General features: G+C 61.9%; 40 protein-coding genes and 1 tRNA gene. 5 read left to right on the plus strand and 36 right to left on the minus strand.

All coding sequences use genetic code 11. From position 1 onward, the window contains the following. Nucleotides 1-85: 85 nt before the first annotated feature. The 10 genes from VNM24_06910 to VNM24_06955 are packed head-to-tail and all read right to left on the minus strand — an operon-like array spanning nucleotide 86 to nucleotide 9,757. The gene (locus tag VNM24_06910) at nucleotides 86-757 is read right to left on the minus strand and encodes an isoprenylcysteine carboxylmethyltransferase family protein (protein ID HWQ38329.1); all 672 of its coding nucleotides are present in this window, start codon (nucleotides 755-757) and stop codon (nucleotides 86-88) included. Then, nucleotides 754-990: a DUF2933 domain-containing protein gene (locus VNM24_06915; protein ID HWQ38330.1), complete on the minus strand. Its 237-nt coding sequence runs from the start codon at nucleotides 988-990 to the stop codon at nucleotides 754-756. Before VNM24_06915 ends, VNM24_06910 begins: the two co-directional genes overlap by 4 nt. Continuing rightward, entirely contained in the window at nucleotides 983-1,726 is a 744-nt protein-coding gene (locus VNM24_06920) for a lycopene cyclase domain-containing protein (protein ID HWQ38331.1), read from the minus strand. Before VNM24_06920 ends, VNM24_06915 begins: the two co-directional genes overlap by 8 nt. Next, nucleotides 1,726-4,122 carry a heavy metal translocating P-type ATPase gene (locus VNM24_06925; GenBank protein HWQ38332.1) on the minus strand — a complete coding sequence of 799 codons (2,397 nt, stop codon included), beginning with the start codon at nucleotides 4,120-4,122 and terminating at the stop codon, nucleotides 1,726-1,728. Before VNM24_06925 ends, VNM24_06920 begins: the two co-directional genes overlap by 1 nt. Before the next feature lie 11 nt (nucleotides 4,123-4,133). Beyond that, a complete protein-coding gene (locus VNM24_06930) occupies nucleotides 4,134-5,804 on the minus strand; it encodes an AarF/UbiB family protein (protein HWQ38333.1) in 1,671 nt (556 codons plus the stop codon). Next, a complete protein-coding gene (locus tag VNM24_06935; protein ID HWQ38334.1) occupies nucleotides 5,801-6,271 on the minus strand; it encodes a hypothetical protein in 471 nt (156 codons plus the stop codon). Before VNM24_06935 ends, VNM24_06930 begins: the two co-directional genes overlap by 4 nt. Nucleotides 6,272-6,327: 56 nt before the next feature. Further along, nucleotides 6,328-6,672 (minus strand): hypothetical protein, encoded by a 345-nt coding sequence (locus tag VNM24_06940; protein HWQ38335.1) that lies wholly within the window; start codon nucleotides 6,670-6,672, stop codon nucleotides 6,328-6,330. A gap of 40 nt (nucleotides 6,673-6,712) precedes the next feature. Next, on the minus strand, nucleotides 6,713-7,144 hold the full coding sequence (locus tag VNM24_06945; protein HWQ38336.1) for a hypothetical protein: 432 nt from the start codon (nucleotides 7,142-7,144) through the stop codon (nucleotides 6,713-6,715). 8 nt (nucleotides 7,145-7,152) lie between these two features. After that, nucleotides 7,153-7,593: a Cu(I)-responsive transcriptional regulator gene (gene cueR / locus VNM24_06950; protein ID HWQ38337.1), complete on the minus strand. Its 441-nt coding sequence runs from the start codon at nucleotides 7,591-7,593 to the stop codon at nucleotides 7,153-7,155. A gap of 1 nt (nucleotide 7,594) precedes the next feature. Further along, complete coding sequence (locus VNM24_06955) at nucleotides 7,595-9,757, minus strand: heavy metal translocating P-type ATPase (protein HWQ38338.1); 2,163 nt, start codon at nucleotides 9,755-9,757, stop codon at nucleotides 7,595-7,597. A 110-nt stretch (nucleotides 9,758-9,867) separates the two neighbouring features. Between VNM24_06955 and VNM24_06960 the strand changes: the two genes are divergently transcribed. Further along, on the plus strand, nucleotides 9,868-10,077 hold the full coding sequence (locus tag VNM24_06960; protein ID HWQ38339.1) for a heavy-metal-associated domain-containing protein: 210 nt from the start codon (nucleotides 9,868-9,870) through the stop codon (nucleotides 10,075-10,077). Between the two features lie 179 nt (nucleotides 10,078-10,256). Here the strand turns inward: VNM24_06960 and VNM24_06965 are convergent, their stop codons facing one another. From VNM24_06965 to VNM24_06980, 4 genes are read right to left on the minus strand one after another with little or no spacing between them, the layout of a single operon-like run. After that, nucleotides 10,257-11,015, minus strand: coding sequence for a hypothetical protein (locus VNM24_06965; GenBank protein ID HWQ38340.1), 759 nt, complete (start codon nucleotides 11,013-11,015; stop codon nucleotides 10,257-10,259). 6 nt (nucleotides 11,016-11,021) lie between these two features. Further along, complete coding sequence (gene dcd / locus VNM24_06970; protein HWQ38341.1) at nucleotides 11,022-11,633, minus strand: dCTP deaminase; 612 nt, start codon at nucleotides 11,631-11,633, stop codon at nucleotides 11,022-11,024. After that, nucleotides 11,630-12,994 (minus strand): hypothetical protein, encoded by a 1,365-nt coding sequence (locus VNM24_06975; GenBank protein HWQ38342.1) that lies wholly within the window; start codon nucleotides 12,992-12,994, stop codon nucleotides 11,630-11,632. Before VNM24_06975 ends, dcd begins: the two co-directional genes overlap by 4 nt. A 28-nt stretch (nucleotides 12,995-13,022) precedes the next feature. Further along, nucleotides 13,023-13,484, minus strand: coding sequence for a hypothetical protein (locus VNM24_06980; protein ID HWQ38343.1), 462 nt, complete (start codon nucleotides 13,482-13,484; stop codon nucleotides 13,023-13,025). Between the two features lie 287 nt (nucleotides 13,485-13,771). Between VNM24_06980 and VNM24_06985 the strand changes: the two genes are divergently transcribed. Then, nucleotides 13,772-14,251, plus strand: a complete 480-nt coding sequence (locus VNM24_06985; GenBank protein ID HWQ38344.1) for a hypothetical protein — start codon at nucleotides 13,772-13,774, stop codon at nucleotides 14,249-14,251. Here VNM24_06985 and VNM24_06990 read toward each other — a convergent pair. Further along, nucleotides 14,248-15,591 (minus strand): hypothetical protein, encoded by a 1,344-nt coding sequence (locus VNM24_06990; GenBank protein ID HWQ38345.1) that lies wholly within the window; start codon nucleotides 15,589-15,591, stop codon nucleotides 14,248-14,250. The two genes, VNM24_06985 and VNM24_06990, sit on opposite strands and share 4 nt — an antisense overlap. Nucleotides 15,592-15,773: 182 nt before the next feature. Here VNM24_06990 and VNM24_06995 point away from each other — a divergent pair, with 182 nt between their 5' ends. Continuing rightward, complete coding sequence (locus VNM24_06995) at nucleotides 15,774-16,088, plus strand: hypothetical protein (GenBank protein ID HWQ38346.1); 315 nt, start codon at nucleotides 15,774-15,776, stop codon at nucleotides 16,086-16,088. A 16-nt stretch (nucleotides 16,089-16,104) separates the two neighbouring features. Here the strand turns inward: VNM24_06995 and VNM24_07000 are convergent, their stop codons facing one another. The 8 genes from VNM24_07000 to VNM24_07035 form a co-directional block, all read right to left on the minus strand. Next, nucleotides 16,105-16,587, minus strand: a complete 483-nt coding sequence (locus tag VNM24_07000; protein HWQ38347.1) for a hypothetical protein — start codon at nucleotides 16,585-16,587, stop codon at nucleotides 16,105-16,107. Nucleotide 16,588: 1 nt separating this feature from the next. Then, nucleotides 16,589-17,134, minus strand: a complete 546-nt coding sequence (locus VNM24_07005) for a hypothetical protein (protein ID HWQ38348.1) — start codon at nucleotides 17,132-17,134, stop codon at nucleotides 16,589-16,591. 29 nt (nucleotides 17,135-17,163) lie between these two features. Beyond that, entirely contained in the window at nucleotides 17,164-17,745 is a 582-nt protein-coding gene (locus tag VNM24_07010) for a hypothetical protein (GenBank protein ID HWQ38349.1), read from the minus strand. Continuing rightward, nucleotides 17,735-18,442, minus strand: a complete 708-nt coding sequence (locus tag VNM24_07015; protein HWQ38350.1) for a hypothetical protein — start codon at nucleotides 18,440-18,442, stop codon at nucleotides 17,735-17,737. Before VNM24_07015 ends, VNM24_07010 begins: the two co-directional genes overlap by 11 nt. Nucleotides 18,443-18,700: 258 nt before the next feature. Continuing rightward, complete coding sequence (locus VNM24_07020) at nucleotides 18,701-19,462, minus strand: YgjP-like metallopeptidase domain-containing protein (protein HWQ38351.1); 762 nt, start codon at nucleotides 19,460-19,462, stop codon at nucleotides 18,701-18,703. Beyond that, nucleotides 19,449-22,598, minus strand: coding sequence for an HsdR family type I site-specific deoxyribonuclease (locus tag VNM24_07025; GenBank protein HWQ38352.1), 3,150 nt, complete (start codon nucleotides 22,596-22,598; stop codon nucleotides 19,449-19,451). The genes VNM24_07020 and VNM24_07025 overlap by 14 nt, the downstream gene beginning before the upstream one ends. Continuing rightward, nucleotides 22,595-23,902, minus strand: a complete 1,308-nt coding sequence (locus tag VNM24_07030) for a restriction endonuclease subunit S (GenBank protein HWQ38353.1) — start codon at nucleotides 23,900-23,902, stop codon at nucleotides 22,595-22,597. The genes VNM24_07025 and VNM24_07030 overlap by 4 nt, the downstream gene beginning before the upstream one ends. A gap of 5 nt (nucleotides 23,903-23,907) precedes the next feature. After that, nucleotides 23,908-25,944, minus strand: a complete 2,037-nt coding sequence (locus tag VNM24_07035) for an N-6 DNA methylase (GenBank protein HWQ38354.1) — start codon at nucleotides 25,942-25,944, stop codon at nucleotides 23,908-23,910. 2,392 nt (nucleotides 25,945-28,336) lie between these two features. On the opposite strand from VNM24_07035, the gene mauJ reads away from it, so the two are divergent. Further along, on the plus strand, nucleotides 28,337-29,656 hold the full coding sequence (gene mauJ / locus VNM24_07040; GenBank protein ID HWQ38355.1) for a methylamine utilization protein MauJ: 1,320 nt from the start codon (nucleotides 28,337-28,339) through the stop codon (nucleotides 29,654-29,656). Nucleotides 29,657-30,901: 1,245 nt separating this feature from the next. Next, nucleotides 30,902-31,156: a helix-turn-helix transcriptional regulator gene (locus VNM24_07045; protein ID HWQ38356.1), complete on the plus strand. Its 255-nt coding sequence runs from the start codon at nucleotides 30,902-30,904 to the stop codon at nucleotides 31,154-31,156. A 79-nt stretch (nucleotides 31,157-31,235) separates the two neighbouring features. Here VNM24_07045 and VNM24_07050 read toward each other — a convergent pair whose 3' ends face one another. The 13 genes from VNM24_07050 to pal form a co-directional block, all read right to left on the minus strand. Next, nucleotides 31,236-31,574, minus strand: a complete 339-nt coding sequence (locus VNM24_07050; GenBank protein ID HWQ38357.1) for a hypothetical protein — start codon at nucleotides 31,572-31,574, stop codon at nucleotides 31,236-31,238. Between the two features lie 43 nt (nucleotides 31,575-31,617). Further along, entirely contained in the window at nucleotides 31,618-32,058 is a 441-nt protein-coding gene (radC, locus tag VNM24_07055; GenBank protein ID HWQ38358.1) for a DNA repair protein RadC, read from the minus strand. 137 nt (nucleotides 32,059-32,195) lie between these two features. Beyond that, the gene (locus tag VNM24_07060) at nucleotides 32,196-32,825 is read right to left on the minus strand and encodes a site-specific integrase (protein HWQ38359.1); all 630 of its coding nucleotides are present in this window, start codon (nucleotides 32,823-32,825) and stop codon (nucleotides 32,196-32,198) included. Between the two features lie 370 nt (nucleotides 32,826-33,195). Beyond that, complete coding sequence (locus tag VNM24_07065) at nucleotides 33,196-34,218, minus strand: SWIM zinc finger family protein (GenBank protein HWQ38360.1); 1,023 nt, start codon at nucleotides 34,216-34,218, stop codon at nucleotides 33,196-33,198. 534 nt (nucleotides 34,219-34,752) lie between these two features. Continuing rightward, the gene (locus tag VNM24_07070; protein HWQ38361.1) at nucleotides 34,753-35,307 is read right to left on the minus strand and encodes a hypothetical protein; all 555 of its coding nucleotides are present in this window, start codon (nucleotides 35,305-35,307) and stop codon (nucleotides 34,753-34,755) included. Nucleotides 35,308-35,339: 32 nt separating this feature from the next. After that, entirely contained in the window at nucleotides 35,340-36,185 is an 846-nt protein-coding gene (locus VNM24_07075; protein HWQ38362.1) for a hypothetical protein, read from the minus strand. An 88-nt stretch (nucleotides 36,186-36,273) separates the two neighbouring features. After that, nucleotides 36,274-36,807 carry a hypothetical protein gene (locus VNM24_07080; protein HWQ38363.1) on the minus strand — a complete coding sequence of 178 codons (534 nt, stop codon included), beginning with the start codon at nucleotides 36,805-36,807 and terminating at the stop codon, nucleotides 36,274-36,276. Nucleotides 36,808-37,290: 483 nt separating this feature from the next. Further along, nucleotides 37,291-37,992 carry a DUF6499 domain-containing protein gene (locus VNM24_07085; protein HWQ38364.1) on the minus strand — a complete coding sequence of 234 codons (702 nt, stop codon included), beginning with the start codon at nucleotides 37,990-37,992 and terminating at the stop codon, nucleotides 37,291-37,293. Between the two features lie 27 nt (nucleotides 37,993-38,019). After that, nucleotides 38,020-39,126: a site-specific integrase gene (locus VNM24_07090; GenBank protein HWQ38365.1), complete on the minus strand. Its 1,107-nt coding sequence runs from the start codon at nucleotides 39,124-39,126 to the stop codon at nucleotides 38,020-38,022. A gap of 342 nt (nucleotides 39,127-39,468) precedes the next feature. Further along, nucleotides 39,469-39,544 (minus strand) — tRNA-Lys (locus VNM24_07095). Nucleotides 39,545-39,591: 47 nt separating this feature from the next. After that, nucleotides 39,592-40,281 carry a 7-cyano-7-deazaguanine synthase QueC gene (gene queC, locus VNM24_07100; GenBank protein ID HWQ38366.1) on the minus strand — a complete coding sequence of 230 codons (690 nt, stop codon included), beginning with the start codon at nucleotides 40,279-40,281 and terminating at the stop codon, nucleotides 39,592-39,594. Beyond that, on the minus strand, nucleotides 40,278-41,060 hold the full coding sequence (ybgF, locus tag VNM24_07105; protein HWQ38367.1) for a tol-pal system protein YbgF: 783 nt from the start codon (nucleotides 41,058-41,060) through the stop codon (nucleotides 40,278-40,280). The genes queC and ybgF overlap by 4 nt, the downstream gene beginning before the upstream one ends. Nucleotides 41,061-41,067: 7 nt before the next feature. Continuing rightward, a complete protein-coding gene (gene pal / locus VNM24_07110; GenBank protein HWQ38368.1) occupies nucleotides 41,068-41,634 on the minus strand; it encodes a peptidoglycan-associated lipoprotein Pal in 567 nt (188 codons plus the stop codon). Nucleotides 41,635-41,764 lie beyond the last annotated feature (130 nt).

Consider the following 41,764-nt stretch of genomic DNA (forward strand, 5'->3'; position numbering starts at 1 on the left):
TCGATCGTGCGGCCCTGCGAGTTCACGCCGGGCAGCTCCTCCACGAAGCCGACATAGCCGTCGTTGACCCTCAGGAACACGGCGGTCAGTGAGATTCGTGGCTGCTCCATTCGCGCCTCCCATTGAGTCGAGGAAAGAATGCCGGCACGCGTTCCCGGTACCGGCGGTAGTCGTCGCCGAACTGCTCCACCATGTCGGCCTCCTCCCGCTTGGCGAGGTGCGCGTACATGAAGACCAGGATCGGGAACATCACGAGCGTGACCAGCGTCGGCCATTGCAGCAGGAAGCCGAACATGATCAGGACGAAGCCGATGTACTGCGGATGGCGCACGCGCGCATAGGCACCCGTGGTCGCCAGCCGCCCGTTGCGCTGCGCCTCGTAGAGCACCTTCCACGCCGAGGCGAGCAGCCAGAAGCCGGCGACGATAAAGACGCTGCTCAGGAGATGGAACGGCCCGAAATGGGGGTTTGCCTTCCAGCCCAGGAGCATCTCGAGGAGGTGGCCCGCATCGTGCGACAGCCAGTCGACGCCGGGGAAGCGGCTCGAGAGCCAGCCGGAGAACAGATAGATGGTCAGGGGAAAGCCGTACATCTCCGTGAACAGCGCAACGAGGAACGCCGAGAAGGCGCCGAACGATCGCCAGTCGCGCCGGCTCCTGGGCTGGTAGAAGCTGAACGCGAAGATGATGAATACCAGCGAGTTGATGATCACCAGCGACCACAGCCCGTAGGCCTGCATCTGGCTGGAGTCGCTCATCGGCCGCCCCCTTCCTTGTCGTCTTTACCGTGGCCCCCGTGCCCGCCGTGTCCGTGGAAGAGATGCAGCAGCGGGCAGGCGAGAAGCAGCGCGAACGGCAGATACTGGATCGTGTGTGCCCAGTGCTCGGTGACGAGGAAGTAGCCCGCGATGAGGAGGAAACCCCCGAAGACCCAGCGGCCATAGCCGCTCCCTCCTCGCGAGGATTGGTTGTGTTGCGAGTGATCAGCCATGTTGGCCTCTTTGGAAAGGATCAAGGGACTCGGAAACGCGGCGCGGCGCCGGTTGCTTCCAGGTGAAGTGCTCATAGATGCCTGCCCAGTACGTGCCGAACGAGAAGCCGAACGCGAGCTCCTCGAGCGGGATGCCGAAAACCAACACCCCGGACAGCGCAGGCAGGTTCCAGACCTGCTGTATGTAGCCGGGCGCGAAGACGACCAGCATCACCATGAAGACCGCATAGAGGCCGAGGAAGAGCAGGCCGCCAACCACCGTCCTGCGTCCGAGGTCCGGACGGCACAGGACGTTGGCGACGGCGCCGAGCGCGAGCGCCGCGATGCCGGCGTAGATCGGATTCCAGGGCAGGACGTAGAGAAGCGGAAAAGCGAGGTAGGGAATCGTCAGCGCCAGAGCATGCAGGCGATGGCGCGCGAGGTCGCGCTCGGCGGGGGCGGGAGTCCGTGCCTCTCGGCGCGAGAAGGCTTCGTAGAGAACCGAGGCGATGCCGCCGATCGCGAAGCAGAAGACGAGGCTTTCGAGGTCGAGGCCGGTGCGCTGCGCCAGGTCAAAGACGGTGGGCGGGTTCCAGTAGCGCGGCACGAAGATCGGCTCGGTGAGCCCGAGGAGGCTGGTCGCGGCGCTCACGCGAAGCATGCGGCGCCTCAGCCCTGGCGACATGGCATAAAGGACCGCCCACGGCACGAGAAAAGCAGCCGCCCAGAAGAGCCAGACGTAGCGGTATTCCGGCATCACAGCCTCACCCGCCGCAAGCGCAGCGCGTTGGTGACCACCGAGACCGAACTCAGCGCCATCGCCGCACCGGCGAAGATCGGCGAGAGCAGCACGCCGAAGAAGGGATAGAGCACGCCCGCGGCGATCGGCACGCCGAGCGCGTTATAGACGAAGGCGAAGAAGAGGTTCTGCTTCACGTTGCGCATGGTGGCGTGCGAGAGGCGGATCGCCTTGGCGATGCCGCGCAGGTCGCCCTTCACCAGCGTGACGCTGCCGCTCTCAATCGCCACGTCGGTGCCCGTGCCCATGGCGATGCCGACGTTCGCCTGCGCGAGGGCCGGCGCGTCGTTGATGCCGTCGCCGGCCATGGCGACCGCGCGACCGGCCGCCTGCAGCGCCTTGATCTTCTCGACCTTCTGCTCGGGAAGCACCTCGCCGATGACCTCATCGATGCCGAGCTGGCGGCCGACCGCCTCGGCAGTCTTGCGCGAGTCGCCGGAGAGCATGACGATGGCGACGCCCTGGTCCTTGAGCATCTTCACCGCCTCTGCGGTGGTGTCCTTGATCGGATCGGCGACGGCGATCACCGCCGCGACGCGCCCGTCGATCGCCGCGAACATCGCGGTCTTGCCCGCTGCGCGCAGGGTTTCCGCCTTCGCGGCGAGCGCCGCCGACACGCCGCCGAAGCTTTCCATGAAGCGGCGGTTGCCGACGGAGACGCGCCGGCCGTCGACGGTTCCTTGCACGCCCTGCCCTGTAACCGAGTCGAAGTTGTCGACCGGCCCGAGCGCGACGCCCCGCGCTTCGGCGCCCTTGACGATCGCCTGCGCGAGCGGGTGCTCGCTCGCCCGCTCCAGGCTGGCGATGGCGCGCAGCGCATCGTTGTCCGCAATTCCTTCCGTCGCGAGATCCGTCAGCTCGGGCCGTCCCAGGGTCAGCGTGCCGGTCTTGTCGACGACCAGCGTATTCACGTCGCGCAGTTTTTCCACCGCCTCGGCGTTGCGGAAGAGGATGCCGTTGAGCGCCCCCTGCCCCATCGCCACGGTGATCGAAATCGGCGTGGCGAGGCCGACCGCGCACGGGCAGGCGATGATCAGCACCGCCACCGCGTTGACTACGGCGTAGACGATCGCCGGCTGCGGGCCGAAGAAGCCCCAGATGATGGCGGTGACGATCGCGATGACGACCACCGTTTGCACGAAGTAGGCGGCGACGAGGTCGGCCAGGCGCTGCACCGGCGCGCGCGTGCGCTGCGCCTGGGCCACCATGTGCACGATCTGCGCGAGCAGCGTCTCGGCGCCGATCTTCTCGGCGCACACGACGAGCGTGCCCTTGCCGTTGATGGTGGCGCCCGTGACGCGGTCTCCGGGCTTCTTGGGCACGGGGACCGGCTCGCCGGTGATCATGGACTCGTCGACGTTCGACGAGCCTTCGAGGCAGACGCCGTCGATGGGCACCTTCTCGCCCGGGCGCACGCGCAGCTTGTCGCCCACCTTTACCTCGGCAAGCGGCACCTCGCGTTCGGTGCCGTCGGGATTTATGCGCAGCGCGGTGTTCGGCGCGAGCGCGAGGAGCTGCTTGATCGCCTGGCTCGTCTGTCCGAGCGCGCGCAGCTGCATCACCTCGCCGAGCAGCACGAGCGTGACGATGACCGCTGCCGCCTCGAAGTACGCGCCGACCAGGCCGCCGTGGCTGCGAAACTCCTGAGGGAAGATCCCGGGCAGGAACACCGCGGCGATGCTGAAGAGGTAGGCGAGCGCGACGCCCAGCCCGATCAGCGTGTACATGTTCGGGCTGCGGTTTTTCAACGAGCGCCAGAACTTCTCGAAAAACGGCCACCCGCTCCACAACACGACCGGCGTGCCGAGGAGGAACTCCAGGTAGGCGCGGGTGTGCGGCGCCAGCCCGAAAGGCTGCTCGACGCCGAAGTAAGGTCCCATGGCGATGAACACGAGCGGCACGCTGAGCACGGCCCCGACCCAGAACCTCCGCGTCATGTCGCGCAGCTCTGCGTTCTCCTCCTCCGCCTGAGCGCCCGCCACCGGCACGAGCGCCATGCCGCACTTGGGGCAGCTGCCCGGTCGGTCGCTGCGAATCTCCGGGTGCATTGGGCAGGTGTACTCGGCCGCCACTGGCGCAGCAGGAACCATCGGCACCAGAGCCATGCCGCACTTCGGGCACGAGCCGGGACCGACCTGCACGACCTCAGGATGCATCGGGCAGGTGTACTTGGCGCTCGTCGGTGCCGCGACCGGCGCTGCGGCGTTGGCCGAGTCGGCGTACTTCGCCGGCTCGGCCTTGAACTTGGCGAGGCAATGCTTCGAGCAGAAGAGGTAGGTCTTTCCCTGGTAGTCGAAGCTGCCGGCCGCCTTTGCCGGATCGACGGTCATGCCGCAGACGGGGTCGGTCGTCATGTCCTGGTTCCTCAGAGTTTTCCTGACTTGAGCGCAATCACGGCCCACGCGACGCCGAGCGCGCCGGCGAAGACGAAACCGATGATGCCGAGCAGCGGCACGCCTTCGAGATGCGGCCCGGCATGCGAGCCGATGACGATCGCCGAGCCCACCACGATCGCGGCGATGATCAGCGCGAAGGCGAGCCGGTTGCTCGCATGCAGGAGATGCCGCTCGAGGCTGCCGCCGCTCTGGTGGCGGATGTCGAAGAGCGGCTCGCCGCGCTCCAGGCGCCCCAGCAGCCGGCGCAGCGCGAGCGGCGTTTCGCGCCCGACATGGCCGACCGCGCTCGCGAGGCGGTAGAGCTCCGCAACGTTGGAGAGGTCGGGCTGGGGGAGCAAGGCGTGCTTGAGGAGCCGCGGGCTGTAGGCGCGGAAGGCTTCCAGGGAGCTGAACGCCGGATCGAGGTCGCGCACCAGCGCCTCCAGCTCGGCGAAGGCGCGCACGAGAAGCGCGGTCTCGCGCAGCAGCCGGATGTGGTGCTCGCGGCCCAGGCGCACGAAGGCGTGCATGATGGCGCTGAAGGACTGCCTCCCCGCTCCTGATTCGCGGTAATACCGATCGAGCGCCGCGCCGAGATCGCGCGTGAACGCCGCGCGATCGAGCTCGCGCGTTGCGCCGCCCATGCCGAGATAGGCGCTCGCCACCCATCCCGCGTCCCGGGCCATCACCGCGAGGAAGAGCTCGCGCAGGCTCTCCTGCACGCGCGGCGGCAGCTCCCCGAGCGCGCCGAAGTCGTGGAAGCACAGTCGGCCGTCGGGCAGCGCGAACACATTGCCGGGGTGCGGATCGGCATGGAAGACCCCGTGCTCGAACACCTGCTTGAGGAAGAGCTGCATCAGCAGGCGCGCCGTTTCCACGTTTCTCTGCCGGTCGGCGGGGCCAGCGTCCAGGCGGTGACCGGGGCTGTGCTCCATGGTCAGCACGCGCTTCCCGGTCGCCTGCCAGAAGACTCTGGGCACGAAGACCGTGGGCTCGCCGCGGTTCAGCTCGGCGAAGCGCTCGGCGTTGCGGCCTTCCCGCTCGAAATCCAGCTCGCCGCGCAAGGTGTCCGCGAGCTCCTCCACCAGGTCTGGCAGATTGAACGCCCGGATCGTAGGAATCATGGTGCCGCCAAGGCGCGCAAGGCGGCGCAGCACCGAGATATCGGCCTCGACGGTGGCCGCTATTCCGGGCCGCTGCACCTTGACGATCACGGAGGTGCCGTCGTGGAGCGTCGCGCAGTGCACCTGCGCCATGGAAGCCGCTGCCATGGGCTCGTCGTCGAAGGTGGCGTAGAGCTGCTCGAGCGGCCTGCCAGAGTCTTCCTCGATGATCCGGCGCGCGGCCTGCGCCGGAAAGGAAGCCGCCTTCTCGTGCAGCTTGCCAAGCTCGGCGACGAGGTCCTCGGGGAAGAGGTCGGTGCGTCCAGCCATCATCTGGCCGAGCTTCACGAAGGTGGGGCCGAGCTCCTCCAGCGCTTCGCGGAAACGCACCGCGTCGCTCCTCGGTGCGCCCGCCTCGCCGGAATCGGCATGCCGCCCGAAGCCGAGACGTTCCGCGTACCGGCCCCAGCCCTTGGCGGCCGCGATCCTGGCGATGGCAGCGAAGCGCGCGAGCTCCGCCGGCGGCACGGGTGCCTCGAGCGGCGGTCGGGCGTTCATCGCCGGCCCTCCGGCGAGACACGGTGCTCGAAGTCCGCCGAAGCGACGTCCTGTACGCCGGGCCTTCGCGCTTCGAATCGCAGCTTGTAGATGCCCGGAGCGCCCAGCGAGAAAAAGCCGCCGAAGCTTGGCTGACCGGCAATCATCATCGGCTCGAGCCGCCTGGTCACCGCCGCGCCGCCGAGCAGCGAGACCGTGGCCGTTACCTCCGCCCGCGCGATGCGCTCGCCTTTCGCGGCATCGAAGAGCGCGACGACCACGTGACTCGCTCCTCTTGGGGCGGCGCCGCCGTGCATCTGGCGCTCGGGGTGCTTGTCCGGATGGGCAAGGACGACCTGCGCCGGCACCACTCCGTAGTGGAAGACGACCTCGCGCCCCGCCTCGCGAAGGGCATGAACAGGCTCGGCGACGACCCGGTTGGCCGCGAAGATCAGTAGAACCAGCAAGAACCAGAACCCAGACTTCATTGCGAATCCCTAAAGAAGGTGACCTGCAAACCGGCAAAGCGCGGCTGCAGGGACTTCTAGATCAGGATTCGCGCCGAGCGGGCGTGGTATGGCCGCGTGAGCGGAGGACGATCAGGCGGGATCGCGCGAGCCGGCCAGGCTATTCCGCGCCATTCCGGTGACCAGGCAATCGGCACAGGGCCGAGGACGGGCGGCTCGAAGCCGGACGGCAATGCGGCTGGCGAGACGGGATTCCCATCATTGAGCGTCGCGCAGCATCCCTGCTCATGAATGTCGCCCGGCAGCTCGTACGCATCGCAGATCGGGCTTGCCAGCGCCACCGTCACGGCAAGAAGCGCCAGCACGGCGAAGAAGCCCTTGGCAAGCCGCTGCAGCGTCAGGAACCCGGTTACTGTGCCCATCGCGACGTAGCTTCCGCTATTCTGGCATATGGGATTTGACTTAGATCAACCGACCGAGCTTGGTGCGGCGCACCGCGAAAAGGGTCAGGGTCGGAATCGCGAGCCATTGGAAAAGCGGCGCGAGGCCGATGCCGAAAAGCTGAGGCATGGCAGGGGCGTACTCCCAAGAGCCCCGCACCGAGACGTTCAACCATTCGCTGAAGGCGGTGTAGGCCATCCCCACCGCGACGGCGGCGGCAAGACCTGTGCCGGGCCGCTCGAGCGGCCACCCCCCGCTCCTGGCAACGAGCCCTGCCGCGAGATAGGTGGCCGCCGAGATGAGAAGGTCTCCCGCCGTGCAATGCCCCACGGCGAACGCAATCGTCGCAAGATCGCCCTCGCGATAAATCGTATAGAGCGGAAGCTGCGCGATCTCCCAGACGAGGTGCAGCACGGCGGAGAACCCGAGCCACCGCAGGAAGACCGAGAGCACCCGGGCCCTCAACGTTCGGCCAGCTCATCGAGAATCGGGCACTCCGGACGGTGATCGCCATGGCAATGGCGCATCAGGTGCTCCAGGGTGTGGATCATCGTCTTCAGCTCGGCAAGCTTGTGCTTCAGCTCGCCGACATGCTTTCCTGCGATCCGCTTCACGGCGGCGCTCGAGCGCGACTTGTTCTGCCACAGTCCAAGCAGCTCGCGGATGTCTTCCATCGAGAACCCGAGATCGCGCGAGCGCCGGATGAAGCGGAGCGTGTGCACGTCGCTGGCACTGTATATGCGGTAGTTGGCGAATGTTCGAGCCACGTTGGGCAGGAGCCCAATGGCTTCGTAGTGTCGGATCATCTTTATCGACACCCCGCTCTCTTTCGAAGCCCGCCCGATGTCCATCCACCCGCGCTCGATCGCGGCGGCGTGCTCCAGCGTTTCCATCTTTCCCATATCAGTCCTCCATGGGCCTCCAGCGCTTGAGCAGCAGGGTGTTCGCCACCACGCTTACGCTCGAGAGCGCCATCGCGGCGCCAGCGATTACCGGGGTCAGCACGCCAAGCGCCGCGAGCGGGATGCCGACCATGTTGTAGACGAAGGCCCAGAACAGGTTCTGGCGGATCTTCGCGTAAGTGCGGCGGGAGATATCGAGCGCTGCGGCCACGAGCCGGGGGTCGCTGCGCATGAGGGTGATCCCGGCCGCATGCATCGCCACGTCGGTGCCGCTGCCCATGGCGATACCCAGGTCGGCGGAAGCCAGCGCCGGCGCGTCGTTCACGCCATCGCCCACCATGGCCACCTTGCCCCCGTCCTTCCTGAGTGCTTCGACGGCTTCTGCCTTTTCTGCGGGCAGCACCTCGGCCCGCACATCGACGATGCCCATGCGCCGCGCTACGGCGTCGGCGGCGCGCCGATTGTCTCCCGTCAGCATGATGGCACGCACGCGCCGTTGCGCAAGCCGACGGACGGCTTCGCTCGCTTCCGGCCGCGGTTCGTCGCCGAATCCCATCAGCGCGAGAACAGCCGGCTTCCCGGTGAGATCGGCCAGCCACGACACGCTCTGCCCCGACCCCTCGAGTCGCGCCGCATGGTCCTCCAGAGCCGTCGTATCGGCCCCCAGCTCTCGCATCCAGCGGGTGGAGCCGATGGCGAGACGCCGACCTGCCGCGCTGCCTTCGATCCCGCGCCCGGGAACTGCCCGCACGTCCTGCACTTCGTTCAAAAGCAGCCCTGCGGCTGCGCCCGAGACTGCCTTGGCAAGCGGATGCTCGCTGCCCTCCTGCAGCGAGGCGGCGAGCGCGAGGGCCGTTCGCTCGTCCGTGCCCGTCGCTTTGAAAGTCGTGAGTACCGGCTTGCCGGCCGTCAACGTTCCGGTCTTGTCAAAAGCGACCGAAGTGACGGCGTGCGCGGTCTCCAAAGCCTCCGCATCCTTGATGAGGATTCCATGCCGAGCTGCGATCCCGGTGCCGGCCATGATGGCGGTGGGCGTCGCCAAGCCCAGCGCGCAAGGACAGGCGATCACGAGAACCGCCACGGCATTGAGAAGCGCCTGCTCCCAGTATCCCGTCGCAAAGCCCCAGCCGGCGAGCGTCGCCACTGCGATGACCAGCACCACGGGCACGAACACCGCGCTTACGCGATCCACGAGCTTCTGGATCGGCGCCTTCTTCGCCTGGGCGCTCTCCACGAGATCGATAATGCGGGCAAGCACGGATTGGGCGCCTACTGCGGTGACGGCCACTGCGATCAGGCCTTCGCCGTTCACCGCGCCACCGGTCACCTTGTCGCCCGGCCCTTTCGCGACCGGCAGAGATTCTCCAGTGAGCATCGATTCATCGGCGTGCGTGCGCCCTTCGAGAACCTCGCCGTCCACTGGAATGCGCTCGCCCGGGCGTACGACCACGATTTCGCCCGTGGCGACCCGCTCCACCGGGACCTCGACCTCCGCTCCCGCCCGCCGCACCCGCGCCGTTTCCGGGCGCAGCGCTTGCAGCGCGCGAATGGCCTCCGTCGTCTGGCGCTTTGCGCGCCCCTCCAGCCATTTGCCGAGCAGGACGAGCGTAATCACCGCTGCGCCCGCTTCGAAGTAGAGGTGCGGCATGCCGTGGCCCGCGTGCGCAATGAGCAGGTAGAGCGAAAGGCCGTAAGCCGCGCTCGTCCCCAGCGCGACCAAGAGGTCCATGTTCCCCGTACGGGCACGCAGCGCCTTCCAGCCCGCCTTGTAGAAGCGCGCGCCAAGCCAGAACTGCACCGGCGTTGCGAGAACGAGCTGCAGCCATCCCGGCAACATCCAATCGAAGCCGAACGCACCGCCAGCCATCGGGGCCAGCAGCGGCACGGTGAGCGCCGCCGCGATGGCAACCGGCCACCAGCTCCTGTCCTTCGCCGGCTTGGGCGCCGCAACCAGGCGCGCGTCATAGCCAGCGTCCCGCACGGCGGCGACAAGCGACTCCGGCGAGGCGCCTTCGGCGAGGTTTACCGTGGCTGTCTCGGTCGCAAGGTTCACTTCGGCGCTACCCACGCCCGGGACACTGTTGAGCGCCTTTTCGACCCGTGCCACGCACGAGGCGCAGGTCATGCCTTCGATAGGCAGCTTGATGAGGTTGGCTGTTTTCATGGTGCGGCAAGCCTAAACCCTACCCTTATGGAAGGGTCAAGCGCTTGACCTTACCACCATGGGAAGGCGGATGCTTTTGCCATGCCCGGTTGGGCAGCCAAGGAGACGCCATGTATCAGTTCAACGTACCCGATATGGCGTGCGACCACTGCGTCAGCACGATTACCAAGGTGGTGAAGTCCGAGGACCCGAAGGCGAAGGTCGCGATCAACGTGGGGCAGCACCTGGTCAAGGTCGAGTCTGCGCTTTCCCAGGACGAGATCGCCCGGCAGATCGCCGAAGCGGGGTATACGCCAACTCCCGCCGGCGAGCTTGACTAGCCAGTGCAAACCACCGGGGCGTTGCAGTTAATTGCAAATCACGTCAACAGCTACAAGCCTCGATAATTGAGGATTATCGTTTCTTAGACATTCTCGACGGCCATATCTTGGGTCCTACGTGCCGTCCGCGACGACTCCAGGCTGCGCAATGCCGTTAGTCGTCGACTATTAGTCGCCCACTATTCACTCGGCGGCGTGTCGTTCACTTTCAAGTACGCCATCATGGTGGGCTGCGAGCTGATTAAGGCATTAATCTCATCGCATTGAGCCTCGAGTTGCTCAGGAAATGCAATCCAAAGGAGCGACAATACTGCAACGGCCGTCTCGAAGCACGCGAGAAGAGCTCGACGGGTTTCGAAACCATCGGAGGAATGCAAGAACGCTAGTGACATCTCAGTGCGCCTGTCGTCCACTTCATTCAGGCTGATATGCGGAAAGACAGCCCTCATGTTTGGATGAGCACCCAAGTCGATGGAAGCGCTGTATGCATAGTCGATGTGCAAAGCGAAATCCGCGTCGCATTCCTTTAGATTCGTGAGGCAATTTCCGTAGGAGAAAGCGGCTCTGCAGGCCCGCCGAGCTTCTTCGCTCTCGTGCCGACGAATCCATACATCGACGAGTTCCGGCTTCTTGACCATCAAGAGAGCGTAAAGAGCGCTTTCCACGCAGACACGCAAGCCTGGATAGACCGATGCGATATGCCCAGCAACAGCACCGCGTACAGCACCAAGCAGGCTTGCGTGACCCTGGAGCGCTAGGACGAGTGGGACGGGTGGGGCTGAAATCGGCTCCGTTTTGACGAGATTCCGGAAGACCCGATGCGCTCTCCCGATGAGATCGAGAGCTGATGACCACTGCAGGGTTGTCTCTTCCGCAATTCCGTCGGCGAGCTTCAAGAAATACCGAAGATCGTCCTCATCGCCGTCGAAGGAGGACATCGGCCGTCAGGTCTTCTCTTCAGGTTTCTTCGTCCAGAATTGTCGGTCGCGTTCCTCCAGCATCTTGCTATGCGAGGTGCTGGGCCCGGGCTGGGTCGCGAAGGCGCCCTTGTATGCATCACCCTGCTCACAGGAAAAAACGACGAACTGAGCAACCCGTAGTCCCGGATAAAGCACGAACGGGACCTCGCCGGTATTGACGAGTTCAAGGGTGATGCAACCGGCGAACCCAGGATGTACGGCGACCGCAGTAGCGACGATCAGACCCGCACGGCCCCAGGATGAGCGGGAGGTGACATATCCCGCCAGGTGCGCGGGCAACCTAAACCATTCCATAGTAGCCGCCAAGACGAGCTCGTTAGGATGGAGCACGAAAGTCTGGTGCAACTCCACATAATTTCGGTGCTCGTACCGCCGCCTTTGCTCCTCCTTAATCTGGCCTGGGTCGATCACCTGCAGGTTCCCGCGCCGCGTGGTAATGAATTCGTGACCGAGCCGAATGTCGATGGATCCGGGACCGACTTGATCCTCCACGAAGATGGGCGTGACCACGAGCCGCTGGCTAAGCTGGGGTTCATTCATCGCCTCAAGCAGCGCGTATTTACCGAGTATGCTCATTCGGCCTGATAACGCTCCTTTAGCAGGATTCCTTCAACCGCCCTCAAGGCAAGCTGATTGACCTTTTGCTGGTCCTTTAGCCCAAGCGGCTCGCCCTCTCTGGTTTTGCCGTTGATGATGTAGAACCAGCTTGCATTAAACGCGGAACCCCAGCTAGCAGGCTTCAGCGTCGCGAAGGTCCCAATTTCGTTTGGCGGCAGATCAAGTGAGATTCTTTCTACGAGCTCTGGAACTTCGCGCTTCATGAGTTCGCTTGTGTATAGGATCGCCTTGATTCTTTCCCTGGCGTATTTCTTCGCTTCGGAAAGTGAGCTCCGAATCCACTCATACGCAGCCGAGCGCGTCGGGTCCTTTTCTAGCGCTGTAACATCAGTACGCTCCTTCGTGAGTGAGCGCATGTGCTCCAGCCATTCAGTGACTGCCGGGAAGGCATTAATCTCGCCCGGTGCCTTGACCAGTTCGGTCATGGCGCTCATGTAGCCGTCGTCTTGCAGAACTTCCAAACTGAAGCGTAGGCGATATCGGCTGGGCGGGTAGTAGAAGGGCCCCTGTGGTGGCCGGTCGAGCTCCTGCTGTGAAAAGATCGTGAAAGATGCAAACAGAGCGCTCGGGCCGAAAAGGAGCAGGCCAACGTAGTCTGAGATCAACTCCTCTAGGCCACGTTGCCAGTAAGTTCGCAGCATCTCCCCTTGACGCTGAAGCTCCGTAACAAGCGCCACTTGATCGTTCTTGTGCTGCTGCCGGATAGCCTTGGCGATTGGCTCAAAGGCCCGGTTGAACTCATTGCCGAACTCTTTCTTTCTTGACGCTTCCTCCAAGAACCGGAAGGCAATGAGATGCCCGACTTCGTGCCCAAAAACGGGGTGCAGCAATGTCGAGTCCCGTTCGATGCGTGGGAAGGCGATTAGAAAAATGGGCTCCTTTAACTGGATTGCGGCGAGATCCTCCTTGGTAAAGAGATGCGTGACCGATCGGTAGATCTGAACCGTGAGATCGACGATCGTGTAGTTGTAAGTTGTTTGCGGCGCCGCGATGAGCTTGCACGGCCCGTCGTGGATGCGCCTGAAGATAAGCAGGTCCTCGAGTACCCTTACGAGTCCACGGGGGGTCTGTTCCGAGTGCGCATTGTCGAAAATGGATAGAAGCTTTTGGTACTCAAAAACAAGTTTGATGACGAGCCGGCAGGTCCGCTCATCCCCGCCGCTTAGTTTGCTTTCGACGAGGGTAAGAATCCGGCATAAATGTTCAATGACTTCCCCAGGCGTCGGCGCTGGGAAATCGCGGGCCTCGAGTTCTAGGAAACGCTCCCGCAGTCCTGCGATTAGAACCGACGCACGGGCCCGGTAATGCTCAGCGTTCATACCGAGCGAGCATACCGGGTTCGCTGATTTAACGCGAAAAAGCCTCTATCCCCTCACCGCGTACCCCGGGCCCTAACACCGGGGCCTCTTGCTCCAGCATGGAAGAAACGTAGGCGTATAACGCGTCGAAGAACTGCCTGAAGATCTGAATCTGCCTCCTCTCATTCTCTGTGAGGGGGACCTTCCGACCTTGGAGGTGTTTGGAGACAGTTTCTGCCGTCTCCGAGAATATTTGGCTGATCTCCCGATCGCCGAAGAGCGTCGCCAGAGTCTTGATTGGATCCATGGCGAGACTCAGGGCATCAAGGGCACCCAAAAGATCCTGGGCCTGGAAATTCTTGGTAGTGAGGTACTCAGCACCGGTCGATATCTTTTTCAGGAACTGCGCAGCTTCATTCAGCGCCTCGATATCGGAACCTGAGAGGGTCTCGTTCTCTTCCAGCAGCTTCGCCGCTTTCTCCGCCCTGGTAGCCAGGAAGCCGTAGCTCAAAAGGCTCGCTTGATGAAGATCAGCGCGCGGAGCACTCATTGGAGATCCGAGGTGGTTGGCTGCAGAGGAAGGGAGTCAACCTTACTGACTCCCCGAGAGACTGAAAAGGGGGGCCTGGACACGCAACTGAATTCGTTCGCGCCGGGCGGGCAAGAGTCTTTGCAGCCATCCCCATTTGGCTCCGCGATTCCCAAGACAACTCAGCGGAGCGGTATTATTGTCCCTGCTTATATTTGCACACCGGCCTTTTGGCGGTCAAGAACTATTTCCCCAGATAGCTCCGCACCGTGGCGACCAAGGCGTCTGAACATTCAGCCGATCTGCCTGCCATCTTCGTAGGCGACGTTGCCCAGCTCGGGAACGACCAGAGACTGCTTTGCCCTGCCGAAGTCCGTCGCGTAGCGAACTGGCTCACAAGAGGGGAGCCGGGCTCTGTGTATGCGGAATTGGCAGAACCACAGCACATCCGCCTTTGGCCCGTGGAGAGCATTTCAAGCCGACTGGAGCGACTTAAGACCGAGCTCGAGGTACATCCGGACTCGGAAGAAATGCTGCGCGCGCTTGCGGATCGTTACCGCCTGATCGCCAAGCATCAAGACGCTCGGGTACGGTTCACCGAGGCGGTACTACTATATCTCGGGGTTACCCCCGGCGATCGACCTTATCTCTACGTCCAGGGAAGCAATCGCAGCGCGGCCATCGACGTTATGTCCCTGCGGCAGCGCGATGCCCTCCAAGCCCGGCACCGCGCGGCTACTGCGATTTAGGCCTTACCGCGGGCTGCTTGGGAGAATCCGAGGTTCGGCCGGCTTCCTGCTTCTCCCATGACGACAATGCGATCGTCGAAAGACCGAAGCGTGGCATCCATCGCAAGCACTGGCCGGCCACCGTGTAGGCATCGGAGGACCTCGCCAATCACTTGGGTCGCCGCCACCACACCAACGAAAGGCGCCCCCACCGTGCGCTCTGCGAGAAGGGTGAGGCCGCACTCATCAAGCCCCGCGTCTTTCAGCGCCTTGTAAGCCGGTTTATCCAGAGGAAGGACCCTTGGGTGACGTCTCGCTTTTCCCCAAATCTCCTTCGCCAAGCGCGGACCGGGGAAGCTGTAGAGACGCATATTGAGATACTCGCTCACGCCCGCGCCGAGGCCTGCATCGATAACCCATGAAAAACCGGCATCCTCGAGCGCCGATCGCGCGCTGGGATTGTCTACCCCGCAAAGAGCGACGGCAGGTTCATGGTCCTGCACCTTTATGTTCTCCCCAAACACGCGCTCGATAAGCGCGGTGCGAAAGCCTTGGCGTTCAGCCCAGTGGGCCATTGCACGTGTTTTGCTCTGGTGGCGCATCGTTTGATTCGTCAGGACCGACGTGCTTTCATTGGCTACATCGAGAGTGTCGAAATCCTGAAGAAAGAGCCGAAGGTCAGCACGATCGACATAGGGCAGGAAACCAAGCGACCATAGGTACGCCTGTCCCAGATGACCCAGCCCGATCAGCCAAAGGTCGTTCGGCAAGAACTCCAGGGCCGGTTCACCAGTGATCTCGGCCAGCCAATTGGTCGCATCGGGCGCCCAGAGTGACTGCCCGATGCCACGCCGCCCCGCTTGCGCAAAGCCGCCGCGCAAATGCTGGAATACCTCCGAAACCGCCAATGCACCAGCAAGAATCCCGGCTAGAGCGATGTCATCGCCAGGCAGAAGCTTATGATCGGAGTCGGCTGGTACAACACCACCGCGCCAGCCAGCCGTAAGGCAACGAACGGCAATAGGCGCCTTTGCGCACAGAGGTAGACCTTCTCCGAACACTATTAGTGGCAGTGAATAATCTTCAGCCTCGCCGGCACGAGCGCCGAGCGCTTTAGCAGCTTCGCCAAGCGTGGCATAGCCGGCGAACGGCACGGAAAGGGGGACGTCGAAGTCACCTTCGATGAAGACGCCCCCGGGCAAGGCACGCCGCCCGGTCACGATGACGGTGAGCAGAGCAGCCTGCATAGCACGGCTCCGCGCCCCGGCGCGACCGAAGTGCACACGCACGGCGTAGCGAGAGAGAAGCTTCTCGGCGTCCTCGATCGATGCCGCGTCGCCTGTATCCATGACGAGCTTCACGATTCGATTCAGCTCAGCGGGGGTGATGTGTGTCTTGGTCACGGTTAGGCCCAGAAGCCGACGTAGAAGATGCTTGATGACCAGTTGGAGTGATCAAGCCATCGGTAAGCGCCGAGGTATTCGTAAATGCAGAGATCGTCGAGGCTAACGCCACGGCCTAGGTTTGGAGCAATGAGCGCGATATGGCCAGGCTCTCCAACCATGGGGTTGGTCCGGTCTGCCTCGCTTTGGAACGCCTGCCCCATATGCGTGTGGATGTCGGCGACCACGGTAAGGCCCTCCTCGCGGCAGATCTTCCAAAGCTTTCCAAAACTCTTGCCAGTGAGGACGCACACGCCGCTTGCGTAGGCTTTCGGGTCGAGTTCGTCGTAGTAGACCGCCTTACGTGCAAGACGCCGGCGACCAAGCTTCTCTCCCAGGAAGAAGGCGCCGCTCTCATGCCGGCCTTGGCTGCGGCGAACCAGCTCATCGCGGCAATCGCGCCAAAGGTCTTTTGAGCACGCTAGGCGGTGCCTAGGCGCCGCGAACGCCCGTATAGTCCTTCGAAGTGAGAAGCTCACTGACCACCTCAAGATAACTAACTATTCCTCGCGAGCGAGACCAGCACATCGAGCGGTGCTGGGTGCGCCAGTTTTCGTGCCCCTCGATGGTTACTCTGTCGCACGGAAGGTAGAGACAAGACCCGCCCTTCCAATCCGCGCGAAATACGGCGGGCACGCGGCTCTTGCCACCGGGCCAGCGCGCAACCCGCAAAGGAGCATCCTCCTCCATATCCCAGAGCCGTCCGGTCACTCCGCTCGGGTAGCCCGTGCACTCGAAGCGCATCGCGTATTCCGAAGGAGACCCCTCGCGCAGTGCGGCGGCGATGGCGATGTCCGCGAACGGCCATGCCACGCGCAGAAGTCGCCATCGGCCGTCTCGGCCGCCGAGCACGAAGGGTGCCGCTCCCAAGTGCTCGAGAAGCGTCCGATAGTCGGGACGTTGCGCTTCGGACACTCTAGCCCTCGACGCGCTGAACCGGCACCAGGTCAAAGCAGACCTTGCACCCCTGCTTCACAAGCGCGCCGAGCTGCGTGGTGAGGTCCGGACGAATGTCGCTTTCGCACAGTTGCAGCACGTAGTCCACCTGGTCCTGGTCGTGTTTGATGAACTCCTTCAAGGTCCAATTGCGGACCTTCTTCACAGTAACGGACGGAGGGAACTCCTCCTTGCCGGTTTCGGCGTTGAAATGGACCGCGACGGAAATCTTCTTGCAGCGGCTGATATGCACACGCGAGTGCTTCTTGATCCCCGCCTGCTCGGCGGAAAGCGTAGCCTTGACCGCCTCCTCCGCCTCTTCCACAAAGACGAGACCGCCATCGGCGGGCACCGGCAGGCCTTTCTGGGCTGCGGCGCGCACGATATCGTTCACGGAAGCGTCGCGCGAGACCACCAGGATCTCGGTGCGCGTATCACCTTCCACCTGGACGAAGACTTCGATATTTTCCATTGGGGCTCCTGTTCTCGACGGCTTTTGCACCGTCCATAGGAAGGAAATCCCCAACGAGGCTCAAAGCATGAAGCGCACTCCGCTCACTTGCAACTCCAACGGCGAAGCGCCTCTTGCGAAAGACCCGCTTCACGCCAGGCCTGGGCGAAGGACTTGCTGTCAGCCTCGTCCTGCCCAACGGCGACGCCAAAACTCGGCTCTCCCGCGCCGCCGGTCATCCAACGCGCAATCGAGCGTACGCTGCACCGAAGCTCCTCCGATAGCGCCGAAAGGAAGGCACCCGGAACAGATTCGAGCGATACCGCGCGCCGATCGATCATTTCGATGAAATACTCGTTGGCGCCCATTCGCTCGCCAAGGCTCGCCGTGTCTAGGCCGATCCGCTCAGCAGCGGCAAGGACGCCGGGAAAACGCTCATCTAGCTCTCCCTGGAGTACTCGGTTGAGATGCTCAGTCGCACTATTCAGGAGTGCGGACTCGTCAATGAGGGCCGCTTTCTCGGTCATGCCCTCCTGGAAAAGCCACTCAGCCACGAAATCGGCAATTTGGTCGCGATATACGGGGTAGCGGTCGCCCCAGTCCCTCGCTGTCGTGGCGGTCGGCCGAGGGACTTCCTGCATCATTAGCTCGATCACATCATCGAGTGTCAGGTTGTCAGCGCTCATCTTGTTCTCCAAGTTCTTGTCTCAGCTCGTTGAAGATCTTCCTGAACCAGAGATAGATGGTCCGTTTATCCCGGCGGGCAAGCTTCGAAATCGACAACACCTCCGGATCGTTTGTTTCTATCGGGAGGCCGTCAAAGTACCAATAGTTAAAGGCGGACCGCATCTCGTCCGAAAACTTCGGCAACGTCTTGTCCAAGGCGAGCCGTACATCGATCGTGCGAAAAAGCTCCCATCTTTCGCGCTCCAGTTCCTGTGGATCAATGCCGAGGCGCGGATCTTCTTCTTCAGACAGCAACACGTTCTCGGTGCCCGCGCCGCGGCGTCGAGCGTCCCTTGCAAAGTTGATGGCCTTTCTTTTGACAAAAGAGCCGAAGGAAATCTCGATGTAGTGAATATCCTGTGTAGGGCAAAGCAGTGACTCGGTAATCAAGTGCAGAGTCTTTTCCACCACCTCTTGCGCCTCGGGAGACGACAGGCCGCGTGCGTTGTGCGCGGCGATTGGTATTGCGCGTCGATGAAGATGCTGAAGGATGAGCGAACCGAAGATCTCGGGCCGGCCTTGCACCTTGGCCTCCCGTGCCAATGCGCCAATCGTTTCGGCGCGAAGGCGATGAGCCGCATCCACCCACTGGCTTGGCGATAGACGAATCGCCTCACGCAGTTCTGCTTCTACTTCCGGCCGGCGTTGCCGTTTCACGCTACTCGCCCGATTGGCTTGCGTGCACACATTCATCTAACTAAGGTAATCCCCAATTCCCCGCAAACCATGAAGCGCTGTTTGCGTACGAAAGTTGCCTGCGTTACTCCTACCGTGAATTCAGATACTTAGCCATGATCCTTGCGCGAATGCAGCGGTGCAGTTGACGGACGCAATGATGTGCGAGGCCCTAACCAGACTCTGATAAGGAATTAATTATCGACTGTTAGAAACAGCCCTGTTGTTGTTAGTGCCTGTTTACGGGAGGTTCGGAAGAGCGGCTAAGAGCTGGCGGCCGTTTGCAGCCAGCCATTGCTTCGCACGCTCGGATTCTCGGCACAGGCTATGCACGGTGAGCCAAAACTTCGCCGAATGATCCGGAACGGCCAGGTGCACCGCCTCATGCGTCACGAGATAGCGGAGGACGAAGTCCGGCGCGAGGATGAGCCGCCAGTTGAATGACAGGTTCCTGCGCGATGAGCAGTTGCCCCACTTGGTGCGTTGCCCCATCACGTAGACGCGCTCCGGTCGTTGGCGAAGGCGAACCGCTAGGGTATCCAAGTGTGCTTCGATCGTTCGCCGAGCCTCACGTCGTAGCCAATGCTCGAGGCTTCGCGACACGGGGATGCGCGAACCACGGCCTCGGAACACGACGAACTCGCCATTCACAAACCGCACCATGTTTCCCGCGGCCCTCGATGTCGTCGTTTCGACGCGGATTCGCACCGGCTCACCCCGAAAGAGGATCCCGCCAACCACGCGGTGCTCGGAGCGCCGGACACGGCGCAGACGCTCGGCGTGGTTAATCTGGTCGACGATCCAACGTTCATTAGCGGCGAGAAACGCAGCCACTTCCTCCCCGTTGCGCGCTATTGGCTGCACGACGGCGACGCCCTCCGGTCCCACGCGCACGCGGAGCTTGCGTGCGGTCTTAGACCGAACGAGGCGATAATCGATCACTCGATCACCAAGCCGGATCCGGTGCCGGGTTTCGGACGTCACGCCTTCACCCCGTTCCATCAGCCTTGGCCAGCTCGCTCACCGCCGGCTTCAGGAAAGGCGGGTCCGGATTGTCGCGATTGAAGCCGAGCCGCTCGTACTGGGGATTCCAGGACTCCGCCAGTAACGACTGCTCGACGCGCATTCGACCTCCAATTGAGCTGCTCCAGCCGGTCGCGAGCAACCCGTTAGTGCGCAGATGAGCGGCCATACGCCGCGCACAATCCGCGACATAGTCCTCAGCGGTGTCCGCAGCATGAGCGCGAAGGATCGTGAACAGCCCATATTCTCCAGGCTGGGTGAGCCCAAGCCGCTCGGGCTCCTCCTTTGTCGCTGCGAGCGCCGCAGCGAGCTCCTGCAATTCGCGCAGCCGCCGGGCGGCCGCCTCGTCGCCGGCGTCCTTGCGCTCCTTCACTCGCTGAAGACGCTCGCCGAGCTCCCGGTACACAAAGCTCGGATCGTCCTCTGAGAGCTCGGCCGTGAGGATCGCTTCAAGCGCAGCGGCCTTGTCGGCCGGGGAGGGAAGCTCGTCGAGCCTGGTCGCGTAGTCTTTGTCGATCCTGAAGACCGGCAGCGATTCGGCAATGTCGAGGAACGTCGTGTTCTCCTGAATAAGCTCGCGGGTCTTCGCGGACAGCTCACCGTACGTGTCTTTGCTTCCGCGCTGCCGGCGTCGGTGCGCGACATAGATCCCGCAGAGCCAGTTGTACTGGTGCCGATGAGGGTAGAGACACGGGTCGGGCGCGACCGCCTCCCACAGCCGCTCGAGACTCCCGAAGTTGTGCTCGAAGATCTTCGCTGCCTCTGGATCGCGCAGGCGCCTCAAGGCTGCGAGCAGGCACTCCCGGGTATCGGCGATGGTGATGCCGTCGAACGTTTCCATGCAGCGGGCTACCTCGCCCGGGACAGTGGCCCGCAGGGCGTCCCAGTCGATCAGCGACTCCTCGCGCACGCTTTCGTCGAAATTGAGCGCCTTCTCCAGATTGGTGAAGACGCCGAAGTAATCCACCACCACGCCGGTGCGCTTCTTCATCGCCGGCAATGGCCGATTGGTACGGGCGATGGCCTGGAGCAGGTTGTGGTCGCGCAGCGGCTTGTCCAGATACATCACCTGTTCGACCGGTGCGTCGAAGCCGGTGAGCAGGCGGTCGCAAACGATTAGGATCTTGAGCGGCTGGCGCCACTTGGTGCGATCGTCGCCGTGCCGCTCGCGGTTCCAGGCCTCCCACTCCGCTGGGGTGAGCTTAAAGTACTCGATCAGGTCGTCCTGCTTCGCCTTCGCGTGTTCGAACTTCTCCACTTCCGGCTCGCTGTTCTGGGCGGCGGAGATGATCACGTCGCTCCACTGGGGCGGCAGTCCCCGCGCCGCGAGCTTCTGGTCGAGCGCCTGCTTGTAGAGCGCGCAGGCCTTGCGGTCCACGGCGACGAGCTGCGCCTTAAAGCCGTTCGGGTCGGGATGCTCGAGGAAGTGCTTGAGCATGCGCTCGAGCACGATATCGATGCGGTCGGGGTGCCGGGCGAGCTCCTTCCACTGCGCACGCTGGCGCTGGACGAAGTCCTTGGCCTCCTCGTCCTCAAGCTCCATCTCGGCACACATCTGCTCAAAGCCGACGTTCAGCTTGGCCTCGTCCACCTCGAACGGCACCCGGTCCCGGATGTAATGCACCTCGAGCGTCGCGCCGTCGCGGATCGCGCGACGGATGCCGTAGTAGCTCAGGTAGCGCTCCTGCACGCCGTCCTTCAGAGGGCCGAAGTCGCGGTGCGTGTTCTGCATCGTCCGGTCGATTGGTGTGCCGGTGAAGCCGTAGCGGAAGCCGTTGGCGAGCTTCACGCGCATGGTCATCGCGAAGCCCTCCTTGCCGTCGCCTTTCTGCGAGCGGTGGCACTCGTCCACCATGCTGATTACGTTATCGCGGTTGAGCGGGGCGAGGTCGCCCATATCCTGGAAGGCCTGGATCGTCGTGACCAGCGTGCCCCGCCAGTCGGCGCGGAGCTTGCGCTTCAAATCCTCTACGCCGAGCGCCTTCTCCACGTTCGGGTAATCGCTGGCCTCGAAGTCGTCCGAGAGCTGGGTCTTGAGATCGCGCCGGTCCACGACGATCAGCACCGTCGGGTTATCGAGCGCCGGATGCCGACGCAGCTTCTGCCCGGCGAAGATCATGGTGAGCGACTTGCCCGAACCCTGGGTGTGCCAGACGAGGCCGGTGCGGTCCTGTGCGTCAACCGGTTTGCCGATGAGCGACACCGTGCGATCCACCAGCTCGTTCACCGCCTCGAACTGCTGATAGCGTGCGATCTTCTTGGTCGTCTTCCCCTTTTTCGTCTCGAAGACGACAAAGTGCCGAAGGAAGTCGAGGAGATGGGCGGGCTTAAGGCGCAGGAGCCCCCGCACCGGCGCCTCCAGCGGGTCTTTGGGGTCGGCAGCCTCGGGCTCGTTCCACCAGCCGTGGCGCTCGGGGTAGAGACTCAGCCACCGGCCCCACGAGTCTAGGTGCCGCTCGATGTCGTCCTTGCTCGCATCGTGGAAGAGCACCGTGCCGTAGCGGAACTCTTCTTCGTCGGCCGCCACGCAGAACACGTTCGGTGTCAGCACTGCTGGCGCCTGACGCTGGTAGCGGTGGAGCTGATGCACCGCCTCGCGCCAGTCTTTGGCACTCGCGATATAGCTCTTGTACTCGGCGATAACGAGCGGAATGCCGTTCACGAGCAGGACCGTGTCCTCGCGGCACTGCTTCACGCCCTGGACACGGTACTGGTTGGTGGCGGTGAAATCGTTATCGTCCTGCTTTGCAGGATCGAACTGAATGAAGTGGACGGTCGTCGCGTCCGCGCCCGGCTCGAGAACCACCTTGGCGCCGTCGCGCAGCAGGTCGAGCGTCTGGCGGTTCGCTGTGAGCTTGTCCGGGTGCGACATCGTCTTGCGCAGAGCGGCGACGGCGAGCTTCGCATGTGCATCGGTCTTCACCGCCGGATTGATGCGCAGGATGGCCGCGACGAGCAGCTTCTCGACCAGTGGGTCCTCGAGCGGCCGCCCGTAGACCGCCATCGCCGCTTCGTCGCGGTAGGTCCAGCCGAGGCTTCGCGCGCCGTACTTCGCCTTTGGCTCGCCGCAGAGCCAGCCGAGGATGGGCTGCTCGACGTAGGCGTACTCGCTCATAGTGCGGCCACCGTCGCAACGTCGCGCACGCGCACACGGCCGGTTAGGAGGTCGTGCATGAGGGACTTCTTCAGTTCGGCGAGCGCTACCTGCTTGGCTATGAGCACAGCGATCGTGGCCTTCGATGCCTTCATCACGCGGACGATATCCTGTTGCTCCTTGACCGTAGGCGGGACGGGGAAGCGAAAGGCGCGGACCTGCGTCTTGTTCGTCGATGCGAGGTTCGTGGTACGTTTAGCGACACGATTGAAGTATCGCTTGGCGATGTCCGACTCGACGACCAGAGCGTAGAACGCAGGGTCGAGGAGCTTCCTGTTCGTTCGAATCCGAAAGATGTGGTTCTGGTGGAGGCAGTCCGGAATCTGCCCCTCCCAGATCGTCCCGCGCCCGAGCTTGTCGATGTCGCCGCCCTCGGTCATCAGCACGTCGCCGACTTCGAGTCGGTAGTTCTCGACCTCGTCCACACGCACGCGGACGGTCTTAATGGTTGATAGGTCCAGGTGGCCGTCCTGAACGTTGGCTACCCGCAAGTACGGTAGTTCGACCGACTGAAAGCCCGAAACGTCCTTGCCGAGCGTTACGCCGGATCCGACCTCCGCGACCTCGTCTACTCGGCGAACGATCCAACTCGGAGGGTGCGTGCCCGAATTGGTCCCTTTCGGACCGAGCCCCTTCTCCAGGAGCTCGTGCAAGAGCGAGTGATCAAGTTCCCGCGCCCGCTGGACCGCCGCGCGCGCGCGCTCCAGCGCCGTGTCCACGGCGTCGAGGATGCGCGCGATGGCGGCTTGCTCGTCGGGCGGTGGCACCGGAACGGGCATGGTGAGGTAGTCGCGGAAATGGAGGTTCCGCATTTGCGTCGTCTGCTGCTCGAGGCGAACGATCCGCCCCGTTCGATTGACCTGGTAGAGGACCCACGCGAGAAAGCGTGGTTCGATTTCGTTGGGATCAGGCCGGAGCAAATGCAGGAAGTTCGAGAATGCGTGCCTATGCATGTCTGCTGTCACAAAGCCGACGCGGCCAACCGGCTGACCCGGACCTCCGCCGGAGCGCTCCAGCAGGATGTCGTTCTTTTTTGGTTCCAGGAACGCAACCTTGCGCGCTGGCAGCGCGCGAAGCGCCACGTCTGACAGATCGAGGTGGCCGTCGTTGGTTAGGTTGGTGGAGCGCAATACTCGGGTCATCTGCGCACCACGTTCGTCACCCCAGTCGCCCGGATAATCCGCGCTCAGAAGGCGGTTCAGCGGCTTGGCGTCCCAAGCATCAGGGACATCCCCGAGCATCGTGTCCTCTTTCAGCGTTAGCATTGGCCCTACTGCAGCAAGCCGGACTGCTGAAGCAACATCCCGAGCTGATTCTCGGCGAACTTCGCAGCCGCCTCGGCCTCGCGCAGCGCCTTCAGCGCGTCCTTCACTTCCACCCGAGCCTCGGGCTCGAAGGTGTCCACATAGCGCGGGATGTTGAGGTTGAACTCGTTGTCTTCGATCTCGCCGAGATCGACTACGCGCGCGTGCTTGAGCAGTTCGTCGGGATCCGCGTAGAGGGCGATCAGCTCGTTACCAACGGTGGCCACATCCTTACGGTCGTCCTCCGCCCGGCGTCGCGCCTCGGCGATGCGCTCGTCGCGCTCGGCGACCTTGGCGGCGATCTTCTCGCGCGCTTTCTCCAGTCTGGCGACAGCGGCCGCGACCTTCTCCTCGTCCTGCTTCGTCTTCGCGGCGGCCTCGCGCTGGCGGGTCTCCGTCAGCTCGGCGTCGAGCGCCGCGAGTTTGTCGGCCTGGGGCTGGTATTCCGCCTCGATGCGCCCGGTCTCTTCCGCTTCGCGCGCATCGATCTGCGCGCGGATGCGGCCCGCGTGCTCCTTCACAAGGCCTGGCACCTTGGTCGCATCGCCATAGGCGTGGTAGTGAACTAGCATCCGCATCACATCCTGCGGGCGCAGCTCGTTCTGAGCAGAAAGCTCGCGGTAGTGCCGCGCGGCGTAAATGAGAAGCACCTTATCGCGGCGCTCGGCCGGGCGCTGCTTGCGCAGGATCAGCAGGCACGCGGGGACGCCGGCTCCGTAGAAGACGTTGAGCGGAAGTGAGATCACCGCGTCGATCAGTCGCGAATCGAGAAGGGCCTTGCGGATCAGGTGCTCGTCGTCGGGCTTGCGGCGCTTCACCTTCGGGTTGCCGTCCTCGTCCAGTTCGCCCGTCTCCTCCTCGACCTCGGGCTGGCCGCGAAACAGTACGCCTTGCGGACACACGATGCCGGCTCGGCCGTCGTCCGTCAGCGAGGCGACGATGTGGAGGATGAAGGCGTAGTCGCCGTAGCTGGCAGGCGGCGCGGGGAAGCCCGTGCCGCGGCCGAAGCGGCCGAAGGCGTCCTTGAAGCCTTCCTTGCCGAAGATCTCCTTCTTGAGCTTGTCCTTCTTCTTCTTGTCGTCCGTCTGCTGCTCCGGCTTCAGCCACCAGAATTCGTCGGAGAACGGGAAATTGGCGAGTACCAGCGAGAAGCGCTTGACCCGCCCCTCCTCGAGGAACTGGGGATCGGTGATCGTGCTCGCGCCGGCCTTGATGTCGGCCTCGAGGCCGTGCAGCACGGAGTTGATCTTGCCGATGGCGGCGTTGCCCCAGTTCATCTCCTGGGCGAAGTAGCGGGCGCTCGTGGCGTGATGGCCTTTCTCGCGCAGGTAATCGCCTGTGTGGACCAGCATCCCGCCCGAACCGCCAGTGGGATCGTAGACGGTGTCGCCGGGGCGCGGCTCAAGGATGCGCACGAGCGTGTCCACGACCTCGGGCGGGGTGAAGAACTCGCCCGCCTTGGCGCCGGCGTCGTCGGCAAACTGTTTGATAAGGTACTCATAGGCCCGGCCCAGCACGTCGGGCGGGACGCTCTTGTTCGAGAGGTCGTGCTCGTCGAAGTGCTGGACGAGCGCGTGGACCACCTCGTTCGGGATGAGCGGCTTGCCGGAGCCGTCGGGCGCCGGCTGGTTCCAGTCCACCGTGAAGACGCCGCGCAGCTCGTCGTTGGCATTCGCCACGGCGCGCATGGCCTTGGTAAGGACCTCGCCGAGGTTGGTGGAGGCCGCTTTCACGTCGCCCCAGCGCGAGCCGTCCGGGATCCGGAAGCGATGCTCGCCGCGCTTGCGGAAGACCGCCTTCTCGTTCTCGGTGAACGCGCGGCCCTGCTGACGCTCGAGGTCGGCGATTGCGTCGTCGGCTTCGCACTCCCATTGGTCGCAGAGGCGCTTGTAGAACATGAGGGAAAGGATGTAGTTCTTGTAATCCTGGCCCGCCGTCTTGCCGCGCAGGATGTTGGCTGCGCCCCATAGATGGGCTTCCAGTTGCTGAAGCGTTAGTTTCATTCCCTTCCTTTTCGACCGACTTCCCCGCGTCCCCAAGAGGGAGGCGTCCTGGTTTGTTCTCCTTACCAGCGTCACCAGGCGCGAGACATTATTATGCGGCTGCGAAGCTGGCCAACCTTCGGCGTATGCCCTTTAAGATCGCCGAAACGAGGTCTGAGCGGGTCGGGGACTTGAGGCCCCGGGAGGTGCCCTCGAGATGCTCGCAACCCCGGCGCGTTAGGGACGCCGCAGCGAGCCGCCCCGCCCACTCGGCGAGATATGTAGCCACCAGCTCAGTCTCCTCTGGGATCCGTCCGCCCCACGCCATAAAGTGGGACCAGGTCCGAGCGGTAGGCCCGCCGGATGTTTTGCGCTATGGAGGCATGGATAAGGTCTTGCACCGGTCTAGGGGCGTTCTGGACCCTGTGCAGCTAATTGCAAATTGGTCGCAGCCCCCAGCTCGTCTGTGGCTTCGATAAGTGAGAGTTATCTGTTTGGGAACGGAGTAACAGGCGCCGGGGAGTGCAGCCCTTCCCCACCGGAGCGTATTCTCCCGAGATGATCCGCTGGGGCGATAAGCAGACGTTCAGCGGCGTTTCTGACAGCGGTGCGAAGCTAATTGGTTCTGATTAGAGCTGAAAGCAAGTGCCTCTTCACGCTCGATTTTCCAGGCACGTGCTTGGGCGAAAATCGGATAACCAAGCCGAGACCGATGGGTTTATTCCGCATCCGACGTGGGCCTTGCTAGGATGCCTGCCACCCCCAATGGAATGTAGGGCGCATCCAACTAAGGACCCCTCATGCCGCGATCATTCCGCACTGAAGAAAGCTTCGCCGCCGAGCGCATAACTCGCGACATGCTGCCCCAATTTCTGCTCGAGCGGGGGTATAGCAATGTGGAAGATGAGCGGAAGAGCTTTGGCGCAACCCAATCGCAGGTCATTCACGCCACGGATGAGAGCGGCAATAGGGTGGCCTTATCCGTTCGGCTTTGCTGGCGACACAGCGACCGGCGGGAAGCTAGAGACCATTACTCGGCAGCCCAACTCCTCGCGAAGATAGAGAACAATGATTGGCTAGGGAGCATCGAGAGAAAGCTAGCTAATGCGCGACGAAGCGGCATCACACACTTGTTGCTCGTCCAGCGCCATGGAAACGCGATTCAATACGCTGCGGAGATTCCGATCGACGCAGTACTTCCAATCTGGATAAGACAACGCGATGTGAGCGAAGGACTAATTCGATCTGGCGCATTGGGCGCCCGAATGAAGAACCACGCGATGAATGGAGCAAGCCCAACGGTGTGGCTTCAGGACCCCAAAGCGCCAGACGTTGCGAAAGCGCTATGGGACTACCCGGGGATTCGCGACTTAGCCCGCCTACCGAGGAGCGCGCGCTTAGTGGCCAACGCGCCCATGAACGACTCCATTGATGACCTCGCCGGGACGCCCTATAGCGACATTGGCAGCGACGGCGGCGAAAGGATGCAAAGGATCACCTCAGGCGTGAGGCGCGACCCGAGGGTACGACAAGCTGTTCTTGCAAGAAGTAGAGCAGCATGTGAGCGCCTGAACTGCGGGGTAACGCGACCGTACGCTGGATTTCTCGATGTGCATCACATCCTGGGGGCAGAAAAGAGCGACCGCGTCTGGAACTGCGTCGCGCTATGTCCCAATTGCCACCGTGAAGCGCATGCTGCCCCCGACCGGGACGCCATCAACGCCGACTTACTTGTCTTTGCAAGCCAATTCGCTCCTGCTGCGGAACCAGGAGCGGGGGTGAGCGAAGCCGCGGCAACTGGAAGGCCCCGCGCTAGAGCCGCCTAGCGTACGGGTGCGGCCACTATTTTCGCCATTGGTCCTTCAGGAAGTCGGACACGTCCTTTGGCAGGTTCTGCCACGCTGCATTGTTATTGGAGGCGTCCATCACGATTAGCCGGTCGTTAGAGTCCATCGAGCGCCATACACTATCGCACGCTTGGGATGCCGAGTATCCAGACTTTACGTACCACAGCGAGTAGTGCACTTTGGCCCAACTCCCCAGTTGCTTGATAGTCTTTATGACAGCCTCGTAGTTTTTGTCCGGCGCGTGGAGGTCGTACGAAATGAAGAGGTTGTTTGCCACCGCAGCTCTCCCTAAAGTGACTTGGTTAGGTACGCGGTAGCTTGTTCCTCATCCTCAGTTACCGCATACTGTACGGATAGACAGTGTAGATCCGAAGGTGGTTCGGTCTCAGGGGCACGTATCACCCGGCAATACCGCGCGCCGCGCTGAACGCTACCCCCTACCGCCAGGATCAATGCGCCCACCGAGCTGCGGCTCGGATGGTTCATCTTGCGGTGTAGTGGGGCCACCCGTTGGCTCTATAGGCACAATTGCCTCAGACTCTTTCCAAAATCGAGCAAGCGGAAGAATGGAGCCGCCTTACATACGCACCGGGAGTACCGAGGAGGCGAAGGTCTACAGCAGCCAGCCCGGCCCGTGGACCGTAGCCAACCTGCAGCAGTCAATCGGCTGGACGCAGAAGCCGATTACTGTCGACTATGCAGGCCGCACGTTTCTGCTCCTACCCGAAGACGACAGCCTGCCGGCGATAGCGACGCGCGGAAATCACGACGAATGCCGCCGCGCGATTCTGGAGTTTGCTAGCGCGCTCGCCTGGTCGAGCGGTGGTTCAGTCGCCGTTGAGAGTTGGGGCGGTGGAAGCCACATTTTTCGTTCGGGCAAACGCTCGACGGGCGGGCAGATTAGTACGACACACTTTCACGTCGACTACCTGCCCTCGCCCCTCGACAAGGACCATAAGCTCGCGCTCGCTCTTTTTCACGAGGGTTCGACGCTCACTCATGTTCATGTCGCGTACAGCTTCCTGAGCTTTTACAAGATCATTAACCTTGCGAGCGGTCAACACGGCGCCGCGCAGATGGCATGGATCAACGCGCATATTTCGCTGATGAAGCACCATAGAATGAAGGAGCGCCTTGCCGAGTTGCAGAAGGCCGGTGAAGACATCGGCAAGTACATCTACCAGTCGTGCCGGTGCGCAATCGCGCACGCGGGCGATCCACGAAATCCCGTTATCGATCCGCACAATCTCGAAGACGAGCGCCGTCTGCGAGCGGATCTGCCGCTCGTTATCACGCTCGGCGAGATCGCGATCGAGGAAATGGGGATAAAAACATCGCAAACCGTCTACCACGAACACCGCTATGAGCTGAGCGGATTCGAGCAGTACTTTACGCCTGAGTTCATCGGGACTCTGAAGGCGGGCGGAACGCCGGCTAACGGTGAAGTGCAATTGCCGGAGCGCTTAAGCCTCCGTATATGGGGGCATCCTAGATATCCGCCGCTTGAGGATATGAAGCTCACTTCTGTCGAAGGTGGGGACGGACTGATTGCCATCGGATGCAGGTCAAACGAGAAGGGCTATCACGCGTATGTGGTACTCGACTTCCCCAACTATCGGCTCAAGGTCGAGGTAGGAGGAGAGAACCTGAGCGATGACGGCTCAGCGGAGTTCATCGAAGCGACGAAGGAGATTGAGCGGTTCTTTTGGGACTGGAACGGCAACGGCTGCTTGGAGGTGTGGGCGGAAGATGAGTGCCTCGGACGTTGCGACGCATTCATTCCCGTAAACGTGATGCTCGACCCAAAAGGCTATGAGGCGCGCGTCGCTGAACTTGACGCCGAGATCACCAAGCGTCCGCGGCGCGCTACAGTGACTCCGGCTTAAGCGCGACCGATTCGGTTCGAACTCCGCACGCGGTGGAGGTTGACCTGTTGGCAAGCACAGGACTCAATGAACTCTCGATTTCTCAGAGCCGCCCGGGAATTCGAGGTCGCTTGCCGGCACAACGAGACCGGCACGCCTACGTACTCGCGAGGCGATAGCCGATGTTAGCGGGCAAGATAAATGGAGCCTATGGGCAATTGATCAGACGGACGTATCCTTCGTGAGTCAGCCTTCAACGCTCGCGGACGGAGACAATCTCATAGATTGCTGACCCAGCCGGCAACTTGCGCGTCGTTATTACGTATGACTTCCCAGCTGACGTGACGTGCACGGTCTGATTAGGCATGAACGTGGCCTTCGGATAATGCTTATCGATAATCTTTGCTAATTCATCGCTTCCGTACGTTTGCCCTGCTTGAAAAATGGTGCGTGGGTCCGGTTCGGTCGTAGGCGGAACGGGTTGTGCCGGTTTTGCCTCCGTCGGCCTAGGCGCCGGTGGTTGCCCAGCATTCGATTGGTCGTTGTTCGGTCTTGGTCCGGCATCGTAATTGACACCTGGCCCCCAACCGCGAGGATCGCCTCGCTTTTGTAATAGCTCCGCTCCCCGTTTCTCTGCGTCTATTAGGACCTGACGATCCCGCGCTTGTTGCTGTGCCTTCTCTTCGGGCGACGATGAAAGCAGTGCGAAGAGTCCATATAGGACTACCACGGCGGCTAATGCTGTGCCGATGAGCTTAACTGTGGGATGTATTGGACCGTGACCATTCCGACTGGGTTGCTTCTTCGTTTCTTCTGGCATGTCATTCCCTCTTCGTTGCCGTTTGCGTGCATCCGCGCTCAGCGATGGGGTGCCTTTTTCGGACAGGCGTCCGGTAACTTCACGGCTATCTCGGGGTAGTTGCAGGCATAGTCGGTACCGGGCTTCAAGGGGATCGGCTTTGACTGAAGCCGTGCTGCTATGGCGGTTCCCAGCATCGCTCCGCCGATTGCTCTCGCGCTCACCGTAGCGGCAGGCTCTATGAGCACAGTGCTGCCGATCTGACGAACTTGATATGCGTCGCCGCTTGTGACTGGTGCACCAGCGCAGCCAGCCAGTAGGGCAAATCCAAGTGCCACCATGGTTGCGGAGTTCATCATCAGCTTCCGGCTTGTGTTAGCCCAAGTATGCACCGGTTGCCCAATATATTGTGAAGACGAATTTCATGCATTCCGCGACCCTTGCCCCATTTATTGGGAGCGGACTTTTTGGGGCCGGAAAAGGCGTTTGGGGAGGTCCTGCGGCACCTCAGGCGAGAGCGCGGTCTGTCTCAGGAAGCGCTGGCGTTGGAGGCTGGTGCCGAGCGTAACTACATCAGCTTGCTCGAACTCGGAAAAAGCAGCGCGAGTATGCGTATGCTTTTTAAGCTATGTACCGTCCTAAACCTCCCTCCCTCGCGTTTCTTGGAGCAAGTAGAAGGGCGAATGAAGGACCGGGGGTCTCGGAAGCGACCTGGTCGTTGATCTATAGCTACGAATGGGTGCGATCTCCCTGTCCCCCGTGCCGCTAAGCCGGCTTTGCAGTTAATTGCAAACGGGATCCCTAAGCATTGATACGTCCGTACTTCAGCAGTCGTGCCCGAACAGCACCCATCGTTCGCTCGTGCGCAGCAGCGAGCTCCTGTAGGGCACGCCCGGCGTCAAACGCTGCTAGAAGCTTCCGGTCCTCGTCCTCGGTCCACGGCTCGCCGGTCTTAATTGGCATCTGCGCTTTCCGGCGGTCATAGCGTTCCTGTCGCTCGAGGGCGGCCGCCGCCTCGTATAGGGCCCGCACTATCTGAGGCCGCTGGTATGCGCTCTCCGGCGGGAAAATTTCACCCGATTCCGGGTCAACCCCGTTGGCCAAGGACCTTACGACGGCAAGCGCTTGAGTTGCATCCATCTCGAATACTCCTTTTGCGGTTGGGAAGAAATCGAAGACATGCCTACAGAAGCCCTCGTTCGGCGAACGAGATGGCTTGGTTACCGGCGACGATAAAGTGATCCAGTACCTTCACCTCCACCAGCGACAAGGCTTCCCTAAGATTTCGAGTAAGCAGCTCGTCGGCTTGACTTGGCTGGGCAACGCCTGAAGGGTGGTTGTGGGCAAAAATCACGGCTGCAGCGTTCGCCGCCAGCGCCGACTTAACGACCTCCCTGGGGTAGACGCTCGTCTGCGTGAGAGTCCCACGGAAGGCTTCCTGCGCTTCGACGACCCGGTGCTGAGCATCCAGCCACAAACAGAAGAACACTTCATGCGGCAAATCGCGGAGAAGCAGCCGTAGGTAATCTCGGACGGCCCCTGGCGATGTAAGCGCGGCGCCGGTCTTCAGCTCCTCCGTCATCCACCGCTTTACGATTTCCCGAGCGACGAGGAGCTTCTCCATCGATGGGTCGGCTTCGGTATCTGCGGCTTCGAAAAGCGCCTGGAGAGAACCTCGATAGAGCGACCGCGTTTGCCGGACGCCTAGCAGCTTTTCGAGAAGGTCTTTAGTCGGGAGGTTGGCGTAGCGCTCCCCGGCCGTCACAGGACCGCGCCGGCGGCGTTGTTGTTGAAGAGGTCCTCGTCCCTGACGTACCGGCTTACCATGGCCTCAGACCGGTGTCCTGACTGAGCCTTGATCTTCCATACCGATACGCCGAGCCTCGCCGCTGAAGTGATTAGCCCTGCCCGAAGCGAGTGGCCGGAGTACTTGCTCGGGTCCAGGCCGATCTGGCGGACTCGCTGCTTGACCACCGCGGCGACAGCCGCGCTCGAAAGGCGAGTTGCTGATATGCCCTCGTGGCGGCCGAGGCTTCTAAAGATCGGCCCTTCCGTGATGCCCCCGTACTCCAGCCAGGCTTTGGTGGCTCTTACAGGGCACATCGGCCCGCGGGCGAAGGGGATAGCCACCTTGCGGCCTGCGCCCTCCTGGTCGGTCTTGGAGCGCCTCAGGGTGACGAATACGCCCCGGTCTACAAACTCGAGGTCCTCGACGTCTAGACCGACAAGCTCCGAGCGGCGAAAGGCGCCGGCGAAGCCTAGGAGCAAGAGGGCGCGGTCCCGAATGCCCTTCGTGCCCGATAGATCACTCACCATGGCAAGGAGGTCCTCCCGGAGGATCGGAGTCACTTGGTACTGGGCTACGCCGTAGGTCCGGCGGATGCCCTTCAACGTACCGGTAACGAGGTCCGAACGGGTTGGGGACTTCAGCCCTTGGCTGGTATGCGCCCTTGAAATACTGGCTACCCGGCGCGCCAAGGAAGCAACTGAAAGGCGCCCGGCCCACTCGGCAAGGTATGTAGCGACGACGTCTGGCTGCGTAGGTATCGTCCCGCCCCAAGCGAGGAAATGCGCGAGGTCGGAGCGGTAGGCACGTCGAGTGTTTTCCGAAATAGAGGCGTGGAGAAGCTCTTGGACCGCCTTAGGAGCGTTCTGGGCCCGTGCAATTAATTGCAATTGGGTCCCACCGCTTGCCTCGTGCGTGGGCTTCGATAATGGAGTGTTATCAACGGTAGGCGGTGTCACGGAATCGTCTAGCGGCTCAAACATCGCCATTTCCCCAAAAGTCGGGTAGCCAGCGATCTGCGGGATTGAGCCGGCCATAGTGAAGATAGGCTCGGCAGCAGCCGGCCATCATGCGCAACGTGCCTGCAAATCGACGGTCCCGATACCGACCTGTATGGATTCCGTCCAGTGCCCAATTCGGGACGTCCGGCTTCCCAGCCAGACGCTCGCGTGCTTCATGAATTAACTCCGCTACCTTGTCGTCATCGACCTTCGGCATGACCTGCTCGCCGAATTCGGCGACGAGGATCGCGTAGAGAGCTTGACCGGATAGGTTCGAGTCCATGCCCAGCGATCGCAGATTCGCGCTGTACAAGGCGGCGAGTTTCATTGCCTGAATAGAACCGGAGCGAGAAGCCAACTCGCCAAGCAGTCCCGCGAGCCGCTCGGGAATTAACTGACCACTCCCATACGCCGCCCCGAACGTCTTTAGAGCGCCGACCACGTTTCTTTCTTCCACACGCCTTCTAAGGAGCTTTAGAAGGTCGGTTTCGGCAGCAGGCTCGTCCAACTTCTCCGCATCGAGCCACGCGAAGATGTAGGCATGCCCGTCGGGCTGCGCCCACCAGTTCGGGGTGGCGCAAATCCGATATACCTCTCGCGCGGCGTCTTGGAGGTTAAGCCGGCCAATGGAGCCGTACCAAGCGGCCACCCGCTCCATCACGCCAAGCGAAAGGTTGTCTTCTGCCGCGGCGATCAGAACACGACGTTGTACGCGTCCTTGGAATTGCGGGATACGCCAGAGATATAGCAACCACGTGATCGCATCGCCGGTGCGGCGAAGGCGAATCGACTTGATAAACGCCGAGAGGGCTTCGTTGGGATCAGGCTCTGACGATTGCGGGAATAGACCCTCGATCGACAGTAGGTGCTTGCAGGGCTGGGACGGATGCTTCTGAAACGCGGGGCAGGTGCAGGTACGTCTATCGAGGTCTATTTCGTAGCGGACTCCGGGAGTGGTAAAGGACTCGACTTTAACTATCCGCTTCCCTTGGCTCACCGCATCCTTTTATTGAACTGTATTAAGGATGGTCCACGTGGTTAGGACTATGTCAACCAAAGGGGATCACGATTTTTGAAATGAACTCTGCGCCAATGCGAGGGGCGCTACAACAGCTACTCTCAATCTAGTGAAGAACTTACTTCGCAAAGCTTTCCGGTCCGAAATCGGTCGCAGTTCGTCACGCCACCTTAGTGAGGAATCGATCTACTTCTGACTCACGATACAAAATTGTTCGCCTCCCATAGCGCACCCAGGGCAAACGCTCATCACCGCGGAAACGCCAATTCGCTAGCGTCTGCTCCTTGACGTTCAGCCTCTCGGCCACCTGCTTAGCTGTCAAGAGGCGATCCTTTATGTGCAGCCCCGCGAGGAGGATGCCTAACCGCTGTTTGCTTAAACCCGGCATGCTCGCCTACCGAGGCATCACGACTATGCCGGTCCGCTGTTCAATTCCATGGAGTCCTCGAGATTCTTTGACCGCGGTTCACGAACGAGCAAGGTCGGCCGGACGTTGCAGTTAGCTGCACAAAATCACCGTGCAGTTGGAGCCGCTGGGATTACCGGCTCGTGTAGCTGCTTATTCGAGTATCGCTCGACGAAGTCCACAGCCTTCTGACCACTGTCTAACGCTTCCTTCGCTGACCTCAGCCAGAACGCAGCCTCGTCCTTCTCCTGCCTTCCGTATTGCTCAGCATGGTTCAACAGAAGGAAAACCATATCCTCGGCTTCAAGCGAAGCTAGAACCGTAAATAGGTCGGGCAGATTCAGCCCATGAAGGCTACTCTCTTTGTCCAAAGCCTCATCCCAAGCCGGTGTACCTGGTTCAGCGTCTTGGAGGAACGACAGCCATAGGTATTCGAACCGTCCTGGAAGACGAGCCATCTTTGAGAACGTAGGACTGCTGCTCAGGTCAGCACAGAAGAGCTCCAAGTAGATTCCAAGTTCCGTGCGCGCACCGGCCAAGCGTTCAAGGTCATGACGCCACAGAGACTGCGATTTGGCGGCTAACTGCCGTGCGTCATGGACGTAGTCTGCTGCCTCAATCGCTCTTTGGTGTTCCGCCATTTCCAATGCTTTTGTAGTCATGTTCGTGCAGTTAATCAAGTTGGAAGGTCTAACTAACCGTGCAGTGCCTTCAGCGCTTCCGGATACAAGGCCCAAATGCTTATCGGTGACCACCAGTCGCATCCGACACTGCTAAGACGAGCTAGGTATTTCTTCTTGGCCGCGCCGGCGAGCTGCATCGCTTCACACGCACCGATGTAGCGGCAGTGTTGGAGGAATTGCTTCCATCCTTTGTCGGAGGACTGCGCCTCAGCATCTGCGAACCGACAGACGCCTACGCTCTTGAAGGGGTTCTCCACAGAGGGCAATGCAGGGACCTTGCGACCTAACTTTCTGAGAGACGCTTCTATCCGCGTGATCGGCTCGGTCCCAACCGCCTTCCCAAGGGCCTTTAGACGGGCAACGCGGTCGTATCCCCGAATGACCCGATTGCTTCCTCGCCGTCCAAGGTAACCGGTCGGACAGGGGTGGTAGTAATCCGGATACCACCCAGAGTTTCGAAGCTGCCCGTCGAAGGTGAAATGCTCCTTCCAGTTAATGCCAGTGCAATCAATTGCAATCTCAAGGTAAGTAACGTGGGACTCAGCAAGTACGGAGGCGTAGCCGTACTCCAGCATGTATCCGAGGTGCATGTGCATCTGCTCCCACTCAGTGGGTCCTAAGTCCGCTGGCTTGAAATCGAACCGCACATACGGCTTGTGATGGGAAATGCCCACCTGCATGCCGAGCTTCGCCTGTTCCGATAACGGGATGCGCACATTCGTCTGGTATTTCGTCTTCCAATACGTGTATCCAGGTTCGCCCTTCATCTCGCTAAAGAGGCCACAGAAGTGGCCGTGCATCTCCTTGTCGACGATAGGCATTACTAGTCCTATCCGATCTATAGATACTGTGTACATCCCCTACTCTTCTTCTATCCCTACTCACTCTCTCTCTCCTACCTCTTCCTTACCGCTTACCGTCTACTTAGAGCCGTCAAGCTCCCGGTTACTTTTTGGACGGGCCGGGCGTGTTTACGAGGCCCCTAGCCAGCTTTAACGCTTCTTCTGCCGCATCGAGATGTCCCGCAGCTAATGCCAAAGCGAATTCGGGCTTCAACACTTCGGAGGCACTGCGCGATATTGGACGCGTAAGCACCTCGACCGTCGCATCGAGCTTGGCGGATGCGAAAGCCACTAATAGGTCGGCAATGGTTAGTCGCTGTATGCGCGGTTCGGCCCTCCAGGCCTCCTTCCACATTCGCGTACCCGGCGTAGCGTCACCAAGGAAAAGCATCCAAAGCTCGTCTATTGGTTCGCTTACAGCAAAATCGACATCGGCACTCTGCGCACGCACCCTTTCTAGGGCAGCCAAGCGGCAACGCAGCAGGGCGGCCGCATCCTCGAGATCGGATTGCTTGAAGCGCCAGGCCTTGAGAAGTAAGACGTAGGTCGAGCGCCAACGCCGTGCCAATCTGCTGAAGGCGTCGGCCTCCACTACCGTGTTGGCAAGCCTTAGTGAACTTTCGCGGTGTAGTTGCATAGTTGCTCTCCCTATTCGGTAATTTGGCTGACGCGATGACCTTCCACCCACGCCCTGAACTTGTTAACGTCGATCAACACCTTTCTGCCCAGCCGAATGACGGCACCAGCCTCGATAAGGCCATTACCTCGGACGACGCCTCGGCTGCTTAGCCGTGTTTTGGACTTATCGATCAGCGCTCGGACGGCGCTCTCGGTGAAAACGCCCTTCCATTCGGGCAGTTGAACAAGCCCTTTGACCGTAACCTTTAGTGGGGCCTGTGTTAAGGCTGAGACCCCTGTAGGAAGGGACCGGACGTCTGGCTCTGGATAGGCTAAGGCAACAGCCTTCCGGGCCGGCTGGACTGCAGTACTCATTGTCTCGCTCCATCGAAAGACGACTGAGGAGCGAAGACTAGTAAGTTGGCGCTCGTTCCACCATGTGGGCGGAAGCAGGCTTTCCGGCCATATGTGAGGCGCAATGGGACTTAACAGGTCCTACGCGCTAAAGGAGCAAACGAAGGTAGTCTTTCTTGTTCACGTAGCGGGCGGCTACGGCATACCTTCTGGCGATTGCCTCGGCGGATCCCTTTCCCACCCCGTAGATACGATTGGCAATCTCACTGTTATTGAGGTTCTCTTCAGACTCCTTCGCCCGATAGGCGTCGAAAATTCTCAGGAGGTCGGTATAGGAACCCATGTTCGCGCCGGTCCTGGGCAGCGGCTCAACGAGGTTGTCGGCAATAAAATGTTGCCGCCGTGCCTCAAGGATAGGTAAGAGCTTTTCGAATTGCCCGTCGACCGACTTCCGAAGGTCGATCTGAATTACGGCAACGTCACGCTGGAAAGCAGGCAGCTGGAATTCAGAGACAGCAAGATGAACATCATCGTCGAAGTCTCCTACTACATAGCCAACGATGTGCTGATTTACGAATCTCGGTCGAGATTCTGAGTCCGGAAACTCCAGCCACGCGATCGCCGGATTGGATATTTCCTCCAACCCCCAATCCTTGCCCATCCCGGAATTAGGCAGGAGCTGCGGCGGAAGCTTGTGTTTTTTCGACAGCGCCCCGGCGCGCGCCACATACATATCCCATTGGTCCTGGTACTGCCTGTTCCGCCGAAGGAATTCCCAAGCCCAGCCTTCCGCCGGGAGATCCTTCGGGTACTCTACTTCTTTTCTCCAATTGGGTAGAGGGCTTTCCATTGCGTCACGCTAACCACACCCAGCATGCTACTTGACGGTTGCAATTAATTGCACGGGCCCATTCGACACCGCACTACCGTCGCCGAACAAGCGGTCGTTCATGGCTCGAACAACCCTCGCGGTGTGCGCCTCGGAGAGGTGTGCGTAGCGTTTCACCATTTGCAGGGTCCTGTGCCCGAGGACTTCCGCGATCTCGCTAAGGCTCGCACCGTTCATCGCCAAGTAGCTTGCCGTAGAGTGTCTCAGATCGTGAAAGCGAAAATCCTCTATCTCCGCCTTCTTCAAGGCGGTATTCCAACTCTTCCGGATTTCGTACGGCCTCGCCTTCTCGCCGACGTTCGTGTTCGGAAAGACGAGGGCCGTGTCAATCCTCCGAACCTTCGAGAGTTTCTCCATCTCATAGTGAGCGTGCCCTGTCAGCGGCACGTTGCGCCGTTCACCGTTCTTCGTGTCGTGGAGGATTATCCGGCCCTTCAGTAGGTCCACGTCACTCCAGCGCAGGTTCATGATCTCGCCGTGGCGCATGCCGGTCGAAAGCGCTAAGACGACCACTGCGTACAGATAGGGGCAACGCGAGGAGCGGCAGGCTTCGAGGAGGCGGGCTCGCTCGTCATCGCTTAGAAACCGCACCCGACCGCGGGGTTCTTTCGGCTTGGTGACCTTCCGCATCGGGTTCTCGTCCATCCAGCCGTACTCGCGTACTGCCGTGGTGAAGGCGTGGGACAGAACAGCCAGATAGCGGACCACTGTGGAGGGTGACCGCGGCACTTTGCGCTCTTCGTCAGTAAACGCCAGACGATCCTTACATTCGGCGAGCAACGCCGGGGTTACGTTGCATAGAAGGTACGAGCCGATCTGCTTCTTCCACCAGAGGAGCTGCGCCTTCTGCGTACCCCGGCTGTTGAGCTTCTTCGTCGGAATGACATCCCGGATGTAGCGGTCGATCAATTCCGCGGCGGTGTGCTTCTTCGCTTCGCTGGTTTTGAAGTGCCGACCTTCCCGGATTGCCGCTTCCGTCTGCTGCGCCCACCGTCGCGCATCCGTGAGCCGTTCAAATGCGGCCGACTGCGGAGGAAAGCCTTTGATGCGTACTCGGGCGCGGTAACCGCGACCACGCGCTTCGATCACTGCCATGCACGTCACTCCCTTGGACTGATGATTTGAATTTAGCGAGAGAGTGCTGCGGCTGGCAATGGAAATGTGATCTAACTATCGGAAGAAGAAGACTTATTATGGATAAGTCAGAAGAGGCGAGCGCAGTTGAGATGCAAGGAGCGCAAACCACAGAAGCCGAGAAGATTTCAATAAGTTGAACCAAAAAAATTGGGAGCGTGTTGCCGCAATCCTGATGCTTGCCGAGCGCGAATTGCGCTCGAGTCTTTTCGAGTTCTTTGAACTAGTGTCCCAAAATTGGCCCACGGAAAGAAAAAAGCCCGCGTTTTGCGCGGGCTTTCGAACGTAAGACTTTGAAGAATTTGGTAGGTCGTGGCGGATTCGAACCGCCGACCAACGGATTAAAAGTCCGCTGCTCTACCAGCTGAGCTAACGACCCGCCGTGCGACTGCCGGGAAAGGCGCGGATTTTATCAGCCGGCAGCCCTCAATTGCCAGCACCGCGCGGCGCATAGCGCGTGCTGTCCGGGATGCCGGCCTGCGCGAAGCCCTTCCTGCGGATGCGGCATGCGTCGCAGAGGCCACAGGCGCGGCCTTCGGCGTCGGGCTGGTAGCAGGTCACCGTCTCGGCCGGATCCACGCCGAACGCCACCGCAAGCCGCACGATCTCGGCCTTGGGCAGATCCACGAGCGGCGCGCGCACTTCGATCCGGCGCCCCTCCAGCGCCGCCTTGGTGGCGAGGTTCGCCATCGCCTCGAAGGCGCGCAGATACTCCGGGCGGCAGTCCGGGTAGCCGGAATAGTCCACCGCGTTCGCGCCGATGAAGATGTGCCGCGCCCCGAGCACCTCGGCCCAGGCGAGCGCGAGGGAAAGGAAAATCGTGTTGCGCGCCGGAACGTAGGTCACCGGGATCCCGGGCTGAACACCCGACACCGGGACTTCGATCGCGCGGTCGGTGAGCGCCGAGCCGCCGAACTGCGCAAGGTCGAGCCGCACGATGCGGTGCTCGCGTGCGCCCAGCCGCCGCGCGATGCGCGCCGCCGCCGCAAGCTCGGCCCCGTGGCGCTGGCCGTAGTCCACGGAAAGGCACCAGCACTCGAATCCTTCGCGCCGCGCCCACGCGAGCGTCGCCGCGGAATCGAGGCCGCCGGAGAGCAGGACGACCGCGCGCTTCAGCGTTTTGCCGGCGCCTGTCCGAGGGCCTGCAGGCGCTGGCGCGCGCTCGCCGCCGCCGGGCTGTCCGGGTAGCGCGCGACGAGGTCCTGCAGCGTCTTCTGCGCGCCGCGCCGGTCGCCCATCGCGTCCTGCGAGGAGGCGATATTGAGCATGGCATCGGGCGCCTTGGCGTCCTCGGGCCATGCCGAGAGCACCTTCTGCTGCGCGGCGATCGCCTGCTTGTAGTCGCGCTGCGCGAAATGCGCGTTGCCGATCCAGTACTGGGCCGAGGGCGCCAGCTTCGACGCCGGGTAGGTGACGAGAAACCCCTGAAACGCCGAGATCGCGAGCGCGTAGTTGCCGAGCTTGAACTGGTTGAGCGCCGCCTCGTAGGCCTTGGTCTCCGCCGCGGTGGGCGAGGTCTCGGCCGGTGGCTTTTCCGCCTGCGCCGCGGCCTGCTCGCGCGCCTGCTCCAGCTTTCTCAGGCGGGTGTCAATGTCGAGATACAGGTCCTTGCCGCGCCGCTCGGCGGTTTCCGCCTGATGCTGCATCACCTCGATCTGCCCGCGCAGCCGCGCGATCTCGGCGCGCAGCGCCTCGATCTGCCCGGCCAGCTCCATCAGCGCCGAGCGGTCCTCCAGCTTCGCCAGCCGCTCCTCGAACGCCTGGTTCGCCGCCTCCACCTGCTTGCGCAGCTCGGCGATGCGCTGGCGCGCGACGTTGTCGTCGAACAGCCCCTGCGCGGACGCCGGCAGCGCGAGCGCGGCGGCGGCGGCTGCGACGGCGAGCTGACGCTTCAAGCGGCCCTCAGTACTCGCCCTGATACAGGATGTCGCCGCGCCGGTTCTTCGCCCAGCACGCCTCGTTCGACTCGGTGCAGACCGGCTTTTCCTCGCCCAGGCTCACCGACTCGACCTGCGCCTCCTTTGCCCCGAGCAGCATCAGCATGCGCTTCACGGCGTCGGAGCGGCGCTGGCCGAGGCCGACGTTGTACTCGCGGCTGCCGCGCTCGTCGGCGTTGCCCTGGATCAGCATCTTCGCCTCCGGGTGCTCGCGCAGGTATCTTGCGTGCGCCTCGATGAGCGGCCGGTATTCGTCCTTGATGTCGTACCTGTCGTAATCGAAGTAGATCGAGCGCCGCGACAGGATGCTCGCCGGATCCTTGAGCGGGCTCGGCGCCTGCGGCTTGCCCGCGGTCAGGTCCACGCGCGCGACCGCGCCGGGCTTCACCGGCTGCGGCTTCGCGGCGGGCGCGGAAGCGGCGGCGCCGGGCTGGCGCTCTTCCACGCCGGCGGGCGACTGCTCCTCGCCCGGCGTGCTGCTGCATCCGGCAAGCGCTGCCGCCAGCAGGGCGGCGGTGACGATGACTCGCATGACGATTGCTCCTTTGCGGTTCAGTTCGTAAACGGCCCCCACGCCGGCTCGCGCACGTCGCCCGCCGAGACGGTCAGGCGCTGCTTCACGCGCCCGTCGGCCGACACCGCCGAGAGCACGCCGCGGCCGC

It is taken from the genome of Burkholderiales bacterium, from assembly GCA_035560005.1.
GTDB lineage: Bacteria > Pseudomonadota > Gammaproteobacteria > Burkholderiales > Eutrophovitaceae > DASRFY01.

Excerpts from the sequence above, each read along its gene's own strand:
- VNM24_06910 (HWQ38329.1), bottom strand. The coding sequence starts at position 757 with ATGAGCGACTCCAGCCAGATGCAGGCCTACGGGCTGTGGTCGCTGGTG.
- VNM24_06915 (HWQ38330.1), bottom strand. The coding sequence starts at position 990 with ATGGCTGATCACTCGCAACACAACCAATCCTCGCGAGGAGGGAGCGGC.
- VNM24_06920 (HWQ38331.1), bottom strand. The coding sequence starts at position 1,726 with ATGCCGGAATACCGCTACGTCTGGCTCTTCTGGGCGGCTGCTTTTCTC.
- VNM24_06925 (HWQ38332.1), bottom strand. The coding sequence starts at position 4,122 with ATGACGACCGACCCCGTCTGCGGCATGACCGTCGATCCGGCAAAGGCG.
- VNM24_06930 (HWQ38333.1), bottom strand. The coding sequence starts at position 5,804 with ATGAACGCCCGACCGCCGCTCGAGGCACCCGTGCCGCCGGCGGAGCTC.
- VNM24_06935 (HWQ38334.1), bottom strand. The coding sequence starts at position 6,271 with ATGAAGTCTGGGTTCTGGTTCTTGCTGGTTCTACTGATCTTCGCGGCC.
- VNM24_06940 (HWQ38335.1), bottom strand. The coding sequence starts at position 6,672 with ATGGGCACAGTAACCGGGTTCCTGACGCTGCAGCGGCTTGCCAAGGGC.
- cueR (HWQ38337.1), bottom strand. The coding sequence starts at position 7,593 with ATGGGAAAGATGGAAACGCTGGAGCACGCCGCCGCGATCGAGCGCGGG.
- VNM24_06955 (HWQ38338.1), bottom strand. The coding sequence starts at position 9,757 with ATGAAAACAGCCAACCTCATCAAGCTGCCTATCGAAGGCATGACCTGC.
- VNM24_06960 (HWQ38339.1), top strand. The coding sequence starts at position 9,868 with ATGTATCAGTTCAACGTACCCGATATGGCGTGCGACCACTGCGTCAGC.
- VNM24_06965 (HWQ38340.1), bottom strand. The coding sequence starts at position 11,015 with ATGTCCTCCTTCGACGGCGATGAGGACGATCTTCGGTATTTCTTGAAG.
- dcd (HWQ38341.1), bottom strand. The coding sequence starts at position 11,633 with ATGAGCATACTCGGTAAATACGCGCTGCTTGAGGCGATGAATGAACCC.
- VNM24_06975 (HWQ38342.1), bottom strand. The coding sequence starts at position 12,994 with ATGAACGCTGAGCATTACCGGGCCCGTGCGTCGGTTCTAATCGCAGGA.
- VNM24_06995 (HWQ38346.1), top strand. The coding sequence starts at position 15,774 with ATGGCCAGGCTCTCCAACCATGGGGTTGGTCCGGTCTGCCTCGCTTTG.
- VNM24_07010 (HWQ38349.1), bottom strand. The coding sequence starts at position 17,745 with ATGAGCGCTGACAACCTGACACTCGATGATGTGATCGAGCTAATGATG.
- VNM24_07020 (HWQ38351.1), bottom strand. The coding sequence starts at position 19,462 with ATGGAACGGGGTGAAGGCGTGACGTCCGAAACCCGGCACCGGATCCGG.
- VNM24_07025 (HWQ38352.1), bottom strand. The coding sequence starts at position 22,598 with ATGAGCGAGTACGCCTACGTCGAGCAGCCCATCCTCGGCTGGCTCTGC.
- VNM24_07030 (HWQ38353.1), bottom strand. The coding sequence starts at position 23,902 with ATGCTAACGCTGAAAGAGGACACGATGCTCGGGGATGTCCCTGATGCT.
- VNM24_07035 (HWQ38354.1), bottom strand. The coding sequence starts at position 25,944 with ATGAAACTAACGCTTCAGCAACTGGAAGCCCATCTATGGGGCGCAGCC.
- mauJ (HWQ38355.1), top strand. The coding sequence starts at position 28,337 with ATGGAGCCGCCTTACATACGCACCGGGAGTACCGAGGAGGCGAAGGTC.
- VNM24_07050 (HWQ38357.1), bottom strand. The coding sequence starts at position 31,574 with ATGGATGCAACTCAAGCGCTTGCCGTCGTAAGGTCCTTGGCCAACGGG.
- radC (HWQ38358.1), bottom strand. The coding sequence starts at position 32,058 with ATGGAGAAGCTCCTCGTCGCTCGGGAAATCGTAAAGCGGTGGATGACG.
- VNM24_07070 (HWQ38361.1), bottom strand. The coding sequence starts at position 35,307 with ATGACTACAAAAGCATTGGAAATGGCGGAACACCAAAGAGCGATTGAG.
- VNM24_07075 (HWQ38362.1), bottom strand. The coding sequence starts at position 36,185 with ATGTACACAGTATCTATAGATCGGATAGGACTAGTAATGCCTATCGTC.
- VNM24_07080 (HWQ38363.1), bottom strand. The coding sequence starts at position 36,807 with ATGCAACTACACCGCGAAAGTTCACTAAGGCTTGCCAACACGGTAGTG.
- VNM24_07085 (HWQ38364.1), bottom strand. The coding sequence starts at position 37,992 with ATGGAAAGCCCTCTACCCAATTGGAGAAAAGAAGTAGAGTACCCGAAG.
- VNM24_07090 (HWQ38365.1), bottom strand. The coding sequence starts at position 39,126 with ATGGCAGTGATCGAAGCGCGTGGTCGCGGTTACCGCGCCCGAGTACGC.
- pal (HWQ38368.1), bottom strand. The coding sequence starts at position 41,634 with ATGCGAGTCATCGTCACCGCCGCCCTGCTGGCGGCAGCGCTTGCCGGA.